This window comes from Metallococcus carri (assembly GCF_011440275.1).
Lineage (GTDB): Bacteria > Actinomycetota > Actinomycetes > Actinomycetales > Dermatophilaceae > Metallococcus > Metallococcus carri.
Window position 1 is genome coordinate 1 of sequence record NZ_JAAOIV010000004.1, and the last position, 55,497, is coordinate 55,497.

Annotated in this window: 56 protein-coding genes, 4 tRNA genes and 1 pseudogene (1 of these 61 only partly in view); 28 read left to right on the forward strand and 33 right to left on the reverse strand. The window is 69.3% G+C overall.

Annotated features, from left to right (window positions below; genetic code table 11):
• From G9U51_RS06540 to G9U51_RS06550, 3 genes and pseudogenes are all read right to left on the reverse strand, one after another.
• A pseudogene (locus G9U51_RS06540) lies at positions 1-526 on the reverse strand (hypothetical protein); the annotation flags it as partial.
• A gap of 1,012 nt (positions 527-1,538) precedes the next feature.
• Positions 1,539-2,210: a DedA family protein gene (locus G9U51_RS06545; protein ID WP_166195665.1), complete on the reverse strand. Its 672-nt coding sequence runs from the start codon at positions 2,208-2,210 to the stop codon at positions 1,539-1,541.
• A gap of 70 nt (positions 2,211-2,280) precedes the next feature.
• Positions 2,281-2,871: a DinB family protein gene (locus tag G9U51_RS06550; RefSeq protein ID WP_166194982.1), complete on the reverse strand. Its 591-nt coding sequence runs from the start codon at positions 2,869-2,871 to the stop codon at positions 2,281-2,283.
• Between the two features lie 90 nt (positions 2,872-2,961).
• On the opposite strand from G9U51_RS06550, the gene G9U51_RS06555 reads away from it, so the two are divergent.
• The 7 genes from G9U51_RS06555 to G9U51_RS06585 all read left to right on the forward strand — a co-directional run bounded on the left by G9U51_RS06555 (position 2,962) and on the right by G9U51_RS06585 (position 7,291).
• The gene (locus tag G9U51_RS06555; RefSeq protein ID WP_166194985.1) at positions 2,962-3,918 is read left to right on the forward strand and encodes a helix-turn-helix transcriptional regulator; all 957 of its coding nucleotides are present in this window, start codon (positions 2,962-2,964) and stop codon (positions 3,916-3,918) included.
• Positions 3,919-3,962: 44 nt separating this feature from the next.
• Entirely contained in the window at positions 3,963-4,457 is a 495-nt protein-coding gene (locus tag G9U51_RS06560) for a nitroreductase family protein (RefSeq protein WP_207948108.1), read from the forward strand.
• Complete coding sequence (locus G9U51_RS06565) at positions 4,454-5,068, forward strand: RNA methyltransferase (RefSeq protein ID WP_166194991.1); 615 nt, start codon at positions 4,454-4,456, stop codon at positions 5,066-5,068. Before G9U51_RS06560 ends, G9U51_RS06565 begins: the two co-directional genes overlap by 4 nt.
• Before the next feature lie 19 nt (positions 5,069-5,087).
• The gene (locus G9U51_RS06570) at positions 5,088-5,399 is read left to right on the forward strand and encodes a hypothetical protein (protein ID WP_207948121.1); all 312 of its coding nucleotides are present in this window, start codon (positions 5,088-5,090) and stop codon (positions 5,397-5,399) included.
• Between the two features lie 6 nt (positions 5,400-5,405).
• Entirely contained in the window at positions 5,406-5,750 is a 345-nt protein-coding gene (locus tag G9U51_RS06575; protein WP_207948109.1) for a YciI family protein, read from the forward strand.
• Between the two features lie 108 nt (positions 5,751-5,858).
• The gene (gene fbaA / locus G9U51_RS06580) at positions 5,859-6,887 is read left to right on the forward strand and encodes a class II fructose-bisphosphate aldolase (protein WP_166194997.1); all 1,029 of its coding nucleotides are present in this window, start codon (positions 5,859-5,861) and stop codon (positions 6,885-6,887) included.
• The gene (locus tag G9U51_RS06585) at positions 6,884-7,291 is read left to right on the forward strand and encodes a DUF3151 domain-containing protein (RefSeq protein ID WP_166195000.1); all 408 of its coding nucleotides are present in this window, start codon (positions 6,884-6,886) and stop codon (positions 7,289-7,291) included. Before fbaA ends, G9U51_RS06585 begins: the two co-directional genes overlap by 4 nt.
• Here the strand turns inward: G9U51_RS06585 and G9U51_RS06590 are convergent.
• The 3 genes from G9U51_RS06590 to G9U51_RS06600 are packed head-to-tail and all read right to left on the reverse strand — an operon-like array spanning position 7,288 to position 9,995.
• Complete coding sequence (locus G9U51_RS06590) at positions 7,288-8,346, reverse strand: DUF2332 domain-containing protein (protein WP_166195003.1); 1,059 nt, start codon at positions 8,344-8,346, stop codon at positions 7,288-7,290. The two genes, G9U51_RS06585 and G9U51_RS06590, sit on opposite strands and share 4 nt — an antisense overlap.
• The gene (locus G9U51_RS06595; RefSeq protein WP_166195006.1) at positions 8,343-9,305 is read right to left on the reverse strand and encodes an NADPH:quinone oxidoreductase family protein; all 963 of its coding nucleotides are present in this window, start codon (positions 9,303-9,305) and stop codon (positions 8,343-8,345) included. The genes G9U51_RS06590 and G9U51_RS06595 overlap by 4 nt, the downstream gene beginning before the upstream one ends.
• 9 nt (positions 9,306-9,314) lie before the next feature.
• Complete coding sequence (locus tag G9U51_RS06600; RefSeq protein ID WP_166195008.1) at positions 9,315-9,995, reverse strand: histidine phosphatase family protein; 681 nt, start codon at positions 9,993-9,995, stop codon at positions 9,315-9,317.
• A gap of 56 nt (positions 9,996-10,051) precedes the next feature.
• Between G9U51_RS06600 and G9U51_RS17780 the strand changes: the two genes are divergently transcribed.
• Positions 10,052-11,023: a helix-turn-helix domain-containing protein gene (locus G9U51_RS17780; RefSeq protein ID WP_166195011.1), complete on the forward strand. Its 972-nt coding sequence runs from the start codon at positions 10,052-10,054 to the stop codon at positions 11,021-11,023.
• 40 nt (positions 11,024-11,063) lie between these two features.
• Here G9U51_RS17780 and G9U51_RS06610 read toward each other — a convergent pair whose 3' ends face one another.
• Positions 11,064-11,822 (reverse strand): CHAP domain-containing protein, encoded by a 759-nt coding sequence (locus G9U51_RS06610; RefSeq protein ID WP_166195014.1) that lies wholly within the window; start codon positions 11,820-11,822, stop codon positions 11,064-11,066.
• 23 nt (positions 11,823-11,845) lie between these two features.
• On the reverse strand, positions 11,846-12,646 hold the full coding sequence (locus G9U51_RS06615) for an SH3 domain-containing protein (protein ID WP_166195018.1): 801 nt from the start codon (positions 12,644-12,646) through the stop codon (positions 11,846-11,848).
• Between the two features lie 183 nt (positions 12,647-12,829).
• Between G9U51_RS06615 and G9U51_RS06620 the strand changes: the two genes are divergently transcribed.
• The 6 genes from G9U51_RS06620 (at position 12,830) to lysS (ending at position 18,473) form a co-directional block, all read left to right on the forward strand.
• Positions 12,830-13,690: an NBR1-Ig-like domain-containing protein gene (locus tag G9U51_RS06620; protein WP_166195021.1), complete on the forward strand. Its 861-nt coding sequence runs from the start codon at positions 12,830-12,832 to the stop codon at positions 13,688-13,690.
• Between the two features lie 12 nt (positions 13,691-13,702).
• On the forward strand, positions 13,703-14,839 hold the full coding sequence (locus G9U51_RS06625) for a TerD domain-containing protein (RefSeq protein ID WP_166195024.1): 1,137 nt from the start codon (positions 13,703-13,705) through the stop codon (positions 14,837-14,839).
• A gap of 63 nt (positions 14,840-14,902) precedes the next feature.
• The gene (locus tag G9U51_RS06630; protein WP_166195027.1) at positions 14,903-16,207 is read left to right on the forward strand and encodes an adenylosuccinate synthase; all 1,305 of its coding nucleotides are present in this window, start codon (positions 14,903-14,905) and stop codon (positions 16,205-16,207) included.
• A complete protein-coding gene (locus G9U51_RS06635; RefSeq protein WP_166195030.1) occupies positions 16,207-16,443 on the forward strand; it encodes a hypothetical protein in 237 nt (78 codons plus the stop codon). Before G9U51_RS06630 ends, G9U51_RS06635 begins: the two co-directional genes overlap by 1 nt.
• Positions 16,444-16,494: 51 nt before the next feature.
• A complete protein-coding gene (locus tag G9U51_RS06640; protein ID WP_166195034.1) occupies positions 16,495-16,710 on the forward strand; it encodes a hypothetical protein in 216 nt (71 codons plus the stop codon).
• A 23-nt stretch (positions 16,711-16,733) separates the two neighbouring features.
• A complete protein-coding gene (gene lysS / locus G9U51_RS06645) occupies positions 16,734-18,473 on the forward strand; it encodes a lysine--tRNA ligase (RefSeq protein WP_166195037.1) in 1,740 nt (579 codons plus the stop codon).
• A 9-nt stretch (positions 18,474-18,482) separates the two neighbouring features.
• On the opposite strand, the gene G9U51_RS06650 is transcribed toward lysS, so the two are convergent.
• Entirely contained in the window at positions 18,483-20,033 is a 1,551-nt protein-coding gene (locus G9U51_RS06650; RefSeq protein WP_166195040.1) for an MFS transporter, read from the reverse strand.
• A gap of 116 nt (positions 20,034-20,149) precedes the next feature.
• On the opposite strand from G9U51_RS06650, the gene G9U51_RS06655 reads away from it, so the two are divergent.
• Positions 20,150-20,911 carry a TetR/AcrR family transcriptional regulator gene (locus tag G9U51_RS06655; protein ID WP_166195043.1) on the forward strand — a complete coding sequence of 254 codons (762 nt, stop codon included), beginning with the start codon at positions 20,150-20,152 and terminating at the stop codon, positions 20,909-20,911.
• 6 nt (positions 20,912-20,917) lie between these two features.
• Here the strand turns inward: G9U51_RS06655 and G9U51_RS06660 are convergent, their stop codons facing one another.
• The 5 genes from G9U51_RS06660 to G9U51_RS06680 form a co-directional block, all read right to left on the reverse strand.
• Positions 20,918-21,232, reverse strand: coding sequence for a chorismate mutase (locus tag G9U51_RS06660; RefSeq protein WP_171715597.1), 315 nt, complete (start codon positions 21,230-21,232; stop codon positions 20,918-20,920).
• A gap of 11 nt (positions 21,233-21,243) precedes the next feature.
• Entirely contained in the window at positions 21,244-23,478 is a 2,235-nt protein-coding gene (locus G9U51_RS06665; protein ID WP_166195046.1) for a HelD family protein, read from the reverse strand.
• Positions 23,479-23,542: 64 nt separating this feature from the next.
• Complete coding sequence (locus G9U51_RS06670; RefSeq protein ID WP_166195049.1) at positions 23,543-24,556, reverse strand: helix-turn-helix transcriptional regulator; 1,014 nt, start codon at positions 24,554-24,556, stop codon at positions 23,543-23,545.
• Between the two features lie 365 nt (positions 24,557-24,921).
• Positions 24,922-25,182 (reverse strand): hypothetical protein, encoded by a 261-nt coding sequence (locus G9U51_RS06675; protein WP_166195052.1) that lies wholly within the window; start codon positions 25,180-25,182, stop codon positions 24,922-24,924.
• A complete protein-coding gene (locus G9U51_RS06680) occupies positions 25,179-25,649 on the reverse strand; it encodes a nucleotidyltransferase domain-containing protein (protein ID WP_166195055.1) in 471 nt (156 codons plus the stop codon). The genes G9U51_RS06675 and G9U51_RS06680 overlap by 4 nt, the downstream gene beginning before the upstream one ends.
• A gap of 81 nt (positions 25,650-25,730) precedes the next feature.
• Between G9U51_RS06680 and purD the strand changes: the two genes are divergently transcribed.
• On the forward strand, positions 25,731-26,987 hold the full coding sequence (gene purD, locus G9U51_RS06685) for a phosphoribosylamine--glycine ligase (RefSeq protein WP_166195058.1): 1,257 nt from the start codon (positions 25,731-25,733) through the stop codon (positions 26,985-26,987).
• A gap of 64 nt (positions 26,988-27,051) precedes the next feature.
• Here purD and G9U51_RS06690 read toward each other — a convergent pair whose 3' ends face one another.
• The gene (locus G9U51_RS06690; RefSeq protein ID WP_166195061.1) at positions 27,052-27,246 is read right to left on the reverse strand and encodes a CsbD family protein; all 195 of its coding nucleotides are present in this window, start codon (positions 27,244-27,246) and stop codon (positions 27,052-27,054) included.
• Between the two features lie 123 nt (positions 27,247-27,369).
• Here G9U51_RS06690 and G9U51_RS06695 point away from each other — a divergent pair, with 123 nt between their 5' ends.
• Positions 27,370-28,257, forward strand: a complete 888-nt coding sequence (locus G9U51_RS06695) for a phosphoribosylaminoimidazolesuccinocarboxamide synthase (RefSeq protein WP_166195064.1) — start codon at positions 27,370-27,372, stop codon at positions 28,255-28,257.
• Positions 28,258-28,310: 53 nt separating this feature from the next.
• Here the strand turns inward: G9U51_RS06695 and G9U51_RS06700 are convergent, their stop codons facing one another.
• Genes G9U51_RS06700 through G9U51_RS06710 form a run of 3 tightly spaced genes read right to left on the reverse strand, consistent with a single transcriptional unit; the run spans position 28,311 to position 31,098 of the window.
• Positions 28,311-29,399, reverse strand: coding sequence for an ABC transporter substrate-binding protein (locus tag G9U51_RS06700; RefSeq protein WP_217361294.1), 1,089 nt, complete (start codon positions 29,397-29,399; stop codon positions 28,311-28,313).
• 30 nt (positions 29,400-29,429) lie between these two features.
• Complete coding sequence (locus tag G9U51_RS06705) at positions 29,430-30,308, reverse strand: ABC transporter permease (protein ID WP_217361293.1); 879 nt, start codon at positions 30,306-30,308, stop codon at positions 29,430-29,432.
• Entirely contained in the window at positions 30,298-31,098 is an 801-nt protein-coding gene (locus G9U51_RS06710; RefSeq protein WP_166195068.1) for an ABC transporter ATP-binding protein, read from the reverse strand. Before G9U51_RS06710 ends, G9U51_RS06705 begins: the two co-directional genes overlap by 11 nt.
• Before the next feature lie 180 nt (positions 31,099-31,278).
• Between G9U51_RS06710 and G9U51_RS06715 the strand changes: the two genes are divergently transcribed.
• From G9U51_RS06715 to G9U51_RS06725, 3 genes are all read left to right on the forward strand, one after another.
• The gene (locus G9U51_RS06715; RefSeq protein ID WP_166195071.1) at positions 31,279-32,865 is read left to right on the forward strand and encodes an ATP-binding protein; all 1,587 of its coding nucleotides are present in this window, start codon (positions 31,279-31,281) and stop codon (positions 32,863-32,865) included.
• Positions 32,862-33,518 (forward strand): response regulator, encoded by a 657-nt coding sequence (locus G9U51_RS06720; RefSeq protein ID WP_166195074.1) that lies wholly within the window; start codon positions 32,862-32,864, stop codon positions 33,516-33,518. Before G9U51_RS06715 ends, G9U51_RS06720 begins: the two co-directional genes overlap by 4 nt.
• A gap of 657 nt (positions 33,519-34,175) precedes the next feature.
• Entirely contained in the window at positions 34,176-36,242 is a 2,067-nt protein-coding gene (locus G9U51_RS06725; RefSeq protein ID WP_166195076.1) for an HNH endonuclease signature motif containing protein, read from the forward strand.
• Between the two features lie 425 nt (positions 36,243-36,667).
• Here G9U51_RS06725 and G9U51_RS06730 read toward each other — a convergent pair whose 3' ends face one another.
• Complete coding sequence (locus tag G9U51_RS06730) at positions 36,668-37,462, reverse strand: spermidine synthase (RefSeq protein WP_166195079.1); 795 nt, start codon at positions 37,460-37,462, stop codon at positions 36,668-36,670.
• 66 nt (positions 37,463-37,528) lie between these two features.
• Here G9U51_RS06730 and G9U51_RS06735 point away from each other — a divergent pair, with 66 nt between their 5' ends.
• Entirely contained in the window at positions 37,529-37,900 is a 372-nt protein-coding gene (locus G9U51_RS06735; protein ID WP_166195675.1) for a sterol carrier family protein, read from the forward strand.
• Here the strand turns inward: G9U51_RS06735 and G9U51_RS06740 are convergent, their stop codons facing one another.
• A complete protein-coding gene (locus G9U51_RS06740; protein ID WP_166195082.1) occupies positions 37,901-39,199 on the reverse strand; it encodes a sunset domain-containing protein in 1,299 nt (432 codons plus the stop codon).
• A 74-nt stretch (positions 39,200-39,273) separates the two neighbouring features.
• Here G9U51_RS06740 and G9U51_RS06745 point away from each other — a divergent pair, with 74 nt between their 5' ends.
• The 3 genes from G9U51_RS06745 (at position 39,274) to purM (ending at position 42,294) form a co-directional block, all read left to right on the forward strand.
• The gene (locus G9U51_RS06745; RefSeq protein WP_166195085.1) at positions 39,274-39,537 is read left to right on the forward strand and encodes a hypothetical protein; all 264 of its coding nucleotides are present in this window, start codon (positions 39,274-39,276) and stop codon (positions 39,535-39,537) included.
• Between the two features lie 70 nt (positions 39,538-39,607).
• Complete coding sequence (gene purF / locus G9U51_RS06750) at positions 39,608-41,167, forward strand: amidophosphoribosyltransferase (protein WP_217361292.1); 1,560 nt, start codon at positions 39,608-39,610, stop codon at positions 41,165-41,167.
• Positions 41,168-41,184: 17 nt separating this feature from the next.
• Positions 41,185-42,294: a phosphoribosylformylglycinamidine cyclo-ligase gene (gene purM, locus G9U51_RS06755; RefSeq protein WP_166195091.1), complete on the forward strand. Its 1,110-nt coding sequence runs from the start codon at positions 41,185-41,187 to the stop codon at positions 42,292-42,294.
• Positions 42,295-42,306: 12 nt separating this feature from the next.
• Here purM and G9U51_RS06760 read toward each other — a convergent pair whose 3' ends face one another.
• The 6 genes from G9U51_RS06760 to G9U51_RS06785 form a co-directional block, all read right to left on the reverse strand.
• Complete coding sequence (locus G9U51_RS06760; RefSeq protein ID WP_166195094.1) at positions 42,307-42,504, reverse strand: DUF3073 domain-containing protein; 198 nt, start codon at positions 42,502-42,504, stop codon at positions 42,307-42,309.
• Between the two features lie 191 nt (positions 42,505-42,695).
• A complete protein-coding gene (locus tag G9U51_RS06765) occupies positions 42,696-43,283 on the reverse strand; it encodes a copper resistance CopC family protein (RefSeq protein WP_166195097.1) in 588 nt (195 codons plus the stop codon).
• An 87-nt stretch (positions 43,284-43,370) separates the two neighbouring features.
• A tRNA-Phe gene (locus tag G9U51_RS06770) sits at positions 43,371-43,443 on the reverse strand.
• Positions 43,444-43,468: 25 nt separating this feature from the next.
• Positions 43,469-43,545 (reverse strand) — tRNA-Asp (locus G9U51_RS06775).
• Between the two features lie 26 nt (positions 43,546-43,571).
• Positions 43,572-43,644, reverse strand: a tRNA-Glu gene (locus G9U51_RS06780).
• A 92-nt stretch (positions 43,645-43,736) separates the two neighbouring features.
• Positions 43,737-44,792: a PHP domain-containing protein gene (locus G9U51_RS06785; protein WP_166195100.1), complete on the reverse strand. Its 1,056-nt coding sequence runs from the start codon at positions 44,790-44,792 to the stop codon at positions 43,737-43,739.
• A 38-nt stretch (positions 44,793-44,830) separates the two neighbouring features.
• Between G9U51_RS06785 and G9U51_RS06790 the strand changes: the two genes are divergently transcribed.
• Positions 44,831-45,301 carry a hypothetical protein gene (locus G9U51_RS06790; RefSeq protein ID WP_166195103.1) on the forward strand — a complete coding sequence of 157 codons (471 nt, stop codon included), beginning with the start codon at positions 44,831-44,833 and terminating at the stop codon, positions 45,299-45,301.
• Between the two features lie 3 nt (positions 45,302-45,304).
• On the opposite strand, the gene G9U51_RS06795 is transcribed toward G9U51_RS06790, so the two are convergent.
• On the reverse strand, positions 45,305-45,952 hold the full coding sequence (locus G9U51_RS06795; RefSeq protein ID WP_166195106.1) for a hypothetical protein: 648 nt from the start codon (positions 45,950-45,952) through the stop codon (positions 45,305-45,307).
• 93 nt (positions 45,953-46,045) lie between these two features.
• Here G9U51_RS06795 and G9U51_RS06800 point away from each other — a divergent pair, with 93 nt between their 5' ends.
• Positions 46,046-46,924, forward strand: coding sequence for a diacylglycerol/lipid kinase family protein (locus G9U51_RS06800; protein ID WP_166195109.1), 879 nt, complete (start codon positions 46,046-46,048; stop codon positions 46,922-46,924).
• Here the strand turns inward: G9U51_RS06800 and treZ are convergent.
• The 6 genes from treZ to G9U51_RS06830 all read right to left on the reverse strand — a co-directional run bounded on the left by treZ (position 46,921) and on the right by G9U51_RS06830 (position 52,902).
• Positions 46,921-48,642, reverse strand: coding sequence for a malto-oligosyltrehalose trehalohydrolase (gene treZ / locus G9U51_RS06805; RefSeq protein WP_166195112.1), 1,722 nt, complete (start codon positions 48,640-48,642; stop codon positions 46,921-46,923). The genes G9U51_RS06800 and treZ overlap by 4 nt on opposite strands.
• Positions 48,642-51,056, reverse strand: a complete 2,415-nt coding sequence (gene treY / locus G9U51_RS06810; RefSeq protein ID WP_166195116.1) for a malto-oligosyltrehalose synthase — start codon at positions 51,054-51,056, stop codon at positions 48,642-48,644. Before treY ends, treZ begins: the two co-directional genes overlap by 1 nt.
• A 126-nt stretch (positions 51,057-51,182) precedes the next feature.
• Complete coding sequence (locus G9U51_RS06815; RefSeq protein ID WP_166195119.1) at positions 51,183-51,434, reverse strand: antitoxin; 252 nt, start codon at positions 51,432-51,434, stop codon at positions 51,183-51,185.
• Between the two features lie 134 nt (positions 51,435-51,568).
• Positions 51,569-51,644: transfer RNA gene (locus tag G9U51_RS06820), tRNA-Lys, on the reverse strand.
• 53 nt (positions 51,645-51,697) lie between these two features.
• Entirely contained in the window at positions 51,698-52,609 is a 912-nt protein-coding gene (locus G9U51_RS06825; protein ID WP_235945696.1) for an MFS transporter, read from the reverse strand.
• 5 nt (positions 52,610-52,614) lie between these two features.
• The gene (locus tag G9U51_RS06830; protein WP_166195125.1) at positions 52,615-52,902 is read right to left on the reverse strand and encodes an MFS transporter; all 288 of its coding nucleotides are present in this window, start codon (positions 52,900-52,902) and stop codon (positions 52,615-52,617) included.
• A gap of 32 nt (positions 52,903-52,934) precedes the next feature.
• Here G9U51_RS06830 and G9U51_RS06835 point away from each other — a divergent pair, with 32 nt between their 5' ends.
• Both G9U51_RS06835 and G9U51_RS06840 read left to right on the forward strand, forming a co-directional pair.
• Complete coding sequence (locus G9U51_RS06835; protein ID WP_166195128.1) at positions 52,935-53,981, forward strand: LacI family DNA-binding transcriptional regulator; 1,047 nt, start codon at positions 52,935-52,937, stop codon at positions 53,979-53,981.
• A 59-nt stretch (positions 53,982-54,040) separates the two neighbouring features.
• Positions 54,041-55,497, forward strand: the 5' portion of a protein-coding gene (locus G9U51_RS06840) for a DEAD/DEAH box helicase (protein WP_166195131.1). The gene runs 1,081 nt beyond the window's last position; 1,457 of the gene's 2,538 nt are visible here — the first part of the coding sequence; its start codon is at positions 54,041-54,043; the stop codon falls past the right edge of the window.

Consider the following 55,497-nt stretch of genomic DNA (forward strand, 5'->3'; position numbering starts at 1 on the left):
CCCGCTCCAACACCGTGATCGCCTCCACCAGCACCGCACCGGTCAAATCCGGGGCGCCCGAATCAGCGGCAGCACCAGGATCAGCGGGGTCGGCAGCACCGGCAACGGCATCGGCAGCGGTGGCCGTCGTGGCGTCGGTGTCATCACCGGCGTGACACCCATCATCCGGCCGCCCTGCGCCGGTGGGAGAAGCTGCGGCGGCACAGGCCATGCTCAGGCTGGTCTCGTCCAGGGCGGCTAACCGCTCGATCAAGGCGCGCAACTCCGCAGCGGTCGGCGCCGACAACGCCCCATCACATGTCGGGGCGGCCGCAGCGGCGGGTGCCGAGGTGGGCGCCGAGGTGGCCTCCGACACGACATCCGCCGCGCCGTCCGACATGGCGGCCGGCGTAGTGGCGGAGACCGGGTCGCCGACGTGACCGGCGTGGATGTCGGAGGCGTTGTTGGTGTTGTTCGAGCGCGCACTGTCCGCGCCGGCGGCCGGGTCCGGCCCTGACGTGGGGGTGTTGTCGCGTGCTTCGAACATGTTTCTATTCTAGCTGCCCGGTGTGACATTGTCAGCGTTTTTCACAGGGTTTATTTACGCTGAGAGCGAACATTCGAGGCTGTCAGTGGTGCCGGTTAGCGTGGTCCCGTGTGTGCTTCTTGACGGCCGCCACCGGCACCCAATTCCGGAACGACAGAACCTCCGCCCGAAGGGCCGGGAAGTGGTCGCTATCACCGCCACATTCCTCTACTACGGATGTAGAGCACGCGAGGCGAGCTCACGGCAACCGGATCAGCAGACAGGCAGGCAGGTAGGTAGGTAGGCAGTCCGGCAGGCAAGCACTGAGCTCGCCGACGACGACTGCCGGATCGACCGGCCCAGCAGCCATCCGCTTTGGACCTACACGGCTCGGCGTTCTGGCCCCGCCCTCGGGAGTCGCCACTGCGGCGGGCGGGCGGACGAGGTGGCAGGAGCACGACGAGAGGGGTCGCTATTACCGCCGGATTCCTCTACTACGGGTGTAGCGAACGCGAGGCGATCTCACGGCAGCCGGATCGGCAGGCAGTCCGGCGGCCAGGCACCGAGGCTGCCGACGACGACTGCCGGATCGACCGGCCCAGCAGCCATCCGCTTTGGACCTACACGGCTCGGCGTTCTGGCCCCTCCTCCCGGGAGTCGCCACTGCGGCGGGCGGCCGGACAAGGTGGCGGGGGCACGACGCAAACTCGTCGCTATAACCGCCACATTTCTCTACTACGGATGTAGGGCACGAGAGGCCATCGCCAGTCGACCAAAACTCGCCGCTCGGCCGGTGGTTGGTGCCCGCTCGGGCGACGACAACTCGCCGCTCGATAACTCGCGGGGAACGAGAAGTCGGCGAAGGAGAGGCCGACGCAACACGAAACAGTCACACCCGAGAATGTGGTCGCGATAACCGCCGGATCCCTCTACTACGGACGTAAAAGCGGCAGGCGATGACGACGGCATACCTGAGGAATCCGCAGACAGCCGCCAGCCCCGCCGGGGTGACGTACGACGTGCGGTCTCGGGCTCAGTCGGTGAGGTCGTCGACCGCGTCGCCGACCTCGTCGGCCATGGCGGAGGCCTGCTTGCGGTGGCGCCACCACTCGATCAGCATCGGCACGATCGACAGGAAGACGATCACGAGGATCGCGATGTCGATGTTCTTGCCGAGGCCGGGGAAGGCCTTGCCGAGCGAGGCGCCGAGCGCGACGACGAGGGCGACCCAGAGCACGGCGCCGACCGCCGACCAGGTGAAGAACCGCTTGCGATCCATCCGCGAGACGCCCGCGACGATGGTGATGAACGTACGCACAACCGGCACGAACCGCCCGATGACCAGCGCCTTGTTGCCGTGCTTGTCGAAGAACGCCGACGTCTGTTCGAAGTACTTCTTCTTGAGGATCCGGCCGTCCCGCTCATAAAGGGGAGCACCGACGGCCCGGCCGATCTCGTAACCGACCACATTGCCGGCGAAGGCCGCCACGATCAGCGCCGGCACCGACACGAACAGCGGCACGTCGAACCCGGTGTCGGTCACCGAGAACAGCCCGATCGCGAACAGCAACGAGTCGCCAGGCAGGAACGGGAAGAACAAGCCACACTCGATGAAGACGATCGCGAGCGACACCCAGAAGAACGCACCCCCGAACTGGGCGAGCAGTTGGTTGGGGTCCATGAACCACGGGCCGAGGGAGTGCATCACGGCGCCAGCGTAAGTGAGCCGGCTGTGAGCGCGCTGGGCGTATGCCGAGCGTCGCGAGCCTCGCGCTCTAGGCCCGGTCAGGTGCCCAGGGCTTGAGCCAGTCGGTTTCGGGCCAGCCCTCCAGGCCGGCCTTGAGCTCGTACATCGTTGCGCCGTCGATGGATTCGCGGATGATGTCGGCGTGGCCGGCGTGCCGGGCGACCTCCTCGACCAGGTGCAGCAGCACCCAGCGCACCTGCCAGGTCTGGGTGTCCTTGGGCCACCACGGGGCGTCCGAGGGCACCGGCACCTCCGTTGTCATGTCGACCCGGCCGCAGACGTCGGTGACGCGCTGCTGCAGCTGTTGCACGGAGGCGTCCAACTCGGCGAGCGACTCGGTCGGGTTCCACTCGGCGGCATACTGCGCCGCAGCCTCGTCAGCGCTGGCGATTTTCGTCGGCTCGCCCGGCGCGGCCTCGACGCGGTCCAGCCAGGAGTTCGACGCGTTCGTCACGTGGTTGACCAGCGCGGCGATCGACAGGGTGCTCTTTGTCGGAGTCGCGTGCGCCTGCTCCTCGGTGAGGCCGTAGGCCGCGCCGCGGATGCCGTCGAGCTGCTGATTGATGTAGGCGCCGAGCAGCTCGGGCTCGGTGGTGAGAGAGGGGACGTGTGCGGGCATGGTCTGCGCTCCTTGGGTTTCGGTGGTGATCACCATGCTGTCGACGAAATAGGACAGTTCCTGTCCGCTGGGTGCCGCATGCTGGAGGACATGAGCGAAACGACGGCCCGCGTGCTGCAACTGCTCGGCTTGCTGCAGTCGCGCCCGGTGTGGAGCGGGACCGACCTGGCCGAGCGGCTCGGTGTGACCACGAGGTCCGTGCGACGCGATGTCGACCGTTTGCGCGAACTCGGCTACCCGGTCGAGGCCGAGCGTGGCGTCGCCGGTGGCTACCGGCTCGGGGCGGGTCGAGCGCTGCCGCCGTTGCTGCTCGACCAGGACGAGGCCGTCGCCGTCGCCGTCTGCCTGCGGCTGGCCGCGACGGGCACGGTCGCGGGCATCGGCGAGGCCGCCGTGCGCACCCTCGGCAAGCTCGACCAGGTGCTGCCTGCGCGGCTGCGGGCGCAGGTCGCGGCCGTCCAGGAGGCGACGTTCACCCTCGACGCCCGGGGCCCCCAGGTCGATCCGGACGTGCTGCTCGTCCTCGCGCGAGCCATCCGGGAGACGGTTCAGGTGTCTCTCACGTATGTCGACCGGTCCGGTGCCGAGACCGAGCGCAGGTTGGAGCCCTATCGCCTCGCGGCGACCCGAAACCGTTGGTATCTGGTCGGTTTCGACCTCGGCCGGGACGACTGGCGGACGCTGCGGCTGGACCGGATGGGCGAGGTGCGGGCGACGACCTTCCGGTTCCGGCCGCGCAAGACCCCGGACTTGGAGGACTACGTGCGGCGGTCGATCACCCAGTCGCCGTACGACCTGGTCGCGACCCTCGAGGTCGAGGCGAGCGCCGACGAGGTGAGCGCACGCATCCCGCCGTCGGTGGGCACCGTCACCGCACTCGCACGCGACCGGGCCCGGCTGGTCGTCGGCGCCGACAACGCCGACGCCATGGCCGTGCACCTGATGCGCCTCGACCTGGACTTCCGCGTGCTCGACTGTCCGCCCCTGCAGGCCGCGCTGCGCCGGTATGCCGCCCGCGCGCGTCGGTGCGCTCGTCCCGTAAGTTGACCGATGTGGAGGACGCCGGGCTGCTGCCGTTGATCAGGTCGCGCGTGAGCCCACTGGCGTTCGACCCGGCGCACGACCTCGACCCGGCGACGGTGCAGAGCCTGCTGGAGGCCGCCCGGTGGGCGCCGTCGGCCGGCAACTCCCAACCCTGGGCGTTCCACCTCTGGCCGAGGGGCAGCGCCGGCCACCGGATGGTCATCGACCGGCTCGCCCCGAGCAGCGCGCGCTGGGCCCCGGCCGCGTCCGCGCTGGTCGTCAACCTCGCGCACGTCGAGGTGGAGGACAGCGGGATGGAGTTCTCCGAGTTCGCCGACTACGACCTGGGTCAGGCGGTGGCTCACATGATCCTGCACGCTCACTCGATCGGCTTGTCCTGCAGGCAGTTTCGCGCTTTCGACCTGGCAGCACTCGAGCAGGATCTGCAGGTCGCGCCCGGTTGGCGGATCCGCACGCTGACCGCCATCGGCCGTGCCGCCGGCGAGACACCCCGCACACCGCGGCGCGACGTGGCCGAGGTCGCAGCCGACGGGGTGCGATGACCGAGGTGGGTGTCGGGCCCTGGGAGGGGGAGTGGCCCACGGACGAGCGCTTTGACCCGGAGCTGTTGCGCGACGGAGACCGCCGCAATGTGGCTGACCGCTACCGCTATTGGCGAATGTCGGCCATCGTTGCCGACCTCGACGATCACCGACATGACTTCCATGTCGCGGTGGAGAACTGGGGTCACGACTTCAACATCGGCTCCGTCATACGGACCGCGAATGCGTTCAACGCCAAGGCTTTTCACATCGTCGGCAAGCGCCGGTGGAATCGGCGTGGCGCGATGGTCACCGATCGCTACCAGCACGAGTTCCACCACCCGCGCGTCGAGGATCTCGTGGAGTGGGCCGCCGCCGAGGGCCTCGTGCTGGTCGGCGTGGACAACCTGCCCGGGTCGCTGCCGATCGAGACCTACGACCTGCCGCGGCGATGCGTGCTGGTCTTCGGCCAGGAGGGCCCCGGCCTCAGCGAGCCGATGCGGGCGGCGTGTGAGGTGGTGCTGCACATCGAGCAGTTCGGCTCCACCCGGTCGATCAACGCCGGCGCCGCGGCGGCGATCGCGATGCACGCCTGGGTGCGCCGTCACGTCTTCGGGCAACCGGCGACGTAGGTTGACGGTTATGGACGGAATGACCCTGCGTGCACCCGCCGACGTGCAGACCGCACCGATCGTTGCCCTCGGGCTGGTCGGCGGCTACCTCGTCGCCCGTGAGACCGGCATTCGCCCGCTCGGCGGCGTGCTGCTCGCCGGTTGCGGTGCCTTCGCCGCCCGCAGCTGGTATGCCAAGAACGGCCCCGGCATCGCGGGCGCGCTCGGGGCGGCATACCTGGGTGCCTTCGGAGCCAGCCACCCGCTCGCCAAGAAGATCGGCGCCTGGCCCTCGGTCGCCGCGGTGACCGCCCTCGCCGCAGGCGCGGCATACGCCAGCGATCGGTCGTAACCAGAAGTGAGCAAGTTCTTCGTGCTCATCGCCTTCGAGCCCAATGCGTGGAACGACGCATCCGCGGAACAACGCGCCGCCTGGCACCAGGACCACGTCGACTTCCACCGCGCTCTGGGCGACCGGATCCTGTCCGGCGAGGCGCTCGCGGACGCCTCGACCGCGCGGACCGTGCGCTTGCAGGACGGCGAGCCGCGAGTGACGGCCGGGCCGTTCGCCGAGACGACCGAGATGATCGGCGGCTACTACCTGCTCGAGGCGGTCAGCCAGCAGCAGGTGCTCGGCTGGTGCGAGATGCTGCCGAGCTGCTACTCCCTCGAGGTGCGACCGGTCGTGGAGGTCGAGGTTTAGGCGGCGTTGACGGTATGCCGGGAGCCCGAACGGGCCCATCTGCGCCGCAAGCTCAATGAACTGGAAGGATGAGCCCAACGGCACCGAAGCGTCGAAACGGAGTTCACCATGCCGATCGCAACCCCCGAGGTCTACGCCGACATGCTCGACCGGGCCAAGAAGGGCTCGTTCGCCTACCCGGCGATCAACGTCAGCAGCAGCCAGACCCTCAACGCCGCCATCCGTGGCTTCGCCGAGGCGGGCAGTGACGGGATCGTCCAGGTGTCCACCGGCGGCGCGGAATATCTGTCGGGGCCGACCGTCAAGGACATGGTCGCCGGTTCGCTGGCGCTCGCGGCCTACGCGCACGAGGTCGCAAAGAACTATGACGTCAATATCGCGCTGCACACCGACCACTGCCCCAAGGACAAGCTGGACGGCTTCGTCCGGCCGCTGCTGCAGGCCTCGACCGAGCGGGTGAAGAACGGCGGCCTGCCCTACTTCCAGTCGCACATGTGGGACGGCTCGGCGGTGCCGCTGGAGGAGAACCTCACGATCGCCAAGGAGCTGCTCGACCTGTGCGCGGCCGCCAAGGTGATCCTCGAGATCGAGGTCGGCGTCGTCGGTGGTGAGGAGGACGGCGTCGCCAACGAGATCAACGACAAGCTCTACTCCACCCCCGAGGACGCCATCGCGACCGCCAAGGCGCTCGGCACCGGTGAGAACGGCTACTACATGACCGCGCTCACCTTCGGCAATGTGCACGGCGTCTACAAGCCGGGCAACGTCAAGCTGCGCCCCGAGGTGCTGAAGAACGCCCAGGACGCGGTGCACAAGGAGTTCAAGACCGACGACGACAAGCCCTTCCACCTGGTCTTCCACGGCGGCTCGGGCTCGACCGCCGAGGAGATCAAGGCGGCCGTCTCCTACGGCGTCGTGAAGATGAACGTCGACACCGACACCCAGTACGCCTTCACCCGCCCGGTCGCCGGATGGATGCTGTCCAACTACGACGGCGTGCTGAAGATCGACGGCGAGGTCGGCGACAAGAAGAAGTACGACCCGCGCGCCTGGGGCAAGGAAGCCGAGGCCGGTATGGCGGCCCGTGTGGTCGAGGCGTGCGAGCACCTCGGCTCGGCGGGTCGGTCCGGCAAGTGAGCGGCGACAACCTGCTCGGCATCCCCGAGACCCGGCTGGAGCCGGATCCAGCGGCGGCCGCGCTGGCACGGGGTGTCGCGCCCGCCGACGTGGCGCGCGATCACCCGGCCTCGTCGCTGGCGTGGGCCACGCTCGCCGAGGACGCGCTGCAGCGCGACGACGCGATCGCGGCATACGCCTATGCCCGCACCGGCTATCACCGGGGCCTGGACGCACTGCGCCGCGCGGGCTGGCGCGGGCAGGGACCGGTGCCGTGGGAGCACGAGCCCAACCGCGGCTTCCTGCGGGCGCTCGCGGCGTTGTCCAAGGCCGCCGGTGCGATCGGCGAGACCGACGAACAGCGCCGGTGCGCCGACTTCCTGCGCGACTCTTCGGCGACCGGGGCGCGCGAGCTCGGCCTCTAGTCGAGCGCCAGCCAGGCGCCGTGCGACTGGCAGGTGCCCAGCGTGACCGGCGTGAGTGCAGAGCCGTCGCGCCAACGGTGCAGCCCGAGCACGGTCTCGGCCGTGCCCTGGGGGAGGTCCGACGGCAGGCCGGGCACGCACGACGGCGGCTCAGCGCTGACATAGCTCACCGCACCGGGCGCGGCACCGATGGCCGTGAGCACCGCGGCCCGCTGGTCGGGAGCGACATAGGTCAACGCCCACGACGAGAACACCACCAGGTGGGTGGTTGCGTCGGCGAGATCGCGTATGACGTCCGGCAGGTCCGCGACCATGTCGCCTCGGTCGACCCGCGGCGGATCGGTCCGCAGCAACTCGACCGCGGCGTCAAAGCGCTCGACCCGCCCCGGCACCTCGGGCCACAGGCAGGCGCGCAACCACGCCAGCCGGTCGACGTCGTCGAGCGAGATCGGGTCGCGGTCGAGTCCGCGGCGGTCGACGATCGGTGGGAAGTCGAGGCTGGAAACCGTTGTCGCAGAACGGTCTTCGCCGAAGCAGTCGACCGGCGAGTCCTCCGGACCCACGGCGACTCCCGATGACAGCCGCACGCGATAGCGGTCGACTCCGAGCAGCAACCCGGCACTCGCGCCGACCTCGAGCAGCGTGATCGGCTGATCGGGCCGGTCGCAGGTCGCCGCGTGCAACAAGGCCGCGAGATAGGTCGCCCGGTTGACCTCGTTGGTCTGCGTCGTGCGCGTCGCGATCGTATGCCGCAGCTCGTCCGCGTGGTCCAGGGCCGTCTGCCGCACCGTGGCCCATGGGTCACCCTGCGGCGGGGTAGCGGCGACCGACGGAAACCATTGCGCCGCAGGCAGATCCGGGTTGCGCAGCACCAGGTCGTGCACCGCGGCAAGGAAGAGGACCGGCCGCGCCTGACCGGGCTGCGCCGACGACATCAGCCCCAGCACGTCGGGATCGTCGGCGGCGCCGCGGCAGATCGCGGCATACAGCGGCAGGTCGTGACCGGCGGCGAACTCCAGGAAGTATCGCCGGACGCGGTCCAGCCGATCGCTCATCGGACGGTGAGCAGGACCTTGCCGGTGACCCGGCGTTCGGCCAGGGCGGTCAGCGCCTCGCCGAGCTGGTCGAGGGGGAAGCGCGCACCGATCGGCGGGTCGAATCGGCCGCCGAAGAGCGCCACCAACTCGTCCCACTGCTTGCGCACCTCGGCCGGTCGCGGCATCCAGTAGGCACCCCAGCCGACGCCGACCACGCTGATGTTGTTGAGCAGCAACCGATTCACCTTCACCGTGGGAATCTCACCGCCGGTGAAACCGATGACCAGGAGCCGCCCGAGCGTCGCGAGCGAGCGCAGCGAGTCGGTGAACCGATCCCCACCGACCGGGTCCAGCACGACGTCGACGCCACGGCCGTCGGTGAGCTCCTTGACCGCGTCCTTGAAACCGTCGGCGCGCACCACTTCATCAGCGCCGGCGGCCCGCGCCACCGCCTCCTTGTCGTCCGAGGACACCACCGCGATGGTCCGTGCTCCGGCCGCACGCGCGATCTGCAGCGCGGCGGTGCCGATGCCGCCGGCGGCACCGTGCACGAGCACCGTCTCACCCGATCGCAGGCCGCCGCGGTGCAACAGCGCGAAGAGGCAGGTGAGGTAGTTCATCGGCAGCGCCGCGGCCGCCTCGAAGGACACCGCATCCGGCAGCGGGAACACCATCGCCGGGTCCACCGCAACCGTTTCAGCGAACCCGCCGAAGCCCGGGAACGCCGCCACCCGATCACCTGCGGCGAAGCCGGACCCGCCCGGCGCCGACCGCACGACGCCGCTCACCTCGGCGCCCGGCACGTACGGCGTCGGCGGCTGGATCTGGTATTCGCCCTTGGACTGCAACAGGTCCGGGAAGCTCACGCCGGCCACCTGGACGTCGACGATCACCTTGTCCGTTGCGTCCGGCTCGGGCAGGTCGACCACCTGCGCCACGCTCGGGCCCTCGGTCGAGACGAAGTGGATCGCGCGCATGGCTGCTCCTCAGCGGTAGGTCATGAGTTCGGGTTGGGATTCCAGATGACTGTGGTCGTTGAAACTCACCAGGGTGGGCGAATCGCCTTGACCGGCAACGACTTTGGTGACCGACGAGTTCATGCAGACCTCCTGCAATCGCGTCCACACATCGGCGTGGTCGCCCAACAGACCGGTCGCGATCGAGGCGACCGGGCCCCCCGAGGTGACCGCGATCGTCATACCGTCGCGATCGAGACATCGCTCACTCGCCTCGGCGACCCGCGCGCGAAAGCCCTGGAACGACTCCTCGTAGTCCGCGAACTCGCCCGAGGTCCACCGCTCCACCGCCGCGGTGAAGACGCTCTGGAAGGCGCGCCGCGGGTGCAGCGTCCGCGCCATGTCCGCCATCAGCACCGAGCGATGGCGGTAGGCGGGGCGGTAGGCCCGCAGGATCGCGTCGTGGTCGTATTCGTCCCAGCCGGGGTCTTCCTCGATCTCCATCCGCCACCCGGCGGCGGCGCGCATCGTGCGGGCGGTCTGCTGGTGGCGCTTCATCGCACCGGTCACGATCCGCTCCGGCGCGACACCGCGCGCCCGCAGCGCCCGGCCCAGCGCGGCCGCCTGCCGAAGGCCGATCTCGGAGAGTTGGTCGTAGTCCCGTTTGCCGAAGGACGCCTGGCCATGGCGCACGAGCAACAGCACGGACATGACCGCCAACCTACCGACCCCTCGCCCCTCCTGTCCGAGGTCCTACAGTCGGATTCGTGGACGGACGGTTGACCGTGCTCGGGCTGGGTCCCGACGGCGAGGCGCTGTATCGACAGGTCTTGCGTATGCCGGGTGAGCCGCTGGCCGCGCACGCGCACCGGATCGGGTGCTCGCTGACCGATGCCGAAGCAGCGCTGGCCGACCTGCAGCGGCTGCGGCTGGTGCGGGTGGGTGACGACGGTGTGGTCAGCGCTGACCACCCGCGGGCTGCTCTCGAACGGGTGGTCAGCATCGAGGAGGCGCAGCTCGCCACCCGCCGCCAACAGCTCGCGAGAGTGCGCGACTCGATCGATGCCTTCGCTGCGGATTACCGTGTGGGACAAGAGCGTTCGTCCTCCACCGTGGCTCCGCGCGAGCGGGTGGACGCGGCCGTTGTCGCGGCGGTGCGCGAGCAGTTGATGGCTTCGACCGACGGCACAGTGCGGGTCGCGGTGCGCACCGTGCCTGCCGAGCGGCCGAGTGATCTGCCGGGGGCCTTGCAACAGGTGCACGCCGGGCGGGAGCAGCGAGCGCTCTATCTCGAGAGCATCGTCGATGCCGCCGGGGACTGGATGCGCGAATGGGCCGACGCGGGCGAGCAGCAGCGGGTCACCAAGCAGTTGCCGTCGGAATTCGTCTGTTTCGGCACCGAGTGCGCCCTGGCGACGACCGAGTGGGGTCGCGCGGACGGTGACTTCGTCGTGCTGCGCGACCCGATGGTGGTGGCGGCCTTCGTCGAACTCTTCGACCGGGTGTGGCAGACCGCCGCGGTCGTCGACACCGGTGCCACCGAGGAGAGCCTGCTGCAACTCATGCGGCAGGGCCTGAAGGACGAGGCGATCGCTCGGGTGCTCGGGGTCTCCCTGCGCACCGTGCGCCGGCGGATCGCGACGCTCATGGCCGAGCACCAGGTCGACACCCGCTTCCAGCTCGCGCTCGAACTCGCCCGCCGCGAGGGTGACGACGCGACGCGCCCCGACGACCGCTGAGGGCCGCCGGGGCGAGTCGGCTGGGAGGAGATTCGCAGGGTTACCGCTTGGCCGGAGCCAGGATGTACTGCATGCCCGACACGTCGGTGACAGTGCGGGTGCTCCACACCCACTCGCCACGGAAGTTCATCTCGACGATGTCGATCTTGTTGCCATGGACCGCCTTGACCCACGCCACGTGGCCATACGTCCGGTTGGCGCCGTGCACGCCGGGCTGGAAGACCACCATCGAGTGGGCGTACGGCTTATAGGTCACCGTCCACCCTCGGGCCTTGGCGTTGCGGGCCATGTCCTTGGCGTTGCCCATGACCAATGGGTACTTGCCGGAGTAGGCCTTGAACTTCTCGTAGGCGCCCCAGGTGCACTGACCACCGCTGCCGGTGTTGTGGCCGATCGTCTGGCCCCACGTGCGCTTGACCCCACCGGGGTTCGTGGCAGGCGGTGGGTTCTTGGCGCCCTTGCACAGCGGCGCCACACGGGTATTGGAGCCGGTGTACACATAGGCGTCAGAGACCCAGCGGCCATTGCCGATCTTGTCCCACCAGGTCGAGCTGCCGTAGGTGCCCGTGACCCGCTGTCCACGGGCCTGGCAGACGATGGTGACCTTGGCGCCCTTCTTCAGGGTGCCTACTGCCTTGGAATGTGTGGTCGCCTTGGCTCGCACGGTCAGCGGAGCCGACGCGGTGTGGACCGTGCCGTTCGCCGCCTGTGAGGTGGCAACGCCGATACCGACCACTCCGCCCGCGAGCATCGTGGTGCCGGCGGCACCCAGCGCGAGCGTTCTCTTCAGATTCTTCACGATCGCTGTCCTTTCTCGATCGCTCAGTGCTGGACCGGCGCGTTGACCGAGATGTGGATGTGGTCGTAGTGACCCTGGGTGACCTGGCCGGGGCGGCCGTAGTCGCGCCAGCCCTCGCTCGCCCGCGACATGTTCCAGATCCGGTTCTGCCAGATCACGTACTGCACGTCGAGGCGGCCGGCATACTTGCGCAGCCACGCGGCGGCGGTGTTGCCCTCCTTCAAGTTCGCGCCCTTGGCGAAGGAGCCGAACCTGCCGGGGAAGCAGTCGAGTGCGTTGCCGCTGTTGTGGTCGGTCTTGCTGCCGGGCCGATAGGCGCTGACGTCACACCGGATGCCGGGGAAGGCCTTCTGCATCTCGGCGCGAACGAAGGCCGCGCGCTTGGTGAGATGCGGTGCCCGGCTCATCGCCGGCGGATAGGGGTTGGCCCGCGGTGCACCCGGCATCTTGCCCGTGCCCGTGTCACCGCCGGTGCTGCCGTTGCACAGCTTGGTGAAGCGGCCGCGGTGGCCGGTGGAGACATAGGCATCGGACACCCAGCGATTGGTGCCGATCTTGTCCCACCAGGTCGTGCTGCCCCACGGGCTGGTGACCCGCTGGCCGCGCTGCTGGCAGTAGATGGTGACCTTGGTGCCCTTGCGGAGGGCACCGACGGCCCGGGAATGCGTGGTCGGCTTCGCACGAACCGTGAGCGGGTCGCGCACCGTGTGGACCGTGCCGCTGCCGGCTGCCTGGGATGTGGCCATGTCGACGCCGACAATGCCGCCGGTGACCACCGCCGCGCCCGAGACGGTGAGCGCGAGGGTCTTCTTGATGCTGCGCATGAGATTCCTCCAGTGGTTGGGTGAAGCCGGTCATCCGGAGAGCGGGGGTGCTCGCCGACCGGCACCGCTACGAGGGCCGTCAGGTCCTGTCAGGACCCGGATCTGACGGAGCCGTTGACGTATGCCGGACGTCAGACCGGACGAGTTCACCCCCTGTCCTCAGCACCCGAAGGCCACATTGCGATGACCACGCTCGATGAACGCCAGGTCGTGACGCGGCGCTTTGCGCAGCTGCTGTCCGACCTCCGTCAGGAGGCGGGAGCCCCGTCCTTTCGTCAGATGGCAGCGCGGTCCGGCTGCATCTCGCACGCCACGCTGCACGAGGCGACCCAGGGCCGGCGGTTCCCCACCTGGGCGACCACTCGGCAGTTCCTGCTCGCCTGCGATCACGACCCCGCGCGCTGGCGCGGCGAATGGGAACGGTGCAACCGGCTGCTCCAGCGCACTCGTCCAGCGCCCGCACCCGAGCCGGCGCCCGCACCCGAGCCGCCGTCCGCACCCCAGCAGCGATCCCGCCGGCGCTCGCCCATCGTCGCGGTCGGGGCTGGGCTCATCGGCGCGCTCATGGGCATCGTCGCGTTCATCGCGATGCGTCCGGTCAACCCCGACGCCATGGTCGTCAACGCGATGGTGGCCGGTGGCCAAGCCGCCGCAGTCACCTGCGAAGCAAGCCCCGGGTGGTCCGGCGCCACGGCAACGGCCGGAGCGGACGGCATACAGGTCAGTGACGGCCAGGCGCAGTCCTGTGCGTCCGTGCGCCCGGCGACTCGGGTGCACAAGACCTGGAAGGTGCACAACACGGGCAGGGGCACCTGGCCGGCGCGCATGCTGCACCGCGTGAGCAGCACCGGCGGCTGCGAGAGCACCGACCGGGTGCCGGTGCCCGCGGTCCGGCCCGGTCAGACGGTCGTCGTCGGCGTCGATGTGCGCACCGCAGCGAATCCAGTTCTGTGCCAACAGGTTTGGCGGATCCGTGACGCGTCCGGGCGCCCGGCGTTCGGCACGAACGCCGATCTACTCCTGCAGTTCCTGGTCGTTGCCTGAGAGGGTGGAGGTATGACGGAGCTCGCCAAGGGTGCCAACACGACAGTCCCCGACAGTGCGCTGAAGGCCACGCTGCGCTGGCAGCCGGGGCCTGGCGTGCCCGATGTCGACGCCTCGGCGCTGCTGCTCGGCGCCGACGGCAAGGTCGCCTCGGACGCCGACTTCGTGTTCTACAACCAGCCGCGGCATACCTCGGGGTCGGTGCGGCACGAGGGCAAGACGCCCGGGGCCGACGCGCTCGCAGTCGATCTGCCCGCCGTCCCGGCCGAGGTCGAACGCATCGTGCTCGCGGCGTCCGCCGACGGCGGCACCTTCGGCCAGGTGCCGGGCCTGGTGCTCGAACTTGCCACCGCCGACGGTATGCCGGCCGCGACCTTCCCGATGACCGCCGAAGCCGAGACGGCATTCCTCTGCGGCGAGCTCTACCGGCGAGGCGGTGGATGGAAGCTGCGCGCCGTTGGGCAGGGCTACAGCAGCGGATTGGCAGGCATCGCAACGGATTTCGGCATCTCCGTCGAGGATGAGCCTGAGCCAGCCGCTCCCACTCCCGCGCCGCCTGCACCCGCCGGTGTCATCAACCTCACCAAGGGCGCCTCGATCAACCTGGCCAAGACCGCCGTCATCCGGGCGACCTGCACCTGGCCGACCAAGACCGACTACGACGTGCTCGCCCTCGTGGAGTACGCCGACGGCCACGTGGAGACGGTCTCCCAGTTCGGCACGACCGACGCCCCGGACGGCTGGCGCCCGCAGACCGCGGACGGTGCGGTGCGCCATCTCGGTGACATCAAGCGTGGCGGCGGTGAGGTGGCGACGGAGACGATCGAGATCGCGCTCAACGACTCGATCCGCGGTGTCGTGCCGTTCGTCTATTCGGCGCAGGGCAACGGTCTCGGCAGTTTCAAGAAGTACCAAGTGAGCATGGACATCGACAACGGCTCGGGCGGCCAGGTCCACATCTCCTCGGTCGACGCCAACTCCTCGCGCTTCGTCTACACCTGCGTCCCCGGCATCATCATCAACGCCGGCGCCGAGGTGCGTGTGCAAGCGCTCGAGCTGTACTCGCAGAAGGGCTCCGAGCGCCGGCCGACGGTGACCAACGGCGTGGTGCGGATGGATGCCGGTCCCACCAACCTCTATAAGAAGTAGGTCGCGCGCCCGGTAGCCTGAGGCACTGCTCACCACCGCAGAAGATCAAAGGGACGGCACTACATGCCAGCGATCGTGCTCGTCGGCGCCCAATGGGGCGACGAAGGCAAGGGCAAGGCGACCGACCTGCTCGGCAGCCGCATCGACTATGTCGTGAAGTTCAACGGCGGCAACAACGCCGGGCACACCGTGGTCATCGAGCAGCCCGACGGCAGCCGCGAGAAGTACGCGCTGCACCTGCTGCCCTCCGGCATCCTCACCGACGGAGTCACGCCGGTCATCGCCAACGGTGTCGTGGTCGACCTCGGTGTGCTCTTCGAGGAGATCGACGGTCTCGAGGCCCGCGGCATCGACACCTCCCGCCTGCGGATCAGCGGTGACGCGCACGTGATCGCGGCATACAACAAGGTGCTCGACAAGGTGACCGAGCGATTCCTCGGCTCGCGCCGGATCGGCACCACCGGCCGCGGCATCGGCCCGACCTACGCCGACAAGATCAACCGCATCGGCATCCGGGTGCAGGACCTGTTCGATCCCTCGATCCTGCGGCAGAAGGTCGAGGCCGCGCTCGACGTCAAGAACGAGTTGCTGGTCAAGAAGTACAACCGGCGCGCGGTCACTGTCGACGAGGTCGTCGAGGACCTGCTGCAGTATGTCGAGCGCTTGCGTCCCATGGTCACGGACACTTCGCTGGAGCTCGCCCAGGCGCTGGACCGCGGCGACACCGTCGTGTGCGAGGCGGGGCAGGCGACCCTGCTCGACGTCGACCACGGCACCTATCCCTATGTGACCTCCTCCAACGCGATCTCCGGCGGCGCGTGCACCGGCGCCGGCATACCGCCGACCCGGATCGATCGGGTGATCGCGATCTTCAAGGCCTACACCACCCGGGTCGGCGAGGGCCCGTTCCCGACCGAACTGCACGACGACAAGGGCGAGTTCCTGCGCAAGACCGGCGCGGAATATGGCACCACCACCGGCCGGCCGCGCCGCTGCGGCTGGGTCGACACGGTGATCGGCCGCTACGCAGCGAGGGTCAACGGGGTCACCGACTTCGTGCTCACCAAGCTGGACGTGATGACCGGCCTGGAGGAGGTGCCGGTGTGTGTCGCGTATGACGTCGACGGCGTCCGGCACGACGAGATGCCGATGAACCAGAGCGACTTCCACCACGCGGTGCCGATCTACGAAAACCTGCCCGGCTGGTTCGAGGACATCTCTGCGGCGCGCAGCTATGCCGAGTTGCCGGAGAACTGCCGGCGCTATGTCGAGTTCATCGAGGAGCAGATCGGTGCGCGCATTTCGGTGATCGGCGTCGGCCCCGGTCGCGACGAGATCGTCGTGCGGCACGACCTGCTCGGCGACTGATGATCGCGCGCACGCTCAGCGGCAACGCCCCGCCGTTGACCTTCCTCATCACCTTGTGGGCGCTGACCGTCATCTTCCTCGCGCTCGCCGTGGTCGGCGCCGTCGCCTGGTGGCGCGGCCGCTCCACCGCCACACCCGAGCAGCGCGGCAAACTCACCTGCCTGACCATGGCCGGCATACCGGCCGGGGTCGTCGGCCTCTTCCTGCTCAACTGGGCCATCGGTGTGACCTGGTAAGGCGAGCCGGTCGGCATACGCTGAGCGCATCCAAGACCACGGGAGGTCGAGATGGCCAGGTGCCAGGAGTGCCGCAAGCTCATCAACGGAACGCCGCGGACGACGCTCACCGGACGGACGGTGTGCCAGCGGTGCAGCGGGCTGCAGTCGACGACCGCTGCGGGCGTCATGCAGGGCGGGCTGCCCGGTGCGGTCGCGACCCGGGGCTGGTTCGGCGCGGTCTACGACACCGTCCGTGGCAAGAAGGGCCCGCGCAAGGAGGGCTGAATCCCCGCCTAGACTGACCTGCCGTGACGGAGCAGCAACTGGACGACTGGGTTTCCCGCCTCGCCGACGAGGTGATCGCCGACGCGAAGAGCCGCGGCATCAAGGTCGTCTGCGCCTCCGGCATCAGTCCGTCCGGCCCGATCCATCTCGGCAACCTGCGCGAGGTGATGACGCCGCACCTGGTCGCCGACGAGGTGCGCCGGCGCGGCATCGACTGCGAACACATCATCAGCTGGGACGACTACGACCGCTTCCGCAAGGTGCCGCGCGGCATCGAGGGCGTGGATGACTCCTGGGCCGAGCACATCGGCAAGCCGTTGACCGCAGTGCCGCCGCCGCGCGGTTCGGACGCCTCGTCCTGGGCCGAGCACTTCCGCCGCCAGCTTGAGGGCGCGCTCGCCGACCTCGGCATCCGCTATCGCGGCATCAGCCAGACGCAGCAGTACACCTCCGGGGCGTATGCCGATCAGGTGATCTTCGCGATGTCGCAGCGCTCAGAGATCGACAAGGTGCTCGACCAGTACCGCACGCTGCAGCGGGCCGATGCCCCGAAGCCGCAGCAGAAGCTCGACGCCGACCAGGAGGCGGCCGCAGCAGAAGCGGCCGAGGGCTCCGGCGCCGCGACCGAGGACGACGGCGCGACCACCTCCGGTTATTTCCCCTACAAGCCGTTCTGCACGGTCTGCAACACCGACTTCACCACAGTCACCGCCTACAACGACGCGACTGCCGAGCTCACCTACACCTGTCGTTGCGGCCACACCGAAACGGTCGACCTGCACACCTTCCACCACGGCAAGCTGGTCTGGAAGGTCGACTGGCCGATGCGGTGGGCCTACGAGAAGGTCGTCTTCGAGCCCTCCGGCGTCGACCACCAGTCGCCCGGCTCGTCGTATGTCGTCGGCAAGCAGCTCGCGCCGATCTTCGGTTGGGAGCGGCCGATCGGGCCGATGTACGCCTTCGTCGGCATCAAGGGCATGGCCAAGATGTCCTCCTCCAAGGGCGGGGTGCCGATCCCGGCCGAAGCCCTGCAGATCATGGAGCCGCCGCTGCTGCGCTGGCTCTATGCCCGCCGCCGCCCCAACCAGGCCTTCGACGTCGCCTTCGACGCCGAGATCCAGCGGATGTATGACGAGTGGGATGCCTTGGCGCGCAAGGTTTCTCAAGGTGCCGGGCAGGCGGGTGACGTCGCCGCATGGACCCGCGCGATCTCGACGGCCGACGGTGAGCTGCCGCAGACGGCATACCCGGTTGCCTATCGCACGCTCGCCTCGATCGTCGACATCACGACCGGCGACGAGGACCAGACGCTGCGGATCGTCCGCCAGCTCGACCCGGCCGACCCGGCGCCCGGCCTGGACGCGCTGCGGCCGCGGCTGGACTGCGTCGAGCACTGGGTCGCGACCCGGATGGCGCCGGAGGACCGCACAGTGGTCCGGACGGCCCCCGACGAGCAGGCGCTCGCCGGCGCCGACCGCGAGGCGTTGCGAATCCTGTTGGACGGCAACGGAAAAGACCTCTCCCGCATCGAGGACGACTGGAGCCTGGACGGTTTGACCCATCAGGTCTATGGCGTGCCGAAGGTCCAGCGTGGCCTCGCCGCCGACCAGATCGTCAAGGGCGACAAGGAGTTGTCCGCGGCCCAGCGCGCGTTCTTCAAGCAGCTCTACCAGCTGTTGATAGGCAAGGACACCGGTCCTCGGCTGCCCACCCTGCTGCTGGCCATCGGCCCCGAGCGGGTCCGCACGCTGCTCGGCGGCTGAACCCGGCAGTCAGACGGCGGTGAGCTCGGCGTCCTTGCGCTCGCCGGACTCGTCCGGCGCGGCCGCATCCTTGGTGGTGTGACCGCTCGGGAAGGTGAAGGCCGCGATCACCGCGCAGGCCACCAACAGCACCGCGGCGATGCCCAGCGTGAGCTGGGCGCCGTGCACCCAGGCGGTGCGGGCCGCGTCGATCACCGCCGGTCGGCCGCTGGCGACCGCGTCGACGATCGAGGTGCGCGCGCCGGCCGGCATCCAGCTCGGCAGACCGCCCTGAAAGGCCTGGCTGAGCACTGCGCCCAGCACGCCGATGCCGAGGGCGCCGCCGACCTCCTGGAAGGTGTCGTTGAGGGCCGAGCCCATGCCGGCCCGCTCCTTGGGCAGCGCGTCGATCACCAGGATCGCGGCGGTGGTCATCGCCATCCGGTTGCCGATCGACATCACCGCCATACCGCCGAGGATGAGCGCGACGTGGTGGATGCCGCTCAGCACCACCGTCACCCCGACGGCTGACAGGCCCAGGCCGAGCACCGTCGCCCACCGGTCGCCGAAGACCGTCGAGGCCCGGGCGACGATGCCATTGGACAGCACCATCACCGCGACCGTCGGCAGCGACAGCAGCCCGGCGTGCAGCGCGCTGTATCCGAAGATCAGCTGCAGCACCTGGGTGTTGACGAACATCGTCGCCATCATGATGAAGAAGACGATCGACTCGACGAGCGCCGGCGTCGCGAAGCGTCGGTTGGCGACCATCCGCAGGTCCAGCATCGGGTGTTGCGCCGTGAGCTGACGCCATCCGAAGAGGGCGCCGAAGGCGACGGCGGCTGCGAACGAGCCCAGCGTGCGGGTCGACAGCCAGCCGAACTCCGGGCCGGAGGTGAGCCCGTAGATCAGGGCGCCCACCGTGAGCACCGAGGTGATCGTGCCGGGGATGTCGGCCGGCTCGGCGGTGCCGTCGGTCGACTCGGGCACGGCCCGCAGCAGCACCGGGATGCAGATCAGCGCGACCGGCACGTTGAGCAGGAACAGCCATTCCCAGGCGAGGTGGCCGAGCAGGAAGCCGCCGAGCACCGGCCCGACGGTGAAGCCGGCCATGGCCGCGATGCCGAAGATGCCCATCACCTTGCCTCGGGCCTCACCGGTGAAGGTGGTGAACAGCAGCGACAGGGTGCTCGGCATGACGAAGGCCGCGCCGACGCCGACGAGCAGCCGCACCGCGATCACCATCCACACCGAGTGCGCGAGCAGCACGGCGAAGGACGCCAGCGCCATCGTGGTGAGCCCGATGAGCATCACCGTGCGGCGGCCGATCCGGTCCGACAGGTTGCCGGTGGACATCAGCAGGCCGCCGAAGGTCACCGAATAGGCGGCCACGATCCACTGCAGGTCGCCGGAGGAGGCGTGCAGGTCGCGGCCGATGGTGGGCAGGGCGACGTTGAGGATGCTGTTGTCCATCATCACCGTCACCAGGGCGAGCATCATCGCGGTCAGCACCAGCCAGTGCTCGCGCAGCGAGGTGCTGGGCGCCGGGGCGGCGCCGGAAGTCTGAGTGGGGGCAGTCATGAGACCACTCCTTTCTCGATCAGTGTTCGGCTTCCTCGAACGACGTTCGAGCCGACGTCGAACACCGTACGACAAGCGAACAGTGTTCGACAAGTCGAGTGTGGTTCGATGGTCGTATGCCGAACTCCGAACGCCCCAGCCGCGCCCGCACGTCTGCAAGCGAGCGGCGTCGGGGCCGGCGCCCGCGGGTCAGCCTCAGCGTGGATGCCATCGTCGAGCAGGCGGTCGCGATCCTCGACCAGGACGGTCCGGACGCGCTGACCTTCCGGCGGCTTGCGGGGGATCTCGGGGTCGGCGTCGCCTCGCTCTATTGGTATGTCGACGACAAGGAGGACCTGGAGAAGCTCTGCTTCGCGCACGCGATGGATGTCTTTATGGCCGAGCGCGAGCAGTCCGAGCTCGAGAGTGGACGACGGTCGAAGGACAAGCGGCCGCAGTGGCAGCAGCGGATCCGCGCGTTGCTGCTGGCGTATTTCGACACCGTCGAGGAGCACCCGTGGATGGCGGCGCTGTCCGGCGCGACCGTCGGCACCGATGCGCCCCAGGTGGTGCGGCTGTGGAGCGAGGTCGGTGAGACGATCAGCTCGCTCGGCTTCGACGACACCCGTGCGTTCTACATTTCCTCGACGCTCTTCGGGCACCTGATCTCGATGTCGATGCAGTCGATGCGGATCGCCTACAGCCCGCTGCGTGATGTCTCACGTGAAGAGGTGCTGGGCGTGCTCGCCGACCGGATGTCGGCATACGCCGACGAATTCCCTTATGTCGCAAGGCTTTCCGCGGTCATGGCCACCCACGACGAGCGTGAGCAGTTCCTTGCCGGTCTCGACCTCATCCTCGCCGGCGCTGAAGCTGAGGCGGCCGCCCTCAAGCGCTGAGGCGGATCACTCCTCGCGCAGGCGCTCGTGGTGGTGGATGACCTCGTCGATCACGAAGCGCAGGAACTTCTCGCTGAACTCCGGGTCGAGCTGGGAGGCCTTGGCCAGCGCCCGCAGCCGCTTGATCTGGCGCTCCTCGCGCGCGGGATCGGCCGGTGGCAGGTCGTGGGCGGCCTTGTAGCGGCCCACCGCCTGGGTGATCTTGAACCGCTCGGCCAGCAGGTGGATCAGCGCCGCGTCGATATTGTCGATCGACTGGCGGTAGCCGGTCAGCACCTCATCGGCAGTGGCACCGGTTTCGGTCGAGACGGCGAGCTGGATGTCGTCCTCGTTCACGAGGTCACCTCCACGACGGTCATCCGGTGGGCGGCGCGGGTGAGCGCGACATACGTGACCCGGATGCCGCCGGGGGACTCAGCAGTGATCTCGGCCGGGTCGACGATCACGGTCGCGTCATACTCCAGGCCCTTGGTCGACATCGGGTCGATGAGCAGCACGCGCTCGTCGAAGGCCTCGGTCACTGCCGCCAGCGACGCACGCCAGCGCTCGGGCGCGACGACCGCGATCAGGCCGTCGACCTCGTCCAGCAGTTCGGTGACCGCGCTCGAGACGGTGCGCACCACCTCGGCCGGGCCGGTCTGCACGATCCGGGGGTCGACGCCGGTCTCGCGCACGGCATCGGGGATGTCGGCGTCCGGCACCTCGCGCCGGATGACGTCCGCGGCGTAGTCGAAGATCTCCCGCGCGTTGCGGTAGTTGGTCGTCATCCGGAAGCCACGGCGCTCCTTGCTGCCGAAGGCCTCCTCGCGGGCCTGGCGTGCCTCGTCGGCATCCGGCCAGGAGGACTGGGCGGCGTCGCCGACCACGGTCCAGGAGGCATAGCGGCCCCGGCGGCCGACGGCGCGCCACTGCATCGGCGACAGGTCCTGTGCCTCGTCCACGAGCACGTGCGCGTATTCGCCCCAGCGGTCAATTCGCCCGTCCAACAAGCGATCTCGCATGTCCTGCGGGGTGACGCGGTATTGCACGTCGGAGCTTTGCGTGCGGCTGCCGGCGACCTCGACCTCGGCGACACCGAACTGGGAGACATTCTCCAGCTCGTCGATCTCGTAGAAGCCACGCTCCTCGCGTGGCGCATCCGGCACGACCCCGAGGCGGGCCGACAGGTCGTCGACCAGGGCGGCGTCGGCGACCGACCAGGTGCCGACCTCCAGGGCCAGGTCGTATGACGCCGCGAGCGCCTCGGCCTCCTCTGCGCTCAGGATCCCTCGCACGTAGCGGCCGAGCCGCTCGCGGTCGCTGAGCCACAGCAGCACCTCGCGCGGGTCGATCGGTCGCCACCACTCGGCGACGAAGGCCTCGACCTCGCGGTCACCGCGGAACCGGTCGAGGAAGTCCGGCTTCTCCATGGTGCCGACGTGGGAGCGCACCTGATGCCAGGCGGCCTCGGCGAGCGCGTCGGTGGCCGCCTCGGTGGCCAGATTGTGCTGGTGGTGGCGCAACACCTGACCCCGGATGCGTTGCAGCGCAGCCTGATCCAGGTGCACCGGGTGACCGGCGATCATGGTGCGCAAGCGGGTCGGCGCGTCCGGTGCGACATCTCGGGCGGCTCGCGACAGCACGCGACGGATGCGCAGCGAACCCTTGAGGCGCGCTGCCTCGGGGGAGTCCAGCCGGGTGGCGGTGATGCCCTCGACAAGGTCGCCGAGCGAGCGCAGCGTGACCGTGTCCTCGCCGAGTGACGGCAGCACCCGTTCGATATAGGCGGTGTAGGCCGCCGACGGGCCGACGACGAGGATGCCGCCGCTCTCGTAGCGCCGCCGGTCCGAATACAGCAGGTATGCCGCGCGGTGCAGCGCGACGACGGTCTTGCCGGTGCCGGGGCCGCCGGTGATCTCGGTGACCCCACGGGCGGTGGCCCGGATCGCCTGGTCCTGGTGTTGCTGGATGGTGGCGACGATGTCACGCATGCGTTCGCCGCGAGTGCGGGTGAGGGCGGCCATCAGCGCGCCGTCGCCGACGACGACCAGATCCTCCGGTGCCTCGGGCACCATCAGGTCGTCCTCGACCCCGAGCACCTGGGCGCCGCGGCAGCGCAGCACCCGGCGGCGCAGGACGCCCTGCGGGTCGGCGGGGGTCGCGCGGTAGAACGGCGAAGCGGCCGGCGCCCGCCAGTCGATCACCAGTGGCTCGTAATCGTCGTCCCGCACGCCCAGGCGGCCGACATACCGGATCTCCCGGGTGTTGCCCTCGGGGTCGGGCACGTCGTGCTCGAGATCGAGACGCCCGAAAACCAGCCCTTCATATTGCGTCTCCAGGGTGCGGCGCCGCTTGCCGGCGGCGAAAACCAGCACGTCGCGCTCGAAGAGGCCGGTGATCTCCTCCTCGCGCGCCTCCCCGGTGCGGTCGGTGCGCCCGCGAGCCAATCCCTCGGCCTCGACCAGCGCGGCCCGTTCGCCGGCTTTCACCAGTTCGGCGTAGACCCGGTCAACATGCTGTTGCTCGTGGTCGATCTCGGCGAGGACCTGCGGCGGGACCGCGGGCGCGCCGGTGGTGCGTGTGGTCAAGAGACCCCCAGGATGGCTGACTGCACGACAAGCAGGAGAGTCTACGAGCCGGAGGGCCTGGCTGTCACAGCAGTCCGCGCTTGGCGCCGAGCACGCCGGCCTGGAACCGCGTCGTCGCGTTGAGGTGATCCATGATCCGGCGGATCCTGCGCTCGATGGTTCGCTGGGACACCCCGAGTTGTCGCGCGATGGTGGAGTCGGTGGCGCCTCCGGCGAGCAACGACAGGATCTGCTGGTCGCGTGCGTCGAAGCCGGACACCTCGCGGGTCTGGTGTCGCAGGGGAGTGCCGAGGCGCCAGGTCCAGTCGACCAGTCGGGTCAGGGCCCGCCCGGTCGCCGCCCCGGCGGTGATGAAGAAGCCGATCGCTTCGTCGTCCTGCGCGTGCATGTCGACGACCGCGAGGCCCTGGTCGTTGACCAGCACCGAGAACGGCAGCCCGCTCGTCAGCCGCTGGTCCTCGCCGGCTCGGGCGCGCGCGTGGAGCACCTCACCGAACCGCCCGTGCTCGATCAGGATCGGGTCGAGCACCGCGCGCGTCGACAGCGGGCTGTTGTTCTTGTTGGTCACCTTGCGCTCGTGGAACTCCAGCGGCAGCTCAAGCAGCAACTTCGTGTATGGCGTGTCCGTGCGCGAGCCGCGCACCCAGTGCTGGGCGGTGGCGAGCAATTGCTGGGTGGCTTGCCCCACGTCCACCACGCCGGCGAGCCGGGACACCCCGCGCGGCGCGGGGGAGTCGTTCATCAGGCCCTTGAGGTAGAACCGGTTCAGCCCGGGCGCGGACGACCGCAGCACGCGGGCGAATTCCTCCAGCCGTCCGGCGAAGGCGGGCAAGGACACATCGGGCGGCAGCACGCGCACGCTGTCGTCGGAGATCCGCTGCACCATGCCGCGCGAGGCGAACCGGTCGAAGGCGTCCAAGATGTGGGTGGTGCTGAACCCGCGCCGCTGCAGGTCGGCGATCGAGACCACGGGCTGTTCGAGCATCGCCAGATAGATGCCGGAGAACTCGTCGCCGGTCTCCGGGGCGTCGGGCACGAGGTCGGCCGCCTGGCGGTCGTAATCGGGATAGTCGGTCATTCGCGTCCTCGTGCTGCGCCGGTCGTCACCCGACGAAGTGTCGGGTTGCCGACATTGTCACATGTCCGCCAGGGGCTGGACTGGACATGGCTCCCGCTCCGGGTTCATAGTTGTTTCAACGACCCGCAAGGGCCGTTGAAGCCTGTCGGACGTGTCGCCGAGTCCCCCCTCCGGCCGACCCCACAGGACTTCGAGGTGGGTCCCTCCCGTGAGACCTCCCCCCTGACTCCCGGGGGGGACCCACCGCCTCGAACCTCTTCTCACTAGGCTCGCCGATCTGGACTATGACCCGGATTCGGCCCCGCCCATCTCCTGCAACGCGTTCTCGATCGTGGTGACGATCCCTGGGAGGTCGCGCGAAACCGTCAGGCGGCTGAGACTTCCACTGACGAGCAGATAGCCATGGGCAATCCGATTGCGCATCCCCACATCAAGGCCCAATCGGATCCGAACAAGCCCGCTCGTAGCTCAGGGTCCAGTCTGGCGAGGACTTCGATGCCGGCAGAAAGGCGCATCGACACCGCGTCGACCACCAGCTGATCCACAGTTCCCGCGGCCGCGTGCGATCGGGCCAGCTCGAAATGCATGAGCGCTTCCTGCAGATACTCGCGGGTGGTGCGGCTCATAGGGGCACCGCTTCGGTCAGCACTTTCTCGCGGAGTTGAGGCCGGAGCGAATCCTCCGGCACGAGGTCCACGGGTGCTCCGAGGACGTCAGCGATCTTTTGCTCGAGACGGCCGAGTTCCATCAGGCTGAGCGGCTCATCGATCGCAAAAACGAGGTCGATGTCGGAGCCTGCATGATCCTTGCCCGTGGCGACGGAGCCGAAGACCCTCACATTGCGGCCGCCGTGCGCAGCGATCAGATGCCTCACGGTCCTCGCGTGTCGCCGGAGTGCCCGAGCAAGGGGCGAGGTCCCATGGAAATGCAGTAATCGCGACACCTCGGGCTGGCTGCGTCCGATCGACGCTGCGATCTGTGACTGACTCATGCCCGCGGACGCGGCTCGGCGCACCGCGTGCACGAGATCGGCGCGGGCCGCCGCGATGGCTTCGTCGGATCGGCGGGCCACCTCGGCCAGGGTGCCATCCATGTGATAAATATAGCAAGTGCTATGGGTTCGCCGGAAGCGTTGGACCAGCGGGGTGGATGTCGCCGACTAGGCTCGCCGATCGTGAAGACGCTCGTCATCGGATCCGGTGCCCGTGAACACGCAATCGTGCGCAGTCTGCGCCTGGATCCCGATGTCAGCGAGGTGCACGCCGCTCCGGGCAATCCCGGCATCGGTGCCGTCGCCACCCTCCATCCGCTCGCCAGCGTCACCGACGCGGATGCGGTGCTCGCCGTCGCGCAGCAGGTCGGCGCCGATCTGGTGATCATCGGCCCGGAGGCGCCGTTGGTCGCCGGTGTGGCAGATGTGTTGCGGGACAATGGTTTTGAGGTGTTCGGGCCGTCCGCGGCGGCCGCGGAGTTGGAGGGCAGCAAGGCCTTCGCCAAGCAGGTGATGGCGGCGGCCGATGTGCCGACCGCGATGAGCCATGTGTGCGCCACCGACGACGAGGCGCGGGCGGCGCTCGAGGCGACCGGATCGCCATACGTCGTGAAGGACGACGGGCTGGCCGCGGGCAAGGGAGTCGTCGTGACCGACGACTTCGACGAGGGGCTGGCGCACGCGCAGGCGTGTTTCGCCGCGGGTCACGAGGTGGTCATCGAGGACTTCCTCGACGGACCCGAGGTGTCGATCTTCTGCGTCACCGACGGCGAGACCGTGCTGCCGCTCAGCCCCGCGCAGGACTTCAAGCGGATCGGTGACGGTGACACCGGCCCCAACACCGGCGGCATGGGCGCCTATTCACCACTGGACTGGGCGCCGGCGGACCTGGTCGAACAGACCGTCACCCGGATCGCCCAGCCGACCATCGACGAGATGCGCCGCCGCGGCACCCCGTTCAACGGCGTGCTGTATGTCGGCCTCGCGCTCACCTCGCGTGGGCCGCGGGTGGTGGAGTTCAATGCGCGCTTCGGCGATCCCGAGACCCAGGTGGTGCTGGCCCGGCTGAAGACGCCACTCGGCAGCCTGCTGCGGGCCGCCGCCCGGGGCCGGCTCGACCAGCACCCGTCCCTGACCTGGCGGGAGGACGCGGCGGTGACGGTCGTGGTGGCTGCCGCCGGCTACCCCGGCACGCCGCGCACCGGCGATCCGATCACCCTGCCGTCCGACCGCGACGACGCCTACATCCTGCAGGCCGGGACCGCGACTCAGGGCGACCGGCTCGTCGCCGCCGGTGGGCGGGTGTTGTCGGCCACCGCGATCGGTGCGGATCTCGCGGAGGCGAGGCGGGCGGCATACGCGCTGGTCGATCAGATCGACCTGGCCGGCTCGCAGCACCGCACTGACATCGCCGTGAAAGCGGCGCGCGGCGAGCTGTAGCCCAGCAGCAGGAAGCCCCGGCTCGCAGGCAGCGAACCGGGGCTTCCAGACGTCTGGAAGGGCGTCAGTTGGAGAAGCCGTCCTTGACGTTGCGAGCGGCGTCCTTGATGTTCTCGCCACCCTGCTTCACGCCGGCCTCAGCCTGGTTGGCCTGGCCCTCGGCCTGCTGGTTCGGGTCGTTGCGCGCGTCGCCGACCTTCTCCTGGATCTTGCCCTTGGCTTCCTGAGCCTTGTTCGAGATCTTGTCTCCGATACCCATGATGTGCTCCTCGTTGATCAGGGGGCAGGTACGAGCACATCTTCACCCGAATCGATGCCGGAATGGGGAGATCGGGCTGGGCGGCTGCAAAGTTCACCCCTTCGGTGCGCAACAATCGGCGCCATGACCCTGAACCTGCCGGGATTCACGCATGTCTACTCGGGCAAGGTGCGCGACCTCTACGCGCCGACGCTCGAGGACGGGACAGTCCGCGACGACCAGGTGCTGCTCGTCGCCTCCGACCGCATCTCGGCCTTCGACTACGTGCTGGACACTCCGATCCCGGACAAGGGTGCGGTGCTCACGAAGCTGTCGCTGTGGTGGTTCGAGCAGCTCGGCGACCTGGTGCCCAACCACGTCCTCTCGACCGATGTGCCGGCCGAGGTCGCCGGCCGCGCCGTGCTATGCCAACGGCTGGAGATGCTGCCCGTCGAGTGCGTCGCCCGCGCCTATCTCACCGGCGGCGGCCTGGCCGAATACCAGCGCGACGGCACGGTCTCCGGGGTCGCGCTGCCCCCCGGCCTGGTGGACGGCTCGCGGCTGCCCGAGCCGATCTTCACCCCCTCGACGAAGGCCGACCTCGGCGAGCACGACGAGCCCATCCCGTATGCCGAGGTCGAGCGGCTCGTCGGGTCGCCGCGGGCTGCCGCGGCGCGCGAGCTGACGGTGCGCATCCTGCAGCGCGGGGAGGCGATCGCCGCCGAGCGCGGCGTCATCATCGCCGACACCAAGGTGGAGTTCGGGATCGGCGCCGACGGTGGGCTGGTGCTCGCCGACGAGGTGCTCACCCCGGACTCGTCCCGCTTCTGGCCGGCCGACCAGTGGGAGCCGGGACGCGCGCAACCGTCATACGACAAGCAGTTCGTGCGCGACTGGCTGCTGTCTCCTGCGAGCGGCTGGGACCGCAACTCGGGGCAGGCGCCGCCTGCGTTGCCGACCGAGGTGGTCGAGCAGACCCGCGCGAAATACCTCGAGGCCTACGAGCGGATCACCGGTCGTTCCTTCGGCTAAGACGCCGAAGGCCGCCGACCCCTCGGGGAAAGGGTCGGCGGCCGGTCGGTGGGCTACTTGGCGGCCTTGACGAACTCAGTGGTGTAGGTCTTGGACAGGTCGATCTGGTCCTTCTTCGGCTTCACATTCCCCGAGAACGAGCCCAGCACGGTGAGCACGTTCTTCGCGCCGCCCTCGTCCATGACGCCGTCCCCCGTAAACATGCCCTTGGAGTCGTTGATCGCCTTGACGTAGAGCTGCTTGTCACCGCCGGCGTAGTCCGCGGGCATCTTGCTGGCGATCGTGTCGGCGCTGTTGCTATTGATGAACTTCAGCGTCTTGACGAAAGCGTTGGCGAGCTTTTGCACGGTCGGCTTGTTCGCGTTGACCCAGTCGCACGACATGTAGAGCGACGAGGCCGGGTAGAGGCCGCCGAGCGCCTTCTGGGTGCCCGCCGCGGTGCGCATGTCGAGCAGCACCGACCCCTGACCGGTCTTGGTGAGCCGCGCGACGGTGGGGTCGGTCGTCATACCGGCATCGATGCCGCCGCTGGTGAGCGCACCGATGAAGGTCGCGTCCGCGCCCGCCTTGACCGTCGTGTACTGCGAGGTCGACACGCCGCCCTTGCCCGCGAGGTACTGGGTGAGGAAGTCGGTCGAGCTGCCCTGGCTGGTGACGCCGAGCTTCTTGCCCTTGAAGTCGGAGGGGGACTTGATCGTGCCCTGGTTCTTCTTCGACACGACCTCGACCTCGCCGGGCACATTGGCGAACTGCACCACCGACTCCAGGCACTTGCTGGAGTCCTTGGCCTGGATGTCGATCGTGTGGTCGTAGAAACCGACCACGCCCTGCGCCTGGCCGGCGAGCAGCTGGGTCTCGGCGGTGACACCGGCCGGGGTGTCCTGCAGCTCGACGTTGAGGCCCTCGTCCTTGAAGTAACCGAGCTGCTCGGTCAGCTTGGCCGGCATGTAGATCACCTTGGCGGCGCCGCCGACCATGATCACGATCTTGCCGGCGGCCGGACCGCCGCCACCGCTGGCGCTGCCGGTGCCGCCACCGTTGCCGCCCCCGTTGCCGGAGGAGGAGTTCTTGGTCTGGCAGCCGGTGAGCGCCATCGTGCTGGCGAGCAGGGCGACACCGGTGGTGAGAAGAGTGCGCTTCATGGGGGAGTGCTCCTATTTCGTGACGGGGAATCAAACAGCGGTGGCGCCGGTGGACTGGGCTGGCGGGCGCCACTTCAGCAACCGGCGTTCCAGGGCGCCGAGGAAGAGTTCGGCGGTCAGGGCGAGGACGGTGCAGATCACCATCCCGGCGAAGACACCGGCGGCGTTGAACGAGTTCTGCGAGGTGTTGATCAGCAGGCCGAGGCCGTGGGTGGCGCCGGTGTACTCGCCGACGATCGCGCCGATGAGCGCGAAGCCGAAGGCCGTGTGCAGCGAGGCGAGGATCCAGCTGGTCGCGCTCGGCACCACGATCGAGCGGAGCACATCCCAGCGCGACGCGCCGAGGATGCGCGCGTTGTTGACCAGGTTGCGGTCGACCTCGCGGGCGCCCTGGAAGGCGTTGAAGAACACCGGGAAGAACACCAGAACCAAGGCGGTGACGACCTTGGAGGTCATGCCGAGGCCGAACCACAGCACGAACAGCGCGGCGAGCACGACGCGAGGGATGGCGTTCAGCGCCTGGATGTAGGGCGCGAGCACCTCCGACAGCAGCCGCGACCGGCCGAGGATGATGCCGCTCACGACGCCGAAAATCGAGCCGAGGATGAAGCCGTAGACCGCCTCCTGCAGCGTGGCGGAGATGTTGACCCAGATCGACCCGCTCGAGGTGCCCTGGGTGAACCACACGACCAACTGGTTCCAGACCTTGCTGGGCTTGGAGTAGTAGAAGTCGTCGAAGAGATAGGTGCAGCTGATCTCCCAGATCGCCAGCACGGCGACGAGCAGCACGACGCGCAGGGTGTAGACGAGCGCCTTGTGCCGGCGCATCCGCTGCTTGGCGCTGAGGCCGGCCTTGCTGACCGTTGCGGTCTGGGTCTCGGTCGTGGTCTGGTCCAGATCAAGCGACACGGTTGGCTCCTGTCGTGCGGGCGATCTCGACCTCCGAGGACAGCGACTGCCACACCTCGGAGTAGATCGCGATGAACTCCGGGGTCATCCGGATCTCCTCGACATTGCGAGGCCGGGGCAGGTTGATCGTGAACACGTCCTTGATCCGCGCTGGGCTGGCGGTCATCACCACGACCCGGTCGGCCAGCGTGATGGCCTCCTCCAGGTCGTGGGTGACGAAGACGACGGCCGCGTTGGTGTCCGACCACAGGTTGAGCAGTTCGTTCTGCATCAGGGCACGGGTCTGCACGTCGAGCGCCGAGAAGGGCTCGTCCATCAGCAGGATCGAGGGGTTGTTGACCAGCGTCTGGGCCAGCGCGACCCGCTTGCGCATGCCGCCGGACAGCTGATGCATGTAGTAGTTCTCGAAGCCCTTGAGGCCGACCCGCTCGATCCACTCCCGGGCCTGGTCCCTGGCCTTGTCCTTGGCCACCCCCCGCCACATCGGGCCGGCAGCGACATTGCCCAGCACAGTGCGCCAGGGCAGCATCGCGTCGGTCTGGAACATATAACCGACGCCGTCCGGTATGCCGGTCACGGGCTTGCCGGCCACGGTCGCCGTCCCTTCGCTCGGCGGCTCGAGGCCGGAGATGAGGGACAAGGTGGTGGACTTGCCGCAACCGGTGGGACCGACGACGGCGACGAACTCGCCGGCTTCGACGGTGAGGCTGACTTCCGACACGGCCGTGTGCAGGCCGCCGGAGGAGGTCATGAAGCGTTTTGTCGCGTGATCGAGAACGACCAGGCTCATCGCGACTCCTTGGGTGACGGGATGCGTGACCTGTGTCACGCCGAACGACGGATGAACCTAGGGAGAACTGCGCCGGCCTGTCGCGGTTGTGAACGATGCGAGGGATCTGCGCGCTGATCGCGTTCTGCGCATTTTGCGCTGTGACCTGCACCACCCCGTGCGGCCATACACTCGGCGGCCATGACCAGGCGGTTGCCGTTCACCCGGCAGATGTTGCTGCTGCAGCTCGGCGTGCTGCTCGTGCTCGGCATCTGCAGCCTCGTCGCCGTCGGCTGGATGTTGCGCGTGACCATGGAGCGGCAGTACGAGCAGCGGGCGCTCGCGGTCGCACGCACGGTCGCCTCGGACCCCGAGCTGGGAGACCTCGTCGCCGTCGACGACCAGCCCAGGGTGCAGCAAATCGCCCTGACCCAGGGCCGGCGCAATGGCGCGCTCTTCGTCGTGGTCACCGACAAGCTCGGGATCCGGCTGGCCCACCCCAATCCGGACGCGATCGGCAAGAAGGTGTCCACGGACCCGCGGGCGGCGTTGTCCGGCAAGGAAGTTGTGCTGCTCGAGCGGGGCACGCTCGGGTTGTCCGCTCGTGGCAAGGTGCCGTTGCGGGATTCGGCGGGCCGGATCGTGGGGGAGGTGAGCGTCGGCTTCGCGGCGAGCGAGGTCGACGCCGCGGTCCGGTCGATGCTGTTCGTCGCCGTCCCGGTGGGGGTGCTGGGTATCGCCGGGGCCATGCTCGCGACGGCGGCTCTGGCCCGCCGGCTCAAGCGCGGGCTCTTCGGTCTCGAGCCAGCGGAGGTGGCCGACCTGCTGCGGGAGCACGACGCGGTGCTCTATGGCATCGGCGAAGGCGTGCTCGCCTTCGACACCCAAGGCCGGGTCGCCATGTGCAACGACGAGGCCCGCCGGTTGCTCGACCTGCCGGTCGAACGAGGTATACCGGCCGCCTCCCTCGGTCTGCCCGCTCGCCTCGCGGAGGCCGTCGGCGGCGAAAGCGCAGATGTGACAGCTGTTTCCGGTGACCGCGTGCTGGTTGCGCGCCATCGCGTCGTCCAGTCCGACGACCGCGAGCTGGGCAGCGTGCTCACCCTGCGAGATCGCACCGACGTGGAACAGCTGACCTCCGAGCTGGCCAGCGTGCGGACGATGACGAGCGCGCTGCGAGCACAGCGGCACGAGTTTGCCAACCGCATGCACATGGTCATCGGTCTGCTTCAGACCGGTTCACCGGACGATGCGCTGGCCTATCTGCAAGCCGGAGGTGGAGCGGTTGTCGCCGAGGATCCGTTCGACCCAGAGGCGTTGCAGTCCAACACGATTCGCGCTTTCCTCGCCGCAAAGGTCGCGTATGCCGCGGAGCGCGCGGTCACGCTGACGCTGTCGGAGACGACGTGGGTGCCGCGCAAACTCGTCGCCCCGGTCGAGGTGGTGACGGTGCTCGGCAATCTCGTCGACAACGCCATCGACGCCGCAGCCGAACAGTCCCCGGGCCGGGTCGAGATCGACCTGCTCGGCAATGGGCGCGATCTGGTGCTGTCGGTGGCCAACACCGGCCCGGGACTGGACGAGATGCGCGCCGAAGCGATCTTCGCCGACGGAGTGAGCACCCGCGGACCCGGGCGCGGGCACGGACTGGCCATCGCTCGGCATACGGCACGAAGGCTCGGCGGTGAGGTGAGAGTGACCGCGTTCGGCGGTGGGGAAGCGATGACGGTGTTCGTCGCCGAGTTGCCAGATGTCTTGGAGGACAAGGGAATCGGTGAGGTTTCATGATCGAGGTGCTGATCGTCGACGACGACTTCCGGGTCGCTCAGGTGCACGCTGCGTATGTCGACGCGGTGAGCGGCTTCCGTGCGGTCGGCGTGGCTCACACGGCACAGGACGCGCTGGCTGCCGTGCGATCGCAACGTCCGGATCTGCTGCTGCTCGACACCTATCTGCCCGACCAACTGGGCACCCGGCTGGCGGTCGACCTCGCTGGTGAATGCGACGTGCTCATGGTGACCGCCGACGACTCGGCCGAGTCGGTGCGCGCGGCGGTGCGGGCCGGGGCGGTGAACTACATCGTCAAACCCTTTGCCTCCGAATCGCTCGCGGCGCGGCTGCGGGCGTATGAGCGATATCGGTCGCGGGTATCGCGCGGATCGTTGACCCAGGACCAGATCGACGCGGCTTTCGCGGTGTTGCACGAGGGAGACCGGCCGCGCACGCCGAAGGGCCAATCACCGGTCACTGCGAAGCTGGTGCGCGAAGCACTGAAGAACGCCTCCGAGGCGCGGACAGCTGTGGAGGTGGCCGACGAACTCGGCATCTCGCGGGCGACGGCGCAGCGCTATCTCGCTGCGCTGGCCGAGGAAGGACACGCGGTGATGGACCTGAGGTATGGGTCGACCGGTCGGCCGGAGCACCAATACCGCTGGCGCTGAACCAGATTCGCCGACCATTCTCGTTGGTTGAGCGCCGTCCTGAGTAGCGCGACGAAGGAGCGCGTATCGAAGGGCAAGGGGCGAGCTTGCGAGCACCGCGTCGAAACCTCGCCCGCCGCCGACGATTCCACGCCTGCGGGGCCTCACGGCGGCGTTGGGTGGCGGGAGGCGGCGGCGCCGCTTCGGGATGCGCCCCACCGGGAGCGGCGCCTTCGGCGCGTGCGGCGCCGCCGCCCAGCGCCCGCCGGAGCATCCCTCCAGCGGGCCGCCTACCTCCCGCCTGCCTGAGTGGTTGAGCACCGACCCCATCGTTGGTTGAGCGCCGCCCTGAGCGAGCTTCCCTCGATGGTTGAGCAAGCGGAGGAGCGCAGCGACGACGCGCGTCGAAACCGCCCTGACCTCAACGCCGGTTGAGTAAGCGAGCGAGGAACGAGCGAGCGCATCGAAACCGCCCTGACCTCAACGCCGGTTGAGCAAGGGGCGAGCTTGCGACTCCCGCGTCGAAACCATCGGTGGACCCGGGTGTTGTCGGTGGTGGCTGGCATACTTGAGTCACTGGTGTGTGCACCGCAGGAGCGTCGAAAACTGTTGTGCCACAACGAAAAAACTGTCCACAACGTCTTCTTTCCGCACACCTGTTCGGGTAGAATCCTTGGTATGTCGATCACCGCACCGACCGACCCGGCCAGCACCGATGGTGCTGCCCGGGAGCCGGTGAGTGTGCACGCCGCCGGTGGGATCGGAGCCGAGTCCACTGGTGCGCGGGAGTTCATCGAGTCGGTGCTTTTCGAAGACGGGCTGCCGGCGGCGATGGAGGTGGCGACCGACCCCGAGGTTGCCGGGATGCGCGGGTTTGACCTGGTTGAGGTGCAGTTGGCCGCGATCAGCGTGCTGACCCGTAACGTGTTCGACCGGTTGAGTGAAGCCAACCCGTTCGCCCCGGGTGCCCCGGACCGGTTTTTCGCTGACACTGAGGTGCCGACCGACCCGCGGGCGGGGGTGCCGGACGCGTTCGCTGCGATGCCGGAGTCATTGCTGGTGTCGGCTGGGGTGTTGAGTCCGCAGCAGGCGGCTGAGGTGGAGCGGTCCAACCGGTTGCGACAGCGGTATCTGGCGACGGTGGCGGCGGCGCATGCGGTGGCTCAGCAAGCCTTGGCGGTGCGGGCGCGGGCGGTGGCCCGGTTTGCCCGGTTTGATCAGGCTGACCCGGCGGATCATTCCGCGGCGGGGGTGCTGGGGCCCACGGTGGAACACCCGGTGGGGTATCAGGCAGCGTTGGCGCACGAAGAGGTCGGTCCCGCCCTCGGGCTGGGTGATTATGAGGCTGGTGGCTTGATCGAGGATGCTGCGCTGGTCACCGCCCGGTTGCCGCGGGTGTTGGAGCAGGTCGGTGCCGGTGAGGTGAATTGGGCGACCGCGACCACCCTGGGCAGGGAGGTTGCTGATGCGCGCCCGGAGACCTGTGAGCAGGTGGAGGACCTGATCTTGCAGCGGGGTGTGCAGTATCGGGCGCGTAGTGTGGCCCGCCGTTCGGCGCGCACGTTGGTGGAGCGGTTGGAGGCTTCGGCGGCGCGGCGGACGAAGAAGCGCACCCAAGCGCAGCAGACCGGGGTGTGGTTGGACCCGCACTCGGTGCCGGGGTTGGCGTTGCTGACCGCGGCGATGCCGACCGCGCAAGCAGCAGCGTTGAGGGACGCGGTCGAAGCGCGTGCTGCCGCCCGGAGGCTGGAGTACGCCAGTACCCCCGGTGGTGACCCGTACACCTTGGGGGAGCACCGGGCCGCGGCGTTGTTCGAACTCGCGATGCATAACGTGTCCCTGACCGTGCACGTGGACGTGCTCAAACCCCAGGCGGCGTGCAACACCTTCACCCCCGAAACGCCAGATGCCGCAAGCGATGTCACTGCCAACGCCACCGAGGATGCCACGGACGTCACCGAGGATGCCACGGATGGCACGACCGACACCGACACCGCCTCCGACGCTGACGCTGACGCTGACGCCACCGAGGATGCCGCGGATGTCACGACCGACACCGCCACCGCCACCGACGCTGACGCTGACGAGGGTGACGGCGCGGCGGAGGCCACGGGCAGCGAAACGGCAAGCACCGCTGCTGCGGGTGACCAGCGTCCTGGCACGGCCACGGCCAACGAACCCAACGAGGTCGGCGAAGTCGACGAGGTCGACGAGGTTGCTTCGCCTGGTGGTGTTGGTCCGGAGGAGGTGGTGCAGCATCCGACGGCGGGGCCGATCACCGGGAGTGATCTGGCCGAGTTGATCGGGCACCCGGCGTTCACGGCGTCGAAGGTGACGACCAGTCACCGAAATTTCGACGCGGGCGACTACCGCCTGGACGATCAGGCGATCAGTAAGTCGTATCGGCCGCCGGAGTCGATGCGGGAGCGGGTGAAACGCCGGGACCAGCGGTGCCGGTTCCCCGGGTGCACGCGCGGGGCGAGGTTTACCGACCTGGATCATGTGGTCGCGTGGCCGCAGGGTCCGACGGCGGACTGGAACCTGCAATGTTTGTGTCGGCGGCATCACCGCACCAAACAATCCGGGTGGTCAGTCACGATGACCCCGGGTGGCCGGTGCACCTGGACCAGCCCGGCCGGTCGGGTGTACGTGACCTGGCCAGGGTTGCTGGAAACCTACTGGGACACCACCGAACCCAGCACCGACACCAGCGACCCGGACGCCATCAACCCGGACACCAGCTGACCACCCCTGCGCTGGTTGAGCGCCGTCCTGAGGGAGCGCATCGAAACCACTTGTGGCGCAACGGGTTTCGATGCGGGCTCGGCTAGCGCCTCGCCCTTACTCAACCAGCGTTGCTGTTTCGACGCGCGTCGTCGCTACGCTCCTCCGCTTGCTCAACCAGCGTTGCTGTTTCGACATGGGTGCCGCTGGTCTACGGGTTCGTTGCGCTGCTCAGGACAGCGCTCAACCCACGAGGCAGGCGGGAGGTAGGCGGCGCCCCGTAGGGATGCTCCGGCGGGCGCTGGGCGGCGGCGCCGCACGCGCCGAAGGCGCCGCTCCCGTTGGGGCGCATCCCGAAGGGGCGCTGCCGCCTCCCGCTACCCAGCCCCACCGTGAGGTCTCGCTAGGGGAAGGAAGGAGCCGCGTCGAAGCCGCAAGCGCTCCTGTCAGCGGATCCGCCAGCCCACTGCCGGGGGTCGCGGCGACGGTACGGTGTCAGTGTCATCGAAGGGCCGGGCACCCGCGATCAGCCGGTCGACCTCGGCATTAAGCAGGAGGCCTGTGGGCAACGGAGCGCCAGCGACCTTGCGGCGCAACGACTTTGCGTCCATCAGCGCGTTGCTCACCGCGAGGACGTAATTGCCGAAGCGCTTCTTCTTCATCACCTCCGCGGTGGCGAGGACAGCATGCGCGGAGAAAGGCTGGGACAGCCCTCGGAGCGCCCGCCGCAGCCATGCCCGGTCCGGCTCGTCGGCCAGGTTGAACAGCGCAATCCCTTGGGGCTTCAGCACTTTCGCGATCACCGCCGCACACTCAACCGTGACGAGATCGGCCGGCACGCGGCCATCGGCATACGCATCGACGATCACCGCGTCAGCACTCTCCGGCGCGAGGGCAGTGAGCCCGGCGCGCCCGTCCTGCGGCCGGACCCTGATGCGGTGCCCGCGGGGAAGCGGGAGTTCGCGGCGAACCGCCTCGGTGAGGGCAGCGTCGGGTTCGAGCACGATCTGGGGCGAGCCCGGACGCTCATGGTGGAGCCAACGCGGCAAGGTGAGCGCGGCGCCGCCGACGTGGGTGACCGCGAGCGGGCCGGGCGGCAGGGTGTCGAGCACAAGTGCGATGTGCTGCATGTATTCGAAGGTGAGCAGTCCGGGGTCGTGCGGGTCGACATACGACTGCGGCCGTTCGTCGAGCACGAGCGTCACGCCACCGCGATCGTCGGTGCGGAAGTCGAAGCTCATGGGGATCCGGGATCGGTCGGGCGGCGCGGGCTTCGTCACTGTAGTGGTGACGTGCACAATCTGCGTATGGCGGCGCGGCGGCGGATCAATCCCGTGGAGGGGCGGGCGGCGGTGCTCGCGTGGTGCGCGGACCCGGGGGTGAAACGTGCCGAAATCGCTGTGGCAGTGCGGTATTCGCTGGAGGAGCTGGCACTGCAGGCGCCCGGCAGATCGGTGGAGGTGCGGGTGCCACCGTTCGGGGCGGTGCAGGTGATCGAAGGCCCAACCCATCGGCGAGGGACGCCACCGAATGTGGTGGAGATGAACGCCGCGACCTGGTTGGCCCTGGTGGTCGGCGACCTCACTTGGAGTGAGGCCGCCGACAGCGGGGACGTGCAGGCGTCCGGAGGGCGAGCCGACCTGTCGGCATACCTGCCCTTAGTGCGACGCCCGGGGTGATCAGCGCTTTGAGGAATCCCAGTGGCGGAAGCCACCAATCTTGGCGGTCTCCTCGTCCTTGAAGTAGACCTCGGCCTCGGTGTGCTCGTAATCGGGCGAGTCCGGGGTGTGGAAGAGCATCGTGTCGGCGTTGCCCTTGATCCAGCCCGCCGGGCCGGAGCCGTCGTCGTTCGGCATGGCCGATCCGGGGCCGAAGGGACCGTCGCCGGCCGCCTCGTCGGGTGCCTGCGGTTCAGCGGCGTATGCCGACGCGGTCGGTGACGGCTGCGCGGTGTCGGCCGTCGACGGCTGCGCGGTGCTGGAGTCGAGGTCCTCGAGCGCCGGGGGCGGGGTAGCCCAGTCGTCACCGCCGGTGGGTGCGGGCTCGGTCTTGCCCGTGGACTCGGCAGGTTCGGTCTTGGCGAGGTCCGGCTTCGCCGGTGCAGCGGGGGTCTCCTGCTGGGTCGCGGCCGGTTCCGAAGGTGCCTTGTCGAGGTCGTCCAGGGCTGGGGGCGGGGTGGCCCAGTCGTCGCCGCCGGTGGGTGCGGGCTCGGTCTTGGCCGTGGACTCGGCAGGTTCGGTCTTGGCGAGGTCCGGCTTCGCCGGTGCAGCGGGGGTCTCCTGCTGGGTCGCGGCCGGTTCCGAAGGTGCCTGGTCGAGGTCGTCCAGGGCTGGGGGCGGGGTAGCCCAGTCGTCGCCGCCGGCGGTGGGTGCGGGCTCGGTGGGTTTCGACGCGCTCGCTCCTTCGTCGCTCGCTTGCTCAACCGGCGAGGTGGAGGTGTCGTCGAGGGCGGGTGGGGGTGCGTCCCAGTCGTCGCCGCCAGTGCTGGGTGCAGGTTCGGTCTCGGCGGCGGGTTTCGACGCGGCGGCTCGTTCCTCGCCGCCTTGCTCAACCGGCGAGGTGGAGGTGTCGTCGAGGGCGGGTGGGGGTGCGTCCCAGTCGTCGCCGCCAGTGCTGGGTGCAGGTTCGGTCTCGGCGGCGGGTTTCGACGCGGCGGCTCGTTCCTCGCCGCCTTGCCCTTCGGCACGCGCTCCTTCGTCGCGCTGCTCAGGACGACGCTCAACCGACGATGGCTTCTCAACCGGCGCGGGTGAGGACTTCTCAACCGGCGTGGGGGAGGACTTCTCAGCCGACGATGGCTTCTCAACCGGCGTGGGCGACGCTTCCTCGCGTCGCAACTGCTCGGCCTGGACACCGACCTTCTGCTTGCCCTCGACCCCGTGGATGCCGACCGAACCACCCCGCTGCGGGTCGCGCAGGAAGATCACGAGCAACAGCGCGATGATGATGAGCACGAGCACCAGGACCAGGTAGATCACGGGGGAGCGTCCTTTCGGGATGCGACGAGAACCTGCGGGAAACCCTAGTCATCGCGATCGCCTACCGTTGGCGTGTGCAGCAGGACGAGCAGGTCAACGAGACGAACGCCACGCGTTACCGGGTGCGGCGGGCACCCCGGTTGGGCCCCTTCCTGGCGACGGGCGCCATCGTCGGCCTCATCGTTGCCGCCATCGTGGCCAACCTGCCCGGTGAGGACCCGATGAACCGCAATGTGTCGACGATGTCGGCCTTCGGCTATCTCGCGGTGTTCTTCGTGCCGATCGGGGTCGCGGTGGCCGCCGTCATCGTCATACTGCTCGATCGCCGCAGTCATTGACCGGCGCCCACGGCGGACGTGGGAGGATGGGCCCGTGCCTCGAGGCGATGGACGACTCAGTCATGACCTGATGCCCGGCGAGAAGGGTCCCCAGGACGCGTGCGGCGTCTTCGGGGTCTGGGCGCCGGGTGAAGAGGTCGCCAAACTCACCTACTTCGGTCTTTACGCTCTGCAGCACCGTGGGCAGGAGTCCGCGGGCATCGCGACCAGCGACGGCGACAGCATCCTGGTCTACAAGGACATGGGCCTGGTCAGCCAAGTCTTCGATGAGTCCGCGCTCAGCAGCCTGCGCGGCCACCTGGCGATCGGCCACTCCCGCTACTCCACCACCGGCGGCAGCACCTGGGAGAACGCCCAGCCGACGCTGGGCGGCCACGAGGGCGGGTCGGTCGCGCTGGCGCACAACGGCAACCTGATCAACACCGTCGAGCTGCGGGAACTGGTCGACGCCAGCCACGCCGGTCGCACCATCCGCGGTGAACTCGCCCGCGGCAACACCTCTGACACCGCGCTGGTCACCACCCTGCTGGCCGAGGACCCCGACCGCTCGCTCGAACAGGCCGCCCTCGACGTGCTCCCCAAGCTGCGCGGCGCGTTCTGCTTCGTCTTCATGGACGAGCAGACGCTGTATGCCGCCCGCGACCCGCACGGGGTCCGTCCCCTCGCGCTCGGTCGCCTCGAGCGCGGCTGGGTGGTGGCTTCGGAGACTGCTGCGCTGCAGACCGTGGGCGCCAGCGTGGTCCGCGAGATCGAACCCGGCGAACTCGTCGCGATCGACGAGCACGGCCTGCGGTCGCACCGCTTCGCGCCGGCGCAGCCGAAGGGTTGCGTCTTCGAATATGTCTATCTCGCCCGCCCGGACGCGGTGATCCGCGGCCGCGTCGTGCACGAGGCGCGGGTCGAGATGGGCCGCGCCCTCGCCCGCGAACACCCGGTGGACGCAGACCTGGTCATCGGCGTGCCCGAGTCCGGGGTGCCGGCCGCGACCGGTTACGCGCAGGAGTCCGGCATACCGTTTGGGCAGGGGTTCGTGAAGAACGCCTATGTCGGCCGCACGTTCATCCAGCCCAGCCAGACCCTGCGGCAGCTCGGCATCCGGCTCAAGCTCAACCCCTTGGAGCATTCGATTCGCGGCAAGCGCGTCGTCGTCATCGACGACTCGATCGTGCGCGGCAACACCCAGCGCGCCCAGATCCGGATGCTGCGCGAGGCCGGTGCGACCGAGGTGCACGTGCGGATCTCGAGCCCGCCGGTGAAATGGCCGTGTTTCTACGGCATCGACTTCGCCACCAGGGCCGAACTCGTCGCCACCGGTCTCAACGTCGAGGAGATCCGGGCCTCGATCGGCGCCGACTCGCTCGGCTATATCTCCGAGCAGGGCATGGTCGATGCGACCGAACAACCGGCGAGCGAACTGTGCACCGCCTGCTTCACCGGCAACTACCCGATCGAGTTGCCCGAGGACGGCCGGATCGGCAAGCACGTGCTGGAGACGCTGCCGCTCGACATCGCGTCCGGGCACGACCGCTCGGTGCCGGTGCGGCCGGAGGACCGGGTCGACCGCCGCGACGCCGACGGCGTCTCCCTCGGGGTCGCCGGCGGCGCCGAGAACTCGTTGCAGCATCCCTGAGGTCTAGGAGTCCCACGTTGAGCGAAACCCCGATCACCTATGCCGACGCCGGCGTCGACGTGGAGGCGGGTGACAAGGCCGTCGAGTTGATGAAGGCGTCGGTGGCGCGGGCCCAGCGGCCGGAGGTGCTCGGTGGCCTCGGCGGCTTCGCGGGGCTCTTCGACGCCTCGATGCTCGCGCGGATGACCCGGCCGGTGCTCGCCACCTCGACCGACGGCGTCGGCACCAAGGTCGCGATCGCGCAGGCCCTGGACGTGCACGACACCATCGGTTTCGACCTGGTCGGCATGGTCGTCGACGACATCGTGGTGTGCGGCGCGGAGCCGCTGTTCATGACCGACTACATCGCCACGGGCAAGGTCGTCCCAGAGCGGATCGCCGCGATCGTGTCCGGCATCGCGCGTGCCTGCGAGCAGGCAGGGGTGGCGCTCGTCGGCGGCGAGACCGCCGAGCATCCCGGTCTGCTCGAGCCGCAGGAGTATGACGTCGCCGGCGCCGCCACCGGCGTCGTGGAGTATGCCGACCTGTTGTCGCCCGACCGTGTTCGCGCCGGTGACGTGCTGCTCGGTCTGGCGTCGTCCGGGCTGCACGCCAACGGCTATTCGCTGGTGCGGCGGATCGTCGCCTCGGCCGGCTGGTCCTGGGACCGCGAGGTGCCCGAGTTCGGCCGCACCCTCGGCGAGGAGGTGTTGACGCCCACCCGGGTGTACGCCGCCGACCTGCTGCGGCTGATCCGCACCGAAGGCGTCGAGGTGCACGCCCTGTCGCATGTCACCGGCGGCGGACTCGCAGCCAACCTGGCGCGGGTGCTGCCACCGGGGCTGTGCGGCGTCGTCGAGCGGTCCAGCTGGTCGCCGGCACCGGTCTTCGGCGTCCTGCAGCGGCTGGGCTCAGTGCCGCAGGCCGACCTGGAGCGCACGCTCAACATGGGTGTCGGCTTCGTCGCCGCACTCCCGCACAGCAGCGTCGACGCCGCACTCGAAGTGCTCACCCATGCCGGTGTGCCCGCGTGGGTGCTCGGCCGGGTTCAGCCGATGGAGGAGATCGACGCCGCTGCCGCCGAGGTGGTCACCGGCGCCAAGGGCGTGCACGGCGGCGGTGCCCAACTGCTGGGCGATTACGCCTGAATGTCGCGCGGCTCAGTGCCGCGTGGCCCACTGGGCGTAGTCGTCCTCGTCACCCTCGTCGTCGCGACCAGCGTCGGCTTCATCAGCCGCTGCGGTGGACGACCTGGACCGGAGCTCACGCTCCAGCGCATTGAGGTCGGTGTCGGGGCTGAAGTACTTCAGCTCCCGGGCAACCTTGGTCTGCTTTGCCTTGGCCCGGCCGCGCCCCATGGCGAGACCCCCTCATGTCGTGTGTGCCGAGCCGCCGGACGACGCGCCGTGCAGAGCTGTGCATCCGCGATGCGCAGGCCCGCGAGGCGAGATCGTCGGGGGGCCCGGGATCCGTGCGTTTCTGTCGTGGTGTCAACGGTACAACAGCCGTGGAACTTCCTTCGCATCTGTTCGGCGACTGGCCGACCCAATCACTCGTCATCCTTGAGATAACGCCGTGACAGCAGCACGCCGCCGCCGATCAACAGCACCGCGAGCACCACGGCACCGATGACGACGGCCGGAGCGTTGTTCGAGGAATTGGTCGGCGTCTGCTGCGCCGGCGGGGTCGGCGAGGTGCTCGAGGCCGCCGAGCCGGCCGAGTTCGACGCGCTGGAGCCCGATGCCGTCGCGCTGGAGGACGTGCTGGCCGTGGCCCCCGCGACCGTGAACGCGAAGGTGCCCGAGATCGGGTGGCCGTCGGAGGAGGTGACCCGCCATACGACGGTGTACTTGCCGTTCGGCAGGCCGGGCTTCAGCGCCTGGGTGACCACCTTGCCGGTGACGATCGCGGTGCCGGAGGTGACCTCCCCTTGCGGCCCCGTGACCTTCAGCTGGGTGCCGGTCGGCTGCGCGCGATCGGAGAGGGACAACACGATCTTCTCCGGCGGCGCGACCGTGCTGCCGTCCTTGGGCGTTGTTGAGGCGACGCGGTCGTGGGCGCTCGCGGTCGGCATACCGACGACCAGCAGTGGGAGGAGAGCGGCAGCAAGCAGGGCGAGGAGGGACCGGATGCGCATGGCGGCCATTGTGCGAAACGAACCTGTGGGCCAGGCGGCGGGCCGGAACAGCACGAAAGCCCCGCCGCAGCGGGGCTCTTCGAGAAGTGGCCAGAGACGGGGTCGAACCGCCGACCTAGCGATTTTCAGTCGCTCGCTCTACCAACTGAGCTATCTGGCCTGATGCGGCGACTCTACGTCACCACTGGCGACCCCGACGGGACTTGAACCCGCGACCTCCGCCGTGACAGGGCGGCGCGCTAACCAACTGCGCTACGGGGCCTTGCTGGTGCAAGACCGAACTTGCTGTATCCCCAACGGGATTCGAACCCGTGCTGCCGCCGTGAAAGGGCGGTGTCCTAGGCCGCTAGACGATGGGGACCTGTCCGACAGGTCCGCACCCGGCGGTCCGGATCCGTTGTGGACTCGGCAACTATAGGGGACGGGTGAGGCAAGCACCAAAACGCGGCCCGCTCAGCGGATCTTGGCGCTCGCCCACTCGATCAGCCGCTCGGTCTCCCAGGTGTCGATGATCCGCTCCGGTGGTATGCCGGCCGCCTCCGCCCGCGCGCAGCCGTACTGCTGCAGGTCCAGTTGGCCAGGCGCGTGGGCGTCGCTGTCGATGCTGAACAGGCAGCCGATGTCGCGCGCGAGCTCGAGCAGATCGTCCGGCGGGTCGGACCGCTCGGGGCGGGCGTTGATCTCGACCGCGACGTCATGCTCCGCGCAGGCCTCGAAGACTGCCTGCGCGTCGAACTGCGACGGGGCGCGCGTGCCGCGATCGCCTTGAATGAGCCGCCCGGTGCAGTGACCGAGGATGTTGGTCCACGGCTGGGCGATGGCGCCGAGCATGCGCTGGGTGTTGGGCGCCTTGGCCATCTTCAGCTTGGAGTGCACCGAGGCGACGCGCACCTGCAGCTGGCGCAGCATCTCCTCGGACTGGTCGAGCGTGCCGTCGTCGAGGATGTCCACCTCGATCCCCTTGAGCAGGGTGAACTGGCCGCCGAGGTGCTTGTTGATCGTGTCGATGACGCCGAGTTGCTGGGTGAGCCGGGCGGCGGTGAGCCCGTTCGCGACCTTGAGCCGCGGCGAGTGGTCGGTGAGCACCAGGTAGTCGTGGCCGAGCTCCATCGCGGTCGCGACCATCTCCTGAATCGGTGAGCCGCCGTCGCTCCAGTCCGAGTGGGAGTGGCAGTCGCCCTTGAGGGCCGCCTGGATCGCCTCGCCGCCCTCGACCAGCCGGCCGCCGTGCTCGGCCTCCAGGTCGATCAGGTATGCCGGTTGCTCGCCGTTCAGGCACGCCGCGATGACCGCTTCGGTCGAGCTGCCGATCCCGGGGAGCTGCTTGAGGGTGCCTTCCTGGGCGCGCCGTTCCAGCTCCTCGCGCGGTGTGGCGATGACCGTCTCCACGGCGCCTCGGAAGGCTTTGACCCGATAGGTGCCCGCCCGGGCGCGCTCCAGCAGGAAGGCGATGCGCCGCAGCGCGTCGACGGGTTCGGGAGCTTCAGCGGGCGGTGCGGCGGACGTCATACCTCGCACTGTGCCAGGTCCGGATAGGGTCGCGCGCTGTGAGGGCGTGGGTGCTGCTGGCCGGGTTCGTGCTCGCCGCCGGATGGGCGGTGTGGGCGCAGCGGCGCATGCAACGGCGGGTGCTGGCGTTCCTGGTGCGCCGGACCTTCGGGCAGCCACCTGGCAAGGGGGCGCGGCTCACGCACCTGGTGCAGGGCGGCGCGGCCGTCGCCGCAGTGGCAGTCCTCGCGCTCGCCGGGTGGGCGGAACAGGTCGAGCGGTGGTTCTGGTTGCGAATCCCGTTGGCGTTGTTGGTGTTGCTGGTCTACGTGCCGTTCGCGGCGACGCTCGCCCGCATCCACCTGGCGCGGGTGCGGCGCGGCTCGACCCCGCAGGCTCGGCTGCAGCAGATGGGCGCCACGCCCGGCATGGCTGAGGCCATCGCGCGAGCGGGGCGCCCGTGGGCTGTCGTCGGCTCGGTGGTGATGATCGTGGCCGTGCTGATCCTGGCCTGGCACCACCTGCGCTGAGGACTACTCGCCGGCGCGGTGCTTGCCGCCCTGCGCCTGGTCCGTCGCGGACCCGTCGACCTGACCGAGCTGGGTCTGCACGGTCGGCACATTGGCCGAGAACTCGTCCTGGTTGCGCAGGGTGTCGGTGGTGACGGTGGGCTGCTCCGCGGGGCGCACCTCGCTGCCCGCCGGCGGCGTGCTTGCCTTCTTGGTGGCCAGGCCCTTGGCGGCCTGCTCGGCCTTCTTGGTGGCGGCATCCTGCACGGTCTTGGCGATCCAGACGACCGCGATCGCCCCGACGGCCATCAGGATGCGCGGGTGCTGCACGCCCTTGCGGCGCAGGAAGAGCTCGACCTTCTCGTCGGCCTTGACGCCGACGCCGGAGCTGATCAGCGACAGGCCACCGGCGGCCGCGGCGAGGGCCGAGGTGGAGGAGGCGGTGGTGCCGGTGGCGGTCTTGGTCGGCGCGAGACCGAGCTTGCCGCCCTCGGAGTTCGCGCGCGGACCCATCAGCATTGAGCCGGCGGTGCCGGCGATATTGGCGACCCGCAGGCCACGACGGGCCCAGCGCGGGAAGCGGGCGGGAGTCAGCATGACCCCTGCGCCCGCTGCGGCAGCGGCGATGAGGTTCTGGACGGCAGGGGAACGGAGCGCGGACGAGGTCGGCATACGGCCAACTCTAGAGGCGCAGCTGGGCGAGCTGGGCGCCCTTCGGCAGGGATTCCGCGGCGCCGGGTGAGACGGGCTGACACAGTGGCCGGCATGCGCTCGTTCCACGTCATCGTCAACCCCGCCGCCTCGGGCGGTGCCGCCGCGACCAAGGGCGAGGAGCTGGCGCAGCACCTGCGCCGGCGGGGCGCGGAGGTGGCCTTGCGGCGAAGCCCCTCACCCGAGGCGATGAACGGGCTGGTCGCCGAGAGCGTCGCAGCCGGCGCGATCTGTGTCGCCGCGGGTGGTGACGGGATGGTCGATTCCGCGGTCACCCCGGCCGTGCGGCAGGGCGCCACCTTGGCGATCGCCCCGTTGGGCCGAGGCAACGACTTCGCCCGCCAGCTCGGCATACCGACCAAGACCGATCGGCTGGTGGAGGTGCTCCTGCGCGGTGAGCCGAGCGCCGTCGACGTCATCGACGTCGGCCGCCGGTTCGTCGCCTCCAGCGTGTATGCCGGGGTCGACTCGCATGTCTCGCAGATCGTCAACCGGCGGCCGTGGATTCCCGGCCTGCTGCAATATCCGGTCGCTGCCGTGCAGGGCATCGCGACCTTCGCAGCGCGCAGCTACCGGGTCACGATCGATGGCAAAACCTATGACTACCAAGGCTTTTCGGTGGTCGCCGCCAACTCAGGCTATTACGGCAAGGGCATGCACATCGCGCCGGACGCCGACCCGACCGACGGTCTGCTCGACGTGGTGATGATCGCCACGCGGGAGGGCGCGCGGTTCACCCGGCCGCGGTTCATCGCCAAATATCCGCACGTCTATCGCGGCACGCACACCAAGCTGCCGGAGGTGACCATCGCCCGCGGTCGCGAGGTCACCATCGAGGCGGACAATGTCGAGGCGTATGCCGATGGTGAGCGGCTTTCCGCGCTGCCCGTCACGGCTCGGGTGGTGCCCGGAGGGCTCAGCGTGCTGCGCTAGGGCGCCAGGATCGCGACGCCGTCCGGTTCCACGATGACGTCGCCACCGGCGTCCATCGAGGCGTCGAAGGCGGCGAGCACATGCCCGGTCGCGGCGACCCGCACCTCGGTGTCGCCGAGATTGCACACCACCCGGTGCGCTCCGCGAGTGATCGTCACCAGGTCGCCCTCGCGCTGCGTGGTGGTGGTCTCCAGCGACGGGTCACCGAGGTCGGCAACGTTGCGGCGCAACGAAATCAGCGTGCGATACCAGTCGAGCAGCGCGGCATGGGAGGGCTCGGCGAGTTCGTCCCAGCGCAGCACCGAGACGTCCCGGGTCGAGCTGTCCTGCGGGTCGGGCACCTCGCCGCCCCAGCCGTGGTCGGCGAATTCCTCGCGCCGGCCCTTCGACACCGCGGCGGCGAGCTCGGGATCCTCGTGGTCGGTGAAGTACTGCCACGGCGTGCTCGCGCCCCACTCCTCGCCCATGAACAGCATCGGCACATAGGGCGAGGTGAGCAGCAGGGCCGCGCCGATCGCGCAGCGACCGGGGGAGACCAGGTGCGACAGCCGCTCGCCGGTGGCCCGGTTGCCGACCTGGTCGTGGGTCTGCAGGGAGGCGACGAAGCGACGTCCGTCGGTGGCTGCCGGGTCGACCGGCCGGCCGTGCTGGCGACCCCGGAAGGTCGACCAGGTGCCGTCGTGGAAGAACGGCGTGCGGCCGGTCTTGGCGAGCGCGTCGGCATCGGCGAAGTCGGCGTAATAACCCTGGGTCTCGCCGGTCAGCAGGACGTGCCAGGTGTGGTGCACATCGTCGACCCACTGGGCGTGCAGCCCCAGTCCACCCGCGCCACCGGCGGCCCGCGGCGTCACCGTCGCGGGGTCATTGCGGTCCGATTCGGCAATGAGTGTCAGCGGTCGGCCCACCACCGACGACAGCGAATCCGTCTGTGCCGCAAGGTCTTCCAGGAAGTGCACGGCTCGATCGTCGATGAGCGCGTGCACCGCATCGAGGCGCAGCGCGTCGAGGTGGAAGTCGCGGAACCACATCAACGCGTTGTCGATGAAATAGCGCCGCACCTCGTCGCTGTCGGGCCCGTCGAGGTTGACCGCCTGACCCCAGGGCGTGTGGTGCCGGTCGGTGAAATACGGGCCGAAGACGGGCAGGTAGTTGCCACTCGGGCCGAGGTGGTTGTAGACCACGTCGAGGCAGACCCCGAGCCCCCGCTGGTGCGCCGCGTCGACGAATCGCTGCAGCCCCTCGGCACCGCCATACGCCTCGTGCACGGCATACGGGCTCACCCCGTCATAGCCCCAGCCGCGGGAGCCGGGGAAGGACACCACCGGCATGAGCTCGACGAGCGTCACGCCCAGGGCGGCGAGGTGGTCGAGATGACCGATCGCAGCGTCGAAGGTGCCCTCGGACGTGAAGGTGCCGATATGCAGCTCGTAGATGATTGCGTCGTCGAGGGTGGTGCCCTGCCACGAGGCGTCGCCCCAAGTGTGCGCGGACAGGTCGACTACGGCGGACCGGGCGTGCGGACCGTCCGGCTGGGCGAGCGAGCGCGGGTCGGGCCGCTCGTCACCGCCGTCGACCGAGAAGGCGTATCGGTCACCCGGCGAAGCGTCGGCCTCCACCGACCACCAGCCGTCCTCGCTGCGCTGCATCGGCACCGCTGCTTTGCCAAGGTTGAGCTGAATGTCGTTGTGCGCCAACGGGGCCCACACATCGAACCGCATCAGGACTCCTCCTCCAACAGGGCAACCGGTCGGTCCCGCAGCAGGTCGGCGAGAAGCACCCCGCCGTCGCTGACGTGCGGCCGGCCGGTCAGCACGTCGTTCCACCGACCGTCCGGCACCTGCAGTCGTGTGTCACGCCAGCCTCCGGTGGTGGCGAGTCGTCCGGCGGCGCGCGTCGCGACGGCGATCGCCCGAGCGCGTCGACGCCGGCGCAGGAAGCCGCCCTCGACCGAGCGCTCGAAGGCCACCGCGTGTTCGCTCTCGCTGTCGATCGGGCGGTATGCCGCGTGCTCGCCGAAGAGCGCCGGCTCATGCGACCGCAGCGTCAGCGCCCGGTGCACGACATACAGCTTCTCGGCGTCGAGGGAGTCCTCGCGGCCCGGCGGGGCATCGGACACCTGGTCGAGCAGCCGGGCCCGCTGGGTGTAGTCGACCGGCCGCCGGTTGTCCGGATCCACCAGCGACAGGTTGACGATCTCGGTGCCCTGGTAGCCGTCCGGCACACCGGGCAGCATCAGTTGCAGCAGCTTCGCCCCCAGCGTCACCGCGCGGATCGGCTCGCGCACGGTGGCGAGCGCGCCGGCGAGGGCGGTCCGCCACTCTGGCGAATCCCGAAGTGTCACAGCGAAATTCACGACACGCTGCTCGTAGTCGGCGTCGCCGTCGACCCACGCGGTGTGCTCCTTGGCCTCGCGCAGCGCCTTCTGCAGGTAGTCGCGCAACCGCTCGTCGGAGATATCCCCCACGCCGAAGAGCGTCTGCCACACCAGGTGGGCGGTCGGGCCGTCGACACCGGTGCCCGCGGCCTGCGATCGGGCAATGCCTGACAGGGTGGTCCACCAGTGCGGGTCTCCGGCCAGCGCGAGCAGCCTCGCCCGCACGTCCTCGCTGCGCTTGGTGTCGTGGGTCGACAAGGTCGTCATCGTGCGCGGCCAGTGCTCGGCCTGATAGGCCGCCCAGTCGTGCAGCAGCGCCGGGCTGGCGTCGGCGAGCACCGTCGGGTCCGAGCCGACCTCGTTGAGCGCGATCAGCCGGTGCCAGCGATAGAAGGTCGTGTCCTCGATCCCCTTGGCCATCACCGGCCCCCAGGTCTGCTGCAGCCGTATGCCGAAGTCGGTCGCCGCCTCGTCGTCGTCCGCCAGCACGGTGAGCGGCAGCAGAGCCTCCAACTCGGGGCGCAGGTCCGGTCGCTGCTCGATGGCGCGCGCGAAGGCTTCGGCGAGCCGCGCCCGCGCGGCGGGGGACGGGCGGGCGTCCGGCTGCACATAGGCGCGATAGACCTCGCCGCCGACGAGCAACTCGACGATCGCCTCGCGCAGCCGCTCGGGGGAGGCGTCCGGCAGCGCCTCGCGGGCCCGTCGGGTCAACCGATCCACCTCGGGCGCAAGGGAATTGGCCACCACGAAGCGCTTGGCCTGCTCGACCTGATGCTCGAAATCAGGGTCGCCGCCGGCGTCGATCCACGCCTGGTTCACCGCGTCCGCGCCGGCCGGGTCGGTGAGCGCCGCCTGCACGACGCGCAGCGCGTCATACCCCGTGGTGCCCGCGCAGGCCCAGTCGGCGGGCAGCCGCTCGTCGCCCTCGAGGATCTTCTCCACCCAGACTGGGGTGTCCTTGCGGCAGGCGTCGCGCAACCGGGCGAGATAACCGGCGGGGTCGGCGAGACCGTCCGGGTGGTCGATGCGGAAGCCGTCGATCAGCCCGGCGTGGTGCAGCTCGAGCAGCAGCTCGTGGGTGGCGTCGAACACCTCGGGCAGCTCGACCCGCACGGCGATCAGACCGTCCACCTCGAAGAACCGGCGGTAGTTGAGCAGCTCGTCCTTGTCGCGCCAGGACGCCAGCCGGAAGTGTTGGCGCTGAAGGAGTTCGGTCAGGTCGTCGGTGGTGTCGGTGCCGAGCGCAACCGGCCACACGTGGTCGAAATAGCGCAGCACCGGCTCGTCACCGGACCGGTCGAGGGTGATGTCGCCGGCCGCGAGGACGTCCTCCAGCGGTTCGCCGAGGACGGGCAGGTTGAGCCGTCCGCCGCCGACCTTCCAGTCGATGTCGAACCACTGCGCGGTCGCGGCGTCGCGGCCATCGCGCAGCACCTGCCAGACGGCCCCGTTGAGCGACTCCGGAGCGACGAAGGCCATGTGGTTGGGCACGATGTCAACGACGATGCCGAGACCGTGGTCGTGCGCCGCCGCGGCGAGGGCCTCGAACTCCTCGCGGCCGCCGAGCTCCGGGTTGAGGCGGCTGTGGTCGACGACGTCATACCCGTGCATGGAGCCGGGCACGGCGGTCAGGATCGGCGACAGATAGAGGTGCGAGACGCCCAGGCGCGCGAGATAGGGGACCTGCGCGCGGGCGTCGGCGAAGGTGAAACCGGCGTGCAGTTGCAGCCGGTAGGTGCCGGTGAACGGTCGTGCCATGGCTCCCATCCTGCCCGGGCCGCCGGAGCCGGCTCAGCCGGCGTCCATGCCGGGAAGATCACATGACAAAGGGCGCGGCATCTCGATGAGGAGATGTCGCGCCCTTCGAGAACCGAAGTCAGCGCATCACTGCTGCTGCTGGTCGCCGCCCTGCTGGTCGGCAGCCTGGTCGCCCTGCTGCTGGTCGCCACCCTGGCCACCGAACTGGTTCTTCAGCGCCTCCTGGCCCTGGTCGACCTTGTCGGCGTACTGACCGCCGGTCTTCTCGTCGACGAAGTTGCCGGCCTGCTCGACGCCCTGGTCGACCTTGTCCGGGTTCTGGCCCGCGAAGTCCTTGGCCTTGTCGCCCAAGCCGCCTGCGTTGTCCATAAAGCTCATGAGTCGTGCTCCTTCGCAATCTGGTGTCGGAGACGCCGGCGGAGCGCCGACGCGACGCCTGTCACGCTAACAAGGTCCACGCTCGCGCGGGGCGGGACGGCGAGAACACTTCGCGACCGCACAGCCATGGGATGTGGTGGGCCCCCCGGGGCTCGAACCCGGAACCTACGGATTAAAAGTCCGCAGCTCTACCCATTGAGCTAAGGGCCCGTGCTGCCGATCGGCAGCGGCGACAAGCGTAACGGTCGTGAGCGTGGGCGAGTTCACCGCGCCCGCGCGGGCGAGCGGCGGCCCGGCATACGGCGATGACCGGCGGCCCAGGCACTGATTGGTGTCGCTGCGAGGGTGAAGAGGAGGGCGAGTGCGGCGACGCCGAGCAGCGCTCCGCGCAGGTCGCTCACCTCGGTGAGTGCCCCGACGTATGCCGGGCCGAGCAGGAACCCGAGGTAGGCGGTGGCGCCGATGGTGGAGGTGGCGCGGCCGTGCTGTGCGGGGGCGACGCCACGCAGGCTGCGGCTGAGCAGGGTGGGGAACAGCGTTGCCGTGCCGAGGGCGGCAAGGACCAGCCCGACCAGGGCGACCGCGACCGACGGTGCGGTCGCGAGCACGACGCTCCCCGCTGCGGCCAGCGTGCCGCCGCCGAGCAGGATCGCGGTGGGGTGGCTGCGCGAGAGCGGTGCCAAGGTCAGTCGCGCTACGGCAGCCGTCGCGGCGAATGCCGCCGGCGCTGCTGCCGCCACCTGCGGCGAGGCACGGAAGACATCGGTGAGCATGACTGCGCCCCAACTTTGGTGAGCGTTCTCCACGGCATACGCCAGGGCGGCGATCAACCCGACCGCCAGCAGCGGTGCGATCGAGTTCGTCGGTGGGACACGGGGGTTGTGGTCGTCCGTCTCAGCCGCCGAGTCGTGGGGAGGAAGGTGCAGCGGCGCGCTCGTCAGATGCGTTGTCAGGGCGAGAGCGAGGATGGCCGCCGCGACCACCCCGAAAACCGCAATGAGCGACAAGCCGGCACCCAACAGGGCCCCGGTGCCCAGGCTGGCCAGGACCACGCCGACGGAGAAGAGTCCGGCCGAGCGGGTGATCAGGGGACGGTCGCTCACGTGCTCCGCGCGCCCGGCCAGAGCGTTGATGGCGACATCCGCGGCGCCCGAGCTTGCGCCGACCAGCAGCATGCCGCTCACCAGGAGCACCATCCCGTTGGCCGCGGGGAGATGAGCAGGCCGGCTCCGGCCAGGGCGGCGAGCAGCGGGGCGACGACGCGGAGCCCGAACCGGTCGACCACGCGCCCGGCGAGGGCCATCGACGGCAACGCGCCCAACCCGACGAACAGCAGTGCGGTCCCGAGCTGCCCCTGGCTGACGCCCGCGGTCCGGCGCAGGACGGGAAGGGCCGCGCCCCAGGCGCCCCAGAAGACGCCGAACGCGGTGAAGGCGGGGAAGGGCGCCCAGCTGGCTCGCGGTCTCATGATTCGTAACGTTACACAGCTATGCTGGGCCGGTGCCAACGTCGCGGGGTCGGCGCCCCACCATCAAGGATGTCGCGGCGCGGGCAGGCGTGGCCCCGATGACCGTCTCCTATGCCTTCAACCACCCGGCGCGCGTCGCCGAGGCCACCCGGGCCACGGTGCTCGCCGCGGCAGCCGACCTCGGTTATCGCCCCGACAGCACCGCCCGCGCCTTGCGCTCCGGACGCACGCGCCAACTCGGCGTCGTGGTCGGCGAGCATCTGTCCTATCTGTTCGACGACCCCCAGGCCGCGCAGTTTCTCGCCGGCATCGCCGACGTCTGCGTCACCGACAACCTGGGCATGGTGCTGCTTCCGACCCGAGGTGATGCCGATGATGTCGACCGAGTGCTCGCGGCGGCGGTCGACGGCTACGTCCTGTGGACCACGACTGCCGACGATCCCGTGCTCGCCGCCGTCGCGGGGAGCGGGCGCCCCGCCGCGATCCAGGGCGGCCCCGCCCACCCTGGTCTCGCCCACGTCGGCCCCGACGACCGGGCAGCCGCGGCCGCAGTCGCCGAAGCCACGGCGCTCGCCGACGCCACTCCCGTGGTCATCAGCTTCCCGCTCGACCGGCGGCGCGCCAGCGGCCTGTTCAGGGGTCGCGACCTGCCCACGGACGTTCCCTTTCCCGTGACCGCGGCGCGGCTCGGCGGCTATCACGACGCGCTGACCCGCGCGGGCCACGACTGGGCTGATGTGCGGGTCGCCGTGGTGCAGCGCAACCAGCGCACCCTCGGCGAGCAGGCCGCCGCTGCTGTGCTGGAGGAGGTGGACAGCGCCGGTCCGGTGGTGATCTTGGCGATGAGCGACGAACTCGCGCTCGGTGCCCGCGCGGGAGTGGCCGACCCGCAGCGCGACATCACCCTGACCGGCTGGGACGGCTCGCGGGAAGCCTCCGCGGCAGGCATCTGGACGGTCGCGGCCTCATTACGCGACCAGGGTCGTGCGTGTGCGCGGGCCGCCCTGTCGGGCGACCTCGACCATCAGGACGTGCCCTGGCGAGTGGTCGCGCCTGCAGGGTCGACCGCGAACCGGTGAGCTCGCCCGGCCGGGCGAGCGGCGGCCCGGCATACGGTGCCTGAAAAGATGACCGGGTCATGGACCTGATCTCTCGCCTGCCGGACGGCGCCGACCCCGACGAGGTGTATGCCGCGTTCGGCGCCTGGGCGACCGAGCGGGGGCTGACGCTCTACCCGCATCAGGACGACGCGATCCTCGAGCTGCTCGGCGGGTCCAACGTCATCCTCGCGACGCCGACCGGGTCGGGGAAGTCGCTCGTCGCGGCCGCCGCGCATTTCATCGCGATGGCCGAGGACCGGGTGAGCTTCTACACCGCGCCGATCAAGGCGCTGGTCAGCGAGAAGTTTTTCGACCTGTGCCAGATCTTCGGCGCGGAGAACGTCGGCATGCTCACCGGCGATGCGTCGGTCAACCCGGACGCGCCCGTGATCTGTTGCACCGCAGAGATTCTCGCCAATATCGCGCTGCGCGAGGGCGTGACCGCCGACATCGGCATGGTCATCATGGACGAGTTCCACTTCTACTCCGAGCCGGAGCGCGGCTGGGCCTGGCAGGTGCCGCTGCTCGAGCTGCCGCAAGCGCAATTCCTGCTCATGTCGGCCACGCTCGGTGAGGTGTCCTTCTTCGAGGAGGACCTGACCCGGCGCACCGGCCGCCCGACGGCGACGATCGCGGGGGCGGAGCGCCCGGTGCCGCTGAGCTTCAGCTGGGCGATGACCCCGCTGCACGAGACCCTCGAAGAACTGCTCACGACCCATCAAGCGCCGGTCTACGTCGTGCATTTCACCCAGGCCGCCGCCCTGGAGCGGGCGCAGGCGCTGCTCAGCCTCAAGGTCATCGATGCCGCCGAGCGCGAACAGATCGCCGAGCTGATCAAGGACTTCCGCTTCTCCGCCGGATTCGGCAAGACGCTGAATCGCCTTGTGCGACATGGGATTGGCGTCCACCACGCCGGGATGCTGCCCAAATACCGCCGGCTCGTGGAGACGCTCGCGCAGCGCGGCCTGCTCAAGGTCATCTGCGGCACCGACACCCTCGGCGTCGGCATCAATGTGCCGATCCGCACCGTCGTGCTCACCTCACTCACCAAATTCGACGGCACCCGGCAGCGGTTGCTCAAGGCCCGCGAGTTCCATCAGATCGCCGGGCGAGCGGGTCGGGCCGGGTTCGACACCTCCGGGTCGGTCGTCGTGCAGGCCCCCGACCACGTGATCGACAACGCCCGGGCGCTCGCCAAGGCCGGCGACGACCCCAAGAAGCAGCGCAAGGTCCAGCGCAAGAAGCCGCCCGAGGGATTCGTCAACTACACCGAGGAAACCTTCGAGCGGCTGGTCGCAGCCGAGCCCGAGCCGCTCCAGTCACGTATGCGGGTCACCCACTCGATGATGCTCAATGTCATTGCGCGAGAAGGAGATCCGTATGCCGCGATGGCTCGCCTCGTGCGCGAAAATCACGAGGACGAGCGTCGCCAGCGACGCCTCGCCCGCAATGCGATCACCCTCTATCGCGAATTGCTGACCGCCGGGGTGGTGCG

Bases quoted from the DNA above. Each gene is read 5' to 3' on its own strand.
- G9U51_RS06650 (WP_166195040.1), bottom strand. From the start codon at position 20,033: ATGACTGCCCCCACTCAGACTTCCGGCGCCGCCCCGGCGCCCAGCACC.
- G9U51_RS06815 (WP_166195119.1), bottom strand. From the start codon at position 51,434: ATGAGCTTTATGGACAACGCAGGCGGCTTGGGCGACAAGGCCAAGGAC.
- treZ (WP_166195112.1), bottom strand. From the start codon at position 48,642: ATGCGGTTCGATGTGTGGGCCCCGTTGGCGCACAACGACATTCAGCTC.
- G9U51_RS06700 (WP_217361294.1), bottom strand. From the start codon at position 29,399: ATGAAGCGCACTCTTCTCACCACCGGTGTCGCCCTGCTCGCCAGCACG.
- G9U51_RS06545 (WP_166195665.1), bottom strand. From the start codon at position 2,210: ATGCACTCCCTCGGCCCGTGGTTCATGGACCCCAACCAACTGCTCGCC.
- fbaA (WP_166194997.1), top strand. From the start codon at position 5,859: ATGCCGATCGCAACCCCCGAGGTCTACGCCGACATGCTCGACCGGGCC.
- G9U51_RS06765 (WP_166195097.1), bottom strand. From the start codon at position 43,283: ATGCGCATCCGGTCCCTCCTCGCCCTGCTTGCTGCCGCTCTCCTCCCA.
- G9U51_RS06680 (WP_166195055.1), bottom strand. From the start codon at position 25,649: ATGGATGGCACCCTGGCCGAGGTGGCCCGCCGATCCGACGAAGCCATC.
- G9U51_RS06795 (WP_166195106.1), bottom strand. From the start codon at position 45,952: ATGCCGACCTCGTCCGCGCTCCGTTCCCCTGCCGTCCAGAACCTCATC.
- G9U51_RS06725 (WP_166195076.1), top strand. From the start codon at position 34,176: ATGTCGATCACCGCACCGACCGACCCGGCCAGCACCGATGGTGCTGCC.
- G9U51_RS06635 (WP_166195030.1), top strand. From the start codon at position 16,207: ATGATCGCGCGCACGCTCAGCGGCAACGCCCCGCCGTTGACCTTCCTC.
- G9U51_RS06800 (WP_166195109.1), top strand. From the start codon at position 46,046: ATGCGCTCGTTCCACGTCATCGTCAACCCCGCCGCCTCGGGCGGTGCC.
- G9U51_RS06760 (WP_166195094.1), bottom strand. From the start codon at position 42,504: ATGGGGCGCGGCCGGGCCAAGGCAAAGCAGACCAAGGTTGCCCGGGAG.
- G9U51_RS06730 (WP_166195079.1), bottom strand. From the start codon at position 37,462: ATGAGCTTCGACTTCCGCACCGACGATCGCGGTGGCGTGACGCTCGTG.
- G9U51_RS06830 (WP_166195125.1), bottom strand. From the start codon at position 52,902: ATGAGACCGCGAGCCAGCTGGGCGCCCTTCCCCGCCTTCACCGCGTTC.
- G9U51_RS06630 (WP_166195027.1), top strand. From the start codon at position 14,903: ATGCCAGCGATCGTGCTCGTCGGCGCCCAATGGGGCGACGAAGGCAAG.
- treY (WP_166195116.1), bottom strand. From the start codon at position 51,056: ATGGCACGACCGTTCACCGGCACCTACCGGCTGCAACTGCACGCCGGT.
- G9U51_RS06825 (WP_235945696.1), bottom strand. From the start codon at position 52,609: ATGCTGCTGGTCGGCGCAAGCTCGGGCGCCGCGGATGTCGCCATCAAC.
- G9U51_RS06595 (WP_166195006.1), bottom strand. From the start codon at position 9,305: ATGCGCGCGATCCACTTCGTCTCGACCGAGGGCCCGAGCGTGGCGCAG.
- G9U51_RS06570 (WP_207948121.1), top strand. From the start codon at position 5,088: ATGACCCTGCGTGCACCCGCCGACGTGCAGACCGCACCGATCGTTGCC.
- G9U51_RS06640 (WP_166195034.1), top strand. From the start codon at position 16,495: ATGGCCAGGTGCCAGGAGTGCCGCAAGCTCATCAACGGAACGCCGCGG.
- purF (WP_217361292.1), top strand. From the start codon at position 39,608: ATGCCCGGCGAGAAGGGTCCCCAGGACGCGTGCGGCGTCTTCGGGGTC.
- G9U51_RS06720 (WP_166195074.1), top strand. From the start codon at position 32,862: ATGATCGAGGTGCTGATCGTCGACGACGACTTCCGGGTCGCTCAGGTG.
- G9U51_RS06590 (WP_166195003.1), bottom strand. From the start codon at position 8,346: ATGAGCGATCGGCTGGACCGCGTCCGGCGATACTTCCTGGAGTTCGCC.
- G9U51_RS06620 (WP_166195021.1), top strand. From the start codon at position 12,830: ATGACCACGCTCGATGAACGCCAGGTCGTGACGCGGCGCTTTGCGCAG.
- G9U51_RS06625 (WP_166195024.1), top strand. From the start codon at position 13,703: ATGACGGAGCTCGCCAAGGGTGCCAACACGACAGTCCCCGACAGTGCG.
- G9U51_RS06555 (WP_166194985.1), top strand. From the start codon at position 2,962: ATGAGCGAAACGACGGCCCGCGTGCTGCAACTGCTCGGCTTGCTGCAG.
- G9U51_RS06715 (WP_166195071.1), top strand. From the start codon at position 31,279: ATGACCAGGCGGTTGCCGTTCACCCGGCAGATGTTGCTGCTGCAGCTC.
- G9U51_RS06690 (WP_166195061.1), bottom strand. From the start codon at position 27,246: ATGGGTATCGGAGACAAGATCTCGAACAAGGCTCAGGAAGCCAAGGGC.
- G9U51_RS06735 (WP_166195675.1), top strand. From the start codon at position 37,529: ATGGCGGCGCGGCGGCGGATCAATCCCGTGGAGGGGCGGGCGGCGGTG.
- G9U51_RS06675 (WP_166195052.1), bottom strand. From the start codon at position 25,182: ATGAGCCGCACCACCCGCGAGTATCTGCAGGAAGCGCTCATGCATTTC.
- G9U51_RS06565 (WP_166194991.1), top strand. From the start codon at position 4,454: ATGACCGAGGTGGGTGTCGGGCCCTGGGAGGGGGAGTGGCCCACGGAC.
- G9U51_RS06600 (WP_166195008.1), bottom strand. From the start codon at position 9,995: ATGTCCGTGCTGTTGCTCGTGCGCCATGGCCAGGCGTCCTTCGGCAAA.
- G9U51_RS06785 (WP_166195100.1), bottom strand. From the start codon at position 44,792: ATGACGTCCGCCGCACCGCCCGCTGAAGCTCCCGAACCCGTCGACGCG.
- G9U51_RS06710 (WP_166195068.1), bottom strand. From the start codon at position 31,098: ATGAGCCTGGTCGTTCTCGATCACGCGACAAAACGCTTCATGACCTCC.
- G9U51_RS06615 (WP_166195018.1), bottom strand. From the start codon at position 12,646: ATGCGCAGCATCAAGAAGACCCTCGCGCTCACCGTCTCGGGCGCGGCG.
- G9U51_RS06695 (WP_166195064.1), top strand. From the start codon at position 27,370: ATGACCCTGAACCTGCCGGGATTCACGCATGTCTACTCGGGCAAGGTG.
- G9U51_RS06550 (WP_166194982.1), bottom strand. From the start codon at position 2,871: ATGCCCGCACACGTCCCCTCTCTCACCACCGAGCCCGAGCTGCTCGGC.
- G9U51_RS06670 (WP_166195049.1), bottom strand. From the start codon at position 24,556: ATGACCGACTATCCCGATTACGACCGCCAGGCGGCCGACCTCGTGCCC.
- G9U51_RS06655 (WP_166195043.1), top strand. From the start codon at position 20,150: ATGCCGAACTCCGAACGCCCCAGCCGCGCCCGCACGTCTGCAAGCGAG.